The 53,845-nt window shown below is 66.0% G+C and carries 62 protein-coding genes (2 of these 62 running past the window's edge); 25 read left to right on the top strand and 37 right to left on the bottom strand.

Translation table 11 applies throughout. The features are described from left to right. The 4 genes in view from AADZ90_RS06410 to AADZ90_RS06395 are tightly spaced (at most 9 nt apart) and all read left to right on the top strand, a layout consistent with a single transcriptional unit that may run on beyond the window. Positions 1-264: the 3' portion of a hypothetical protein gene (locus AADZ90_RS06410; RefSeq protein WP_367308568.1), read on the top strand. Its footprint begins 159 nt before the window's first position; only the last 264 of its 423 coding nucleotides appear in the window; its start codon lies off the left edge, out of view; the stop codon is at positions 262-264. Positions 265-273: 9 nt separating this feature from the next. Beyond that, entirely contained in the window at positions 274-831 is a 558-nt protein-coding gene (locus AADZ90_RS06405; protein WP_367308569.1) for a sigma-70 family RNA polymerase sigma factor, read from the top strand. Further along, entirely contained in the window at positions 828-1,085 is a 258-nt protein-coding gene (locus AADZ90_RS06400; RefSeq protein WP_367308570.1) for a hypothetical protein, read from the top strand. Before AADZ90_RS06405 ends, AADZ90_RS06400 begins: the two co-directional genes overlap by 4 nt. A 2-nt stretch (positions 1,086-1,087) precedes the next feature. After that, positions 1,088-1,510, top strand: a complete 423-nt coding sequence (locus AADZ90_RS06395; RefSeq protein ID WP_367308571.1) for a hypothetical protein — start codon at positions 1,088-1,090, stop codon at positions 1,508-1,510. Positions 1,511-1,780: 270 nt separating this feature from the next. Here AADZ90_RS06395 and AADZ90_RS06390 read toward each other — a convergent pair whose 3' ends face one another. Beyond that, positions 1,781-2,758 carry an NAD(P)H-quinone oxidoreductase gene (locus AADZ90_RS06390; protein WP_367308572.1) on the bottom strand — a complete coding sequence of 326 codons (978 nt, stop codon included), beginning with the start codon at positions 2,756-2,758 and terminating at the stop codon, positions 1,781-1,783. A 13-nt stretch (positions 2,759-2,771) separates the two neighbouring features. Continuing rightward, on the bottom strand, positions 2,772-3,467 hold the full coding sequence (locus tag AADZ90_RS06385; protein WP_367308573.1) for a COQ9 family protein: 696 nt from the start codon (positions 3,465-3,467) through the stop codon (positions 2,772-2,774). Positions 3,468-3,569: 102 nt separating this feature from the next. On the opposite strand from AADZ90_RS06385, the gene rpsU reads away from it, so the two are divergent. Next, a complete protein-coding gene (rpsU, locus tag AADZ90_RS06380) occupies positions 3,570-3,776 on the top strand; it encodes a 30S ribosomal protein S21 (protein ID WP_008331758.1) in 207 nt (68 codons plus the stop codon). Positions 3,777-3,845: 69 nt separating this feature from the next. Here rpsU and mscL read toward each other — a convergent pair whose 3' ends face one another. Next, positions 3,846-4,235 carry a large conductance mechanosensitive channel protein MscL gene (gene mscL, locus AADZ90_RS06375; RefSeq protein ID WP_367308574.1) on the bottom strand — a complete coding sequence of 130 codons (390 nt, stop codon included), beginning with the start codon at positions 4,233-4,235 and terminating at the stop codon, positions 3,846-3,848. 145 nt (positions 4,236-4,380) lie between these two features. On the opposite strand from mscL, the gene AADZ90_RS06370 reads away from it, so the two are divergent. Continuing rightward, on the top strand, positions 4,381-5,073 hold the full coding sequence (locus AADZ90_RS06370; protein ID WP_367308575.1) for a glutathione S-transferase family protein: 693 nt from the start codon (positions 4,381-4,383) through the stop codon (positions 5,071-5,073). A gap of 242 nt (positions 5,074-5,315) precedes the next feature. Here AADZ90_RS06370 and AADZ90_RS06365 read toward each other — a convergent pair whose 3' ends face one another. The 10 genes from AADZ90_RS06365 to pyk all read right to left on the bottom strand — a co-directional run bounded on the left by AADZ90_RS06365 (position 5,316) and on the right by pyk (position 15,077). After that, the gene (locus AADZ90_RS06365; protein WP_367308576.1) at positions 5,316-6,290 is read right to left on the bottom strand and encodes a hypothetical protein; all 975 of its coding nucleotides are present in this window, start codon (positions 6,288-6,290) and stop codon (positions 5,316-5,318) included. A 209-nt stretch (positions 6,291-6,499) separates the two neighbouring features. Further along, positions 6,500-8,893 (bottom strand): phenylalanine--tRNA ligase subunit beta, encoded by a 2,394-nt coding sequence (gene pheT, locus AADZ90_RS06360; RefSeq protein ID WP_367308577.1) that lies wholly within the window; start codon positions 8,891-8,893, stop codon positions 6,500-6,502. Between the two features lie 63 nt (positions 8,894-8,956). After that, positions 8,957-9,475, bottom strand: coding sequence for a hypothetical protein (locus AADZ90_RS06355; RefSeq protein ID WP_367308578.1), 519 nt, complete (start codon positions 9,473-9,475; stop codon positions 8,957-8,959). Between the two features lie 84 nt (positions 9,476-9,559). Then, positions 9,560-9,967 carry a hypothetical protein gene (locus tag AADZ90_RS06350; RefSeq protein WP_367308579.1) on the bottom strand — a complete coding sequence of 136 codons (408 nt, stop codon included), beginning with the start codon at positions 9,965-9,967 and terminating at the stop codon, positions 9,560-9,562. A gap of 26 nt (positions 9,968-9,993) precedes the next feature. Then, on the bottom strand, positions 9,994-11,067 hold the full coding sequence (gene pheS / locus AADZ90_RS06345) for a phenylalanine--tRNA ligase subunit alpha (RefSeq protein WP_367308580.1): 1,074 nt from the start codon (positions 11,065-11,067) through the stop codon (positions 9,994-9,996). 295 nt (positions 11,068-11,362) lie between these two features. Beyond that, positions 11,363-12,433: a Hint domain-containing protein gene (locus tag AADZ90_RS06340; protein ID WP_367308581.1), complete on the bottom strand. Its 1,071-nt coding sequence runs from the start codon at positions 12,431-12,433 to the stop codon at positions 11,363-11,365. Between the two features lie 259 nt (positions 12,434-12,692). Then, entirely contained in the window at positions 12,693-13,055 is a 363-nt protein-coding gene (gene rplT / locus AADZ90_RS06335; RefSeq protein ID WP_367308582.1) for a 50S ribosomal protein L20, read from the bottom strand. A gap of 12 nt (positions 13,056-13,067) precedes the next feature. Then, the gene (gene rpmI / locus AADZ90_RS06330) at positions 13,068-13,268 is read right to left on the bottom strand and encodes a 50S ribosomal protein L35 (protein ID WP_367308583.1); all 201 of its coding nucleotides are present in this window, start codon (positions 13,266-13,268) and stop codon (positions 13,068-13,070) included. Between the two features lie 108 nt (positions 13,269-13,376). Continuing rightward, positions 13,377-13,598, bottom strand: coding sequence for a hypothetical protein (locus tag AADZ90_RS06325; RefSeq protein WP_367308584.1), 222 nt, complete (start codon positions 13,596-13,598; stop codon positions 13,377-13,379). Positions 13,599-13,631: 33 nt separating this feature from the next. Then, positions 13,632-15,077 carry a pyruvate kinase gene (pyk, locus tag AADZ90_RS06320; RefSeq protein WP_367308585.1) on the bottom strand — a complete coding sequence of 482 codons (1,446 nt, stop codon included), beginning with the start codon at positions 15,075-15,077 and terminating at the stop codon, positions 13,632-13,634. Between the two features lie 559 nt (positions 15,078-15,636). Here pyk and AADZ90_RS06315 point away from each other — a divergent pair. Genes AADZ90_RS06315 through AADZ90_RS06300 form a run of 4 tightly spaced genes read left to right on the top strand, consistent with a single transcriptional unit; the run spans position 15,637 to position 17,316 of the window. Then, positions 15,637-16,368 carry an N-formylglutamate amidohydrolase gene (locus tag AADZ90_RS06315; RefSeq protein WP_367308586.1) on the top strand — a complete coding sequence of 244 codons (732 nt, stop codon included), beginning with the start codon at positions 15,637-15,639 and terminating at the stop codon, positions 16,366-16,368. 11 nt (positions 16,369-16,379) lie between these two features. Continuing rightward, the gene (locus AADZ90_RS06310; protein WP_367308587.1) at positions 16,380-16,673 is read left to right on the top strand and encodes a DUF1244 domain-containing protein; all 294 of its coding nucleotides are present in this window, start codon (positions 16,380-16,382) and stop codon (positions 16,671-16,673) included. A gap of 1 nt (position 16,674) precedes the next feature. Continuing rightward, positions 16,675-16,914 (top strand): hypothetical protein, encoded by a 240-nt coding sequence (locus AADZ90_RS06305; RefSeq protein WP_367308588.1) that lies wholly within the window; start codon positions 16,675-16,677, stop codon positions 16,912-16,914. A gap of 54 nt (positions 16,915-16,968) precedes the next feature. Further along, on the top strand, positions 16,969-17,316 hold the full coding sequence (locus AADZ90_RS06300) for a hypothetical protein (RefSeq protein ID WP_367308589.1): 348 nt from the start codon (positions 16,969-16,971) through the stop codon (positions 17,314-17,316). A gap of 120 nt (positions 17,317-17,436) precedes the next feature. On the opposite strand, the gene rnr is transcribed toward AADZ90_RS06300, so the two are convergent. Further along, a complete protein-coding gene (gene rnr / locus AADZ90_RS06295; RefSeq protein ID WP_367308590.1) occupies positions 17,437-19,692 on the bottom strand; it encodes a ribonuclease R in 2,256 nt (751 codons plus the stop codon). A 49-nt stretch (positions 19,693-19,741) separates the two neighbouring features. Next, positions 19,742-20,884 (bottom strand): succinyl-diaminopimelate desuccinylase, encoded by a 1,143-nt coding sequence (dapE, locus tag AADZ90_RS06290; RefSeq protein ID WP_367308591.1) that lies wholly within the window; start codon positions 20,882-20,884, stop codon positions 19,742-19,744. A 165-nt stretch (positions 20,885-21,049) separates the two neighbouring features. Here dapE and AADZ90_RS06285 point away from each other — a divergent pair, with 165 nt between their 5' ends. After that, a complete protein-coding gene (locus AADZ90_RS06285; protein WP_367308592.1) occupies positions 21,050-22,075 on the top strand; it encodes a Hint domain-containing protein in 1,026 nt (341 codons plus the stop codon). On the opposite strand, the gene AADZ90_RS06280 is transcribed toward AADZ90_RS06285, so the two are convergent. The 3 genes from AADZ90_RS06280 to dapD all read right to left on the bottom strand — a co-directional run bounded on the left by AADZ90_RS06280 (position 22,072) and on the right by dapD (position 23,906). Beyond that, a complete protein-coding gene (locus AADZ90_RS06280; protein WP_367308593.1) occupies positions 22,072-22,407 on the bottom strand; it encodes a DUF8846 family protein in 336 nt (111 codons plus the stop codon). The two genes, AADZ90_RS06285 and AADZ90_RS06280, sit on opposite strands and share 4 nt — an antisense overlap. Before the next feature lie 41 nt (positions 22,408-22,448). Further along, the gene (locus tag AADZ90_RS06275) at positions 22,449-22,694 is read right to left on the bottom strand and encodes a GlsB/YeaQ/YmgE family stress response membrane protein (RefSeq protein ID WP_367308594.1); all 246 of its coding nucleotides are present in this window, start codon (positions 22,692-22,694) and stop codon (positions 22,449-22,451) included. A 387-nt stretch (positions 22,695-23,081) separates the two neighbouring features. Next, entirely contained in the window at positions 23,082-23,906 is an 825-nt protein-coding gene (gene dapD, locus AADZ90_RS06270; protein WP_367308595.1) for a 2,3,4,5-tetrahydropyridine-2,6-dicarboxylate N-succinyltransferase, read from the bottom strand. Between the two features lie 105 nt (positions 23,907-24,011). Here dapD and AADZ90_RS06265 point away from each other — a divergent pair, with 105 nt between their 5' ends. Then, positions 24,012-24,857, top strand: coding sequence for an LOG family protein (locus AADZ90_RS06265; RefSeq protein ID WP_367308596.1), 846 nt, complete (start codon positions 24,012-24,014; stop codon positions 24,855-24,857). On the opposite strand, the gene AADZ90_RS06260 is transcribed toward AADZ90_RS06265, so the two are convergent. The 3 genes from AADZ90_RS06260 to AADZ90_RS06250 form a co-directional block, all read right to left on the bottom strand. After that, positions 24,854-25,258, bottom strand: a complete 405-nt coding sequence (locus AADZ90_RS06260) for a hypothetical protein (protein ID WP_367308597.1) — start codon at positions 25,256-25,258, stop codon at positions 24,854-24,856. The two genes, AADZ90_RS06265 and AADZ90_RS06260, sit on opposite strands and share 4 nt — an antisense overlap. 36 nt (positions 25,259-25,294) lie before the next feature. Next, complete coding sequence (gene rlmN, locus AADZ90_RS06255; protein ID WP_367308598.1) at positions 25,295-26,476, bottom strand: dual-specificity RNA methyltransferase RlmN; 1,182 nt, start codon at positions 26,474-26,476, stop codon at positions 25,295-25,297. 79 nt (positions 26,477-26,555) lie between these two features. Further along, positions 26,556-28,256, bottom strand: coding sequence for an acyl-CoA dehydrogenase (locus AADZ90_RS06250; protein WP_367308599.1), 1,701 nt, complete (start codon positions 28,254-28,256; stop codon positions 26,556-26,558). 52 nt (positions 28,257-28,308) lie between these two features. On the opposite strand from AADZ90_RS06250, the gene AADZ90_RS06245 reads away from it, so the two are divergent. Next, a complete protein-coding gene (locus AADZ90_RS06245; RefSeq protein ID WP_367308600.1) occupies positions 28,309-29,289 on the top strand; it encodes an L-threonylcarbamoyladenylate synthase in 981 nt (326 codons plus the stop codon). Here AADZ90_RS06245 and AADZ90_RS06240 read toward each other — a convergent pair. Next, entirely contained in the window at positions 29,286-29,408 is a 123-nt protein-coding gene (locus AADZ90_RS06240; protein ID WP_367308601.1) for a hypothetical protein, read from the bottom strand. The genes AADZ90_RS06245 and AADZ90_RS06240 overlap by 4 nt on opposite strands. A gap of 101 nt (positions 29,409-29,509) precedes the next feature. Between AADZ90_RS06240 and gcvA the strand changes: the two genes are divergently transcribed. After that, complete coding sequence (gene gcvA, locus AADZ90_RS06235) at positions 29,510-30,445, top strand: transcriptional regulator GcvA (RefSeq protein WP_367308602.1); 936 nt, start codon at positions 29,510-29,512, stop codon at positions 30,443-30,445. A 117-nt stretch (positions 30,446-30,562) separates the two neighbouring features. Here gcvA and AADZ90_RS06230 read toward each other — a convergent pair whose 3' ends face one another. The 3 genes from AADZ90_RS06230 to AADZ90_RS06220 form a co-directional block, all read right to left on the bottom strand. Further along, positions 30,563-30,730 carry a YdcH family protein gene (locus AADZ90_RS06230; protein ID WP_367308603.1) on the bottom strand — a complete coding sequence of 56 codons (168 nt, stop codon included), beginning with the start codon at positions 30,728-30,730 and terminating at the stop codon, positions 30,563-30,565. Positions 30,731-30,850: 120 nt separating this feature from the next. Then, positions 30,851-31,618: a tRNA1(Val) (adenine(37)-N6)-methyltransferase gene (locus tag AADZ90_RS06225; protein ID WP_367308604.1), complete on the bottom strand. Its 768-nt coding sequence runs from the start codon at positions 31,616-31,618 to the stop codon at positions 30,851-30,853. Then, positions 31,615-31,830, bottom strand: a complete 216-nt coding sequence (locus AADZ90_RS06220; protein WP_367308605.1) for a putative signal transducing protein — start codon at positions 31,828-31,830, stop codon at positions 31,615-31,617. The genes AADZ90_RS06225 and AADZ90_RS06220 overlap by 4 nt, the downstream gene beginning before the upstream one ends. Before the next feature lie 57 nt (positions 31,831-31,887). Between AADZ90_RS06220 and AADZ90_RS06215 the strand changes: the two genes are divergently transcribed. After that, positions 31,888-32,886 (top strand): polyprenyl synthetase family protein, encoded by a 999-nt coding sequence (locus AADZ90_RS06215; RefSeq protein WP_367308606.1) that lies wholly within the window; start codon positions 31,888-31,890, stop codon positions 32,884-32,886. Here AADZ90_RS06215 and AADZ90_RS06210 read toward each other — a convergent pair. From AADZ90_RS06210 to AADZ90_RS06200, 3 genes are all read right to left on the bottom strand, one after another. Continuing rightward, positions 32,862-33,755 (bottom strand): 4-(cytidine 5'-diphospho)-2-C-methyl-D-erythritol kinase, encoded by an 894-nt coding sequence (locus tag AADZ90_RS06210; RefSeq protein ID WP_367308607.1) that lies wholly within the window; start codon positions 33,753-33,755, stop codon positions 32,862-32,864. The genes AADZ90_RS06215 and AADZ90_RS06210 overlap by 25 nt on opposite strands. Next, positions 33,748-35,475: a tetratricopeptide repeat protein gene (locus tag AADZ90_RS06205; protein ID WP_367308608.1), complete on the bottom strand. Its 1,728-nt coding sequence runs from the start codon at positions 35,473-35,475 to the stop codon at positions 33,748-33,750. Before AADZ90_RS06205 ends, AADZ90_RS06210 begins: the two co-directional genes overlap by 8 nt. Before the next feature lie 155 nt (positions 35,476-35,630). After that, positions 35,631-37,280: an electron transfer flavoprotein-ubiquinone oxidoreductase gene (locus AADZ90_RS06200; protein WP_367308609.1), complete on the bottom strand. Its 1,650-nt coding sequence runs from the start codon at positions 37,278-37,280 to the stop codon at positions 35,631-35,633. Positions 37,281-37,514: 234 nt separating this feature from the next. Between AADZ90_RS06200 and greA the strand changes: the two genes are divergently transcribed. Together greA and AADZ90_RS06190 are read left to right on the top strand one after the other, a co-directional pair. Then, a complete protein-coding gene (greA, locus tag AADZ90_RS06195) occupies positions 37,515-37,985 on the top strand; it encodes a transcription elongation factor GreA (RefSeq protein ID WP_367308610.1) in 471 nt (156 codons plus the stop codon). Between the two features lie 31 nt (positions 37,986-38,016). After that, positions 38,017-39,024, top strand: coding sequence for a hypothetical protein (locus AADZ90_RS06190; RefSeq protein WP_367308611.1), 1,008 nt, complete (start codon positions 38,017-38,019; stop codon positions 39,022-39,024). A gap of 169 nt (positions 39,025-39,193) precedes the next feature. Here the strand turns inward: AADZ90_RS06190 and AADZ90_RS06185 are convergent, their stop codons facing one another. From AADZ90_RS06185 to AADZ90_RS06165, 5 genes are read right to left on the bottom strand one after another with little or no spacing between them, the layout of a single operon-like run. Beyond that, positions 39,194-39,733 carry a GNAT family N-acetyltransferase gene (locus tag AADZ90_RS06185; protein ID WP_367309553.1) on the bottom strand — a complete coding sequence of 180 codons (540 nt, stop codon included), beginning with the start codon at positions 39,731-39,733 and terminating at the stop codon, positions 39,194-39,196. Between the two features lie 41 nt (positions 39,734-39,774). Beyond that, positions 39,775-41,865 (bottom strand): molybdopterin-binding protein, encoded by a 2,091-nt coding sequence (locus tag AADZ90_RS06180; protein ID WP_367309554.1) that lies wholly within the window; start codon positions 41,863-41,865, stop codon positions 39,775-39,777. Positions 41,866-41,882: 17 nt separating this feature from the next. Further along, on the bottom strand, positions 41,883-42,374 hold the full coding sequence (gene mobB / locus AADZ90_RS06175) for a molybdopterin-guanine dinucleotide biosynthesis protein B (RefSeq protein ID WP_367308612.1): 492 nt from the start codon (positions 42,372-42,374) through the stop codon (positions 41,883-41,885). Beyond that, a complete protein-coding gene (mobA, locus tag AADZ90_RS06170) occupies positions 42,371-42,946 on the bottom strand; it encodes a molybdenum cofactor guanylyltransferase MobA (protein ID WP_367308613.1) in 576 nt (191 codons plus the stop codon). Before mobA ends, mobB begins: the two co-directional genes overlap by 4 nt. Continuing rightward, the gene (locus AADZ90_RS06165) at positions 42,943-43,821 is read right to left on the bottom strand and encodes a formate dehydrogenase accessory sulfurtransferase FdhD (protein ID WP_367308614.1); all 879 of its coding nucleotides are present in this window, start codon (positions 43,819-43,821) and stop codon (positions 42,943-42,945) included. The genes mobA and AADZ90_RS06165 overlap by 4 nt, the downstream gene beginning before the upstream one ends. Before the next feature lie 59 nt (positions 43,822-43,880). Between AADZ90_RS06165 and AADZ90_RS06160 the strand changes: the two genes are divergently transcribed. Then, positions 43,881-44,576: an AzlC family ABC transporter permease gene (locus tag AADZ90_RS06160; RefSeq protein ID WP_367308615.1), complete on the top strand. Its 696-nt coding sequence runs from the start codon at positions 43,881-43,883 to the stop codon at positions 44,574-44,576. Then, positions 44,573-44,902, top strand: coding sequence for an AzlD domain-containing protein (locus AADZ90_RS06155; RefSeq protein WP_367308616.1), 330 nt, complete (start codon positions 44,573-44,575; stop codon positions 44,900-44,902). Before AADZ90_RS06160 ends, AADZ90_RS06155 begins: the two co-directional genes overlap by 4 nt. A 193-nt stretch (positions 44,903-45,095) precedes the next feature. Here AADZ90_RS06155 and AADZ90_RS06150 read toward each other — a convergent pair whose 3' ends face one another. From AADZ90_RS06150 to AADZ90_RS06140, 3 genes are read right to left on the bottom strand one after another with little or no spacing between them, the layout of a single operon-like run. After that, the gene (locus AADZ90_RS06150) at positions 45,096-45,686 is read right to left on the bottom strand and encodes a hypothetical protein (protein WP_367308617.1); all 591 of its coding nucleotides are present in this window, start codon (positions 45,684-45,686) and stop codon (positions 45,096-45,098) included. Between the two features lies 1 nt (position 45,687). Further along, entirely contained in the window at positions 45,688-45,825 is a 138-nt protein-coding gene (locus AADZ90_RS06145) for an aa3-type cytochrome c oxidase subunit IV (protein WP_367308618.1), read from the bottom strand. Between the two features lie 57 nt (positions 45,826-45,882). Next, entirely contained in the window at positions 45,883-46,362 is a 480-nt protein-coding gene (locus AADZ90_RS06140; protein WP_367308619.1) for a DUF6173 family protein, read from the bottom strand. Between the two features lie 147 nt (positions 46,363-46,509). Between AADZ90_RS06140 and AADZ90_RS06135 the strand changes: the two genes are divergently transcribed. Then, positions 46,510-47,679 carry an acetyl-CoA C-acyltransferase family protein gene (locus AADZ90_RS06135; RefSeq protein WP_367308620.1) on the top strand — a complete coding sequence of 390 codons (1,170 nt, stop codon included), beginning with the start codon at positions 46,510-46,512 and terminating at the stop codon, positions 47,677-47,679. Positions 47,680-47,951: 272 nt separating this feature from the next. On the opposite strand, the gene AADZ90_RS06130 is transcribed toward AADZ90_RS06135, so the two are convergent. Beyond that, positions 47,952-48,569, bottom strand: coding sequence for an SOUL family heme-binding protein (locus AADZ90_RS06130; RefSeq protein WP_367308621.1), 618 nt, complete (start codon positions 48,567-48,569; stop codon positions 47,952-47,954). A 223-nt stretch (positions 48,570-48,792) separates the two neighbouring features. On the opposite strand from AADZ90_RS06130, the gene leuC reads away from it, so the two are divergent. From leuC to AADZ90_RS06105, 5 genes are all read left to right on the top strand, one after another. Next, on the top strand, positions 48,793-50,217 hold the full coding sequence (gene leuC / locus AADZ90_RS06125) for a 3-isopropylmalate dehydratase large subunit (RefSeq protein WP_367308622.1): 1,425 nt from the start codon (positions 48,793-48,795) through the stop codon (positions 50,215-50,217). Between the two features lie 62 nt (positions 50,218-50,279). Then, positions 50,280-51,167, top strand: coding sequence for a hypothetical protein (locus AADZ90_RS06120; protein WP_411996953.1), 888 nt, complete (start codon positions 50,280-50,282; stop codon positions 51,165-51,167). A 251-nt stretch (positions 51,168-51,418) separates the two neighbouring features. After that, positions 51,419-52,024, top strand: a complete 606-nt coding sequence (leuD, locus tag AADZ90_RS06115; protein WP_367308624.1) for a 3-isopropylmalate dehydratase small subunit — start codon at positions 51,419-51,421, stop codon at positions 52,022-52,024. Positions 52,025-52,427: 403 nt separating this feature from the next. After that, complete coding sequence (locus AADZ90_RS06110) at positions 52,428-53,279, top strand: hypothetical protein (RefSeq protein ID WP_367308626.1); 852 nt, start codon at positions 52,428-52,430, stop codon at positions 53,277-53,279. Positions 53,280-53,389: 110 nt separating this feature from the next. Continuing rightward, positions 53,390-53,845, top strand: the beginning of a protein-coding gene (locus AADZ90_RS06105) for an endonuclease/exonuclease/phosphatase family protein (RefSeq protein WP_367308627.1). It continues 486 nt past the right edge of the window; the window shows 456 of its 942 coding nt (coding positions 1-456); it begins with the start codon at positions 53,390-53,392; its stop codon lies off the right edge, out of view.

The raw sequence follows: 53,845 nt of genomic DNA, 5'->3' as shown, positions 1-53,845 counted from the left end.
AACGGGACCAGTGTCGACCGCACGACGACCTGCCGCTTCGGTGTCTGCACGACGCACCGCAGTTCCACCGGGCCAAACGGGCGCGATAGCCAGTCGAGCTGGACCACCGAGCGGACGGCGGATGGCTCGGTCACGACCTATGTCGGTCCGCAGGGCAAGGAGTATGTGACCAACCGGACCTTCGAGCGGACAGATGACGGGTATGTGCGGACGGTGACCGGCCCGCGGGGCAATACCCGCTTCATCCGGCGCCAGCGCGACTGACACGACCGCGTGGATGCCGCAGCCGATGACGACGCAACGCTTCTGGCCCGCACGGGCCGGGGCGAGGAGGCGGCGTTCAACCGGCTGGTTCTGCGGCATACGGCGTTCGTCCACCGGATCGCCCTTCGCTTCACGCAGAACGGGGCGGATGCCGACGAGATCACCCAAAGCGTCTTCTGGACGCTTTGGACACAGGCCGCGAAGTGGGATGCGGGGCGCGCGCGGCTCAGGACATGGCTTTACCGCGTGACGGTCAATCGGTGCATCGATCACGGCCGCAAGGCCCGACGATGGCGGTTCTTTGCGTCGGCGGAGGTCGGTGCAGTCGCCGATGATGGCCCGGGCGCGGATGATACGGCGATTGCGCGCAGCGACCTGGCGCAGGTGCGCAGGGCAATCATGGCCTTGCCGGCCCGGCAACGGATGGCGCTGCTGCTTGTGGCGGGCGAAGAGTTGAGCGTGCCGGAGGCGGCGGAATTGATGGAAACGACTCCGCGGGCGCTGGAGCAACTTCTGGTGCGGGGCCGGAAGAAACTGCGGGAGATGACGGAAAGGGATGAGCGATGACAGGCCGGGATGACGAGATGCACCGTGCGGTGAAGGCCGCGCTGGCGGAGATCACGCCGGATCCAACCGCGCCGGAGCGGATGGTCGCGGCTTTGGCCAAACGCCGTTCGGGGCCGTCCTTCGGGCAGCTTTGGTGGGCGCTTGGCGCGACCGTCCCGGGCTTTTTCGCCGCGCGGTTCGCTGTGGCAGAGCCGCCCGATGCGCTGGATATGCTGGCGAGCGGGACGCTCTTCTTTCTGGGCGGAGGCTTTTGAGGATGCGGATCTGGCTGGTGCTCTCGCTTGTCCTGAACGGCCTTCTGATCGGGTTCATCGCCGGCGACCTGAGCCGTCCGATTGATGTAGCCCGCACATTGGGGAGCTTCAGTGCCCATTATCCCGACGAGATCCGCCGCGACATTCGAAGCGGGATCTGGGAGGAACGCCAGATCATCATGGAAGAGCTGGCGGAGTTGAATAGCACCCGAACGGAACTCTTCACCCGGATGCGCCTGCCGGAGACGGACCGGACCAGTTTGGAGGGGCTGATGGCGGAGGTTCGGCAGCGGACGACGGCGCTGCAGGAACGGTTTCAGATCCTGACGCTCGACGCGGTTATGGCGGTCCCGCCCGACGTGCGGCAACGGATCGAGATCCCGAGGGGATCGTTGGACCTTGAAACTGTGATTGCCGACAGTTGACCCGAAAAGTGCCGTAATCCCGGCTGTTTGCGCTAAAGGTCAGGAATCCCTCACTAACCGCTGTGCCTCTGTCCTGCTAACTTTCTTACCCAGGGGAAGGCAGGATGAGAGGTTGCCATGGTTGATGCGTTCATACCGCGCCGGTTGGTGGTCCGGCGAAAGCAATCTCTTACGATTGCGATGCGGGGGATGCAGTTGACGCTGTGGCTGACCGATCGTCCCGTCTGGCGGCCGATCCTCACTGAGGGTCGGTCGCCTCGGGGGGCGGGATCAGCCGATATCTAGGGCGATCTTGCCGATATGGGCGGAGCTTTCCATCCGCTCATGGGCCTTGGCGGCGTCCTTTAGGGGGAAATGACTGTCCATCACGGGCGCGACCTTGCCCGAGGCGAGAAGCGGCCAGACCTGATCGCGCAGCTGGCGGGCGATTTCAGCTTTCGCCGCGTTCGATTGCGGACGCAGGGTGGAGCCGGTGATCGTCAGGCGCCGCGTCATGATCTGGACGAAGTTGAGCTCCAACTTGGGGCCTTGCAGAAAAGCGATCTGGACGAGGCGGCCGTCATCGGCCAGCGCCTTGATATTGCGGGGGATGTAGCCGCCGCCGACCATGTCGAGGATCAGGTTCGCGCCGCCTTCGGCGCGGAGGATATCGACGAAATCCTCCTCTTTGTAGTTGATGGCGCGCTCGGCGCCGAGGTTTTCGCAGGCCTGGCATTTGTCGGCGTTTCCGGCGGTCGCGAAGACCCGGGCGCCGAAGTGGCGGGCAAGCTGGATCGCGGTTGTCCCGATCCCGGAAGAGCCTCCGTGGACGAGGAAACGTTCGCCGGCCTGCAGGCCGCCGCGCATGAAGACGTTGGACCAGACTGTGAAGAAGGTTTCGGGCAGGCAGGCGGCTTCACGCAGGGACATGCCGTCCGGGATCGGCAGGCAATGGGCGGCAGGGGTGGATGCGTATTCGGCATAGCCGCCGCCGGGGAGGAGGGCGCAGACTGTATCGCCTTCTTTCAGGTCGGTCACGCCGGGGCCGACCGCGGCGACCTCCCCTGCCCCTTCCAAACCGGGCAGGTCGGAGGCGCCGGGCGGCGGGTCGTAGAGGCCGGCCCGCTGCAGCGCGTCGGGGCGGTTGACGCCTGCATGTGTGAGGCGGATGACCACCTCTCCATGGCGGGGATCGGGGATCGGGCGCTCGGTGAGCGTCAGGACGTCCGGGCCCCCGGGTTTGGCGATCTCGACCGCGCGCATTGTCATCTACAGAGGCCCATCAGTAAGGGCCGGACCAGTTGTTCGGCAGGTCAACGCGGGGGGTGCGCAAGGGTGGGCGCACCTTGCTGCCCGCCCATTCCAGCGGCGCAGTGAGGCGCGACAGGATCGGGTTCGTCTTGATCCGCGACTTGAGCTTTTCGATACCCATCACGTTGTCGATGCGCCGGTCGACGAAGGCCCAGGTCGCCTGGTTGTTCGTCGAATCGTCGCCCAGCCAGAACAGGACGGAGGAGGCATAGACGCCCGAGAGCGTGGCGCGCTTGGTGTACCAGTTGATGTCGTCGGCGGTATCACCCAGCGTGTCCCAGATCAGGTCGGCGGTGCCCCAGATCAGCTTGGCGCCATCCGCCGCGAGGTGCGGCATCGCGAACAGGGCGGTGCCGCGGCGCACGGCCTCTTTGTTGTCGATCGCTTCGATCCGGAAGCGGACGGCGGCGGCGACTTTTTCGGAGAAGCGCAGGGCTGACAAGTCCTCGGCTTTCAGCCGCTCGACCATCTTGTCATCGCCTCTTTTATGAAAGGCGATGGCCAGGTCGACCGCGCCCCTTGGGCAGGCGGTTTCAGCAATGACGGGATTGGTTTCGGTGTCCTTGATCGCGGCCTTGAACGTCGCCTCGCTCCACCCGTCGAAGGGGACGTGCAGCAGGGCGGCGTCGAGCAGTTTGTCGATCAGCGGATCGGTGCGGGGTGTCATGGCAGCCTCCTTCCAAGGGTCGCTGGACAAGCTAGGAGCGCCTTGCTATACGGCCACTTCCTGCACCTATGCAACTCTAGCCAGAAAGGTGGTGACACCCACATGCAGGTCAGTGTTCGTGACAACAACGTCGATCAGGCGCTTCGTGCGCTGAAGAAAAAGCTCCAGCGCGAAGGCGTTTTTCGTGAGATGAAGCTGCGTCAGCACTTCGAGAAGCCCTCTGAGAAGAAGGCGCGCGAAAAGGCCGAGGCGATCCGCCGTCAGCGCAAGCTGGCACGGAAGAAAGCCCAGCGCGAAGGCATGCTTTAAGCCTTAGACATCGACGGATTGTCGGAACGGACCCCCGGGGCACATGGCCCGCGGGGGTTTTGTTTTGTCTCAGGCCGCGTCGCGTTTGAGGGCGTCGCGGATTTCGAGAAGGACGTCGAGTTCGGAGGGGCCGGTGTCGACCTCTGGCGCGACCTCGTCGGGCTTTTCGGCCATGGATCTCACGCGGTTGACCATCTTGACCAGCATGAAGACGACAAAGGCGATGATCAGGAAGTTGATCAGCGCGGTGATGAAGTTGCCGTACATGAACTGCGCATCGGCCAGTCCGAAACTGAGGGCGGAGAAGTCGAGGCCGCCGACGAAAAGGCCGATCAGGGGGTTCACCAGATCCTCGACGAGCGAGGTCACGATGGCCGTGAAAGCGGCGCCGATGATGATGCCGACGGCCATGTCCATCACGTTGCCCTTGGCGATGAAGTCCTTGAATTCGTTGATCATGTCTGTCCCCACAGTGGTTACTACGGCGCCTTGAACCAGTTTACGCGCGCCGCTGCACAGACATACCGCGGTTTGCGCGCCAAACTACGGGTTTTTCACGCGGTCAGCGGGATTACGTTGGCGCGATACAACAAGAGGACGTCACATGGCCGATCTTTCCCAGTTCCCGATCACGCAGAAATGGCCTGCACAGGACCCGTCGGTGATCCAGCTTTACTCCTTTCCGACGCCGAACGGGGTGAAGGCCTCGATCATGCTGGAGGAGACGGGCCTGCCCTACGAAGCGCATAAGGTGACGCTCGCCGATGCGGATGTGAAGAGCGACGCGTTTCTGTCGTTGAACCCGAACAACAAGATCCCCGCGATCATCGATCCGGATGGGCCGGACGGGCCGGTGGGGTTGTTCGAAAGCGGGGCGATCCTGATTTATCTGGCTGAAAAGACTGGCAAATTCCTGGGCAATGGTTCCGACAAGGCGAAGGCGATCCAGTGGCTGATGTTTCAGATGGGTGGCGTCGGTCCGATGTTCGGGCAGCTGGGTTTCTTCTGGAAATTCGCCGGCTCCGAATGGGAGGATAAGCGGCCGCAGGAGCGCTATCTGGACGAGTCCAAGCGGCTTATGGCGGTGCTGGAGAAAGAGTTAGACGGGAAGGAGTGGGTTGCGGGCGACTACTCCATCGCCGATATCGCGATCGCGCCGTGGCTACGGGCCCTCGATTTCTACGGCGCGAAGGAGGCCGTCGGCTGGTCCGACCACGGCAACGTTGTTGCCTATCTCGACCGGTTTTTGGAGCGGCCTGCGGTGCAGCGCGGGCTGAATATTCCGCCGCGGGACTAGGGTCGCAACCCTGACGCGGGCGGCGGGGTTCGCCCCCGCCTTATCAACCCGCAGCCTGGATGAAACCGCCTAGGTGTTGCGCAGGCGGAGGAGGGTCCGAACGTTGCCATAGCCCCGTGCAACGTCCGGGAGGGATGTTTTTTGACATCCGCGCCACCACCGCTTGTGCATCTCGGTGTATAGGCCGTTAGGGTTGAAAAATGGTTACCGGCGGGAAAGTTTTTCCCGCCGGTTTCGTTTTTTCAGAGATCCATCCGCCAGAAGAGCGTGTCGTGCCTCTTGCGGAGGTCGCGCAAGGTCTTGCGCCGGGCCGGCTTCAGGAAAGGCGGCACCTCATCCGTCGGCGTGAAACCGAAGGATTTCGGCAGCGCCGAATAAAGCGAGACCGGCGGCGCGGGCCCCTTGATCTGCTTCAGGGCGACGCCCGGGCCCGGCTGATGCATCCAGATCCGGGTGCAGCCAAGCTCTTCCTTCAGGAAGAGGAGCGCGGCCAAAAGCGTGACCTTCGGCCAGAGCTTGCCGTAGCGCGCGGTCAGGTCAGCCTCGTAGCTCTGCAGCACCCGCAACGCGCGGGAGCGTGGGGCGCGTTTGCTTTCCCGGTCGCAGTGGCGCCGGACGCGGCGCAGCCAGTCTGACTGCACCTCTTCGATCAGCGCTTCGCCGCTCTCGAGGTCGACCTCGAGCCGGGCCCAGGAGAGGGTCGGCGCGCCATCCGTCCGAATGGGATGGTGGCTCACCTCGAACTGCTTGCGGTTCGCCTTGAGACCGACCCTGTTGAGAAGCTCCGCATGGGCCGCCGGGAAGCCGACCTGGAGGACGAGGTTGAGGCCGCGCAAGCTGGTCTGGGCATCCGGCCAGCGGTAGGTGTCGCCCCATTTGGTGAGCGTCAGAACGTAGTCGTCCCAGGCCGTGGCGAAGACCCCCTCGAGCGCCGTGTAGCCGCCTTGGGTGACGCCGGTCATCCGCAACCCGTCGCCCGCCTGCGCGAGCGCACGGACGTCGGCACGGCGCAGGGTCCCGCCACAGGACGCGACGAGCGGCTTCAGGATCGGACGGTCGAGGAACCGGCCGAGGCGCGACTTCCTAAGCGCCGGGACGGTGTCCTCAGCGGGCATCATGTTGGCCAGGCACCACGCGCTTTCGCGGTCGGCATAGTAGGTCAGCGGCATGATCTCGGGCACGCAGTCCCGGATCATCGCGATCGTATCGGGTTTCATCTGAGTATCGTTTTGCGGGAGGTCGAACGAAGCCGTCCCGCAGCGATACCGTGCGGGAGGCGCTAAAGCGGGGCGGCTGGCCCCGGGTTTGGCATGTGAACAGGCATGGTTGGCCTCCGAAAATCAGGCCCGCTGCTTACGGCGGAGCGGGGCGCCCGATCAAGCGGGTGCGGTTCCGTCAGGTCAGGCGCGTGGCGGCGCGGCCACAGCTAGCCGCGCAGCGTGCCGCCGGTTGCTTTCGTGACCTTCTCGACGATCTTGGCGCTGACGGCTTCGATCTCGGCGTCCGTCAGGGTCGCCTCGCGGGGTTGCAGGCGCACGGTGACGGCCAGCGACTTCTTGCCCTCGCCCAGCGCGCCGCCTTCGAAGGCATCGAAGAGGCGGACGTCGTCGATCAGGGCCTTGTCGGCGCCTTGCGCGGCGTTCAGCAGCGTCGCGGCCTCGGTCCGGGCATCGACGACGAAGGCGAAGTCACGCTCCACCGCCTGCAGGTCGGGCGCGTCGAGCGCGGGGCGGGTGGCGGTGGTGCTGCGCTTCGCCGGGATCTCGTCCGGCCAGATGGTGAAGCCGACGGCGGGGCCCTTGACGTCGAGGGCGGCGAGGATCCTCGGGTGGATCTCGCCGAACACCGCGAGCGTCTTCTTGGGGCCGAGGCAGATGCGCCCGTGGCGGCCGGGGTGCCACCAGTCCTGCGCCTCGCGGAGGATCTGGGTCTTGGCGGGCGCGCCGAGGGCCGCCAGCACCGCCTCGGCATCGGCCTTGGCGTCGAAGGCATCGACCGGGCGGCTGGCGCCGTGGATGTCCTTCGGCCCCGTGCGGCCGATGCGGATGCCGGTGACGAGCGTGTGCTGTTCACCCGGTTCGCCGCCGTGGAAGGCCGCGCCGATTTCGAAGAGCGCGATGTCGGCGAAGCCGCGCGCCTGGTTGCGGGCCGCGGCCTGCAGGAGGCCGGGCAGCAGCGCGGGGCGCATATGCGACATCTCGGACGAGATGGGGTTTTCCAGCGCCGCATCGTCGGACCCGCCGAAGAGGAGCGCGGCGTCCCGGTCGATGAAGCTGTAGGTCACACACTCGTTCAGCCCCTGCGCGGCGCAGGCGCGGCGGGCGGCGCGGTCGCGGATCTGGGCGGGCGTCAGAACGGGTTTCGGGACGCCGGGCTGGGGGCGGCGCATGGGCTTGCCTTCGAGCTTGGTGAGCGAGGCGATGCGCGCGACCTCTTCCACCAGGTCGGCCTCGCCCAGGACATCGGGGCGCCAGGTCGGGGGGCGGGCCATGTCGCCGTCCATGACGAAGCCCAGGGATTCCAGCGTCTGGCGCTGGGTCTCCGCCGGGATGTCCATGCCGACGAGCGACGCGCAGCGGTCGGTGTCGAGGTGGTAGATCCGGGTGTCTTCGGGGACGGCGCCGGCGATCACCGGCTCGGACGCCTCGCCGCCGGCGTGGTCGAGGATCATCTGCGTCGCGGCGTGCAGCCCGGTCAGTGTCCAGGCGGGGTCGATGCCACGCTCGAAGCGGTAGCGGGCATCGGAGTTCAGCTTGAGCGCCCGGCCCGTCAGTGCGGTGCGGATCGGGTCGAAATAGGCGGCTTCGAGGAAGACATCCGTCGTCTCCATCGTCACGCCGGTGGGCAGGCCGCCCATGACGCCGGCTATGCTTTCAGGCCCCTCGTCGTCGGAGATGAGAGTCATGTCCTTTTCGAAGGTATACTCCTTCTCGTCGAGGCCCAGCAGCGTCTCGCCGCCCGTCGCCCGGTGGATGCGCAGGCCGCCTTTAACCTTGGCCGCGTCGAAGACGTGAAGCGGGCGGTTGCGGTCGTAGGTGAAGTAGTTGGTGACATCGACGAGGAAGCTGATCGGGCGCAGGCCGATGGCGCGCAGGGCGTCCTGCAGCCAGTCGGGGCTGGCCCCGTTGGTGACGCCGCGGATCAGGCGACCGGTGAAGAGCGGGCAGGCGTGGCGCGTGTCGTCTTCGATCGTGACGGGGATCGGACAAGGGAAGGTGCCCGGCACCTCGGGCGTGTTGTTCGGGATCAGGGTGCCCAGCCCGCGGGCGGCGAGGTCGCGGGCGATGCCGCGCACGCCCAGCGCATCGGGGCGGTTGGGGGTGATCGCGATCTCGATCACAGGGTCGACCTTGGCCGGGTCGTTTTCGGCCAGCCAGTCGGTGAATTTCTGACCGACCTCGCCCGACGGCAGCTCGATGATGCCGTCGTGTTCGTCGGACAGCTCCATCTCGCGTTCCGAGCACATCATGCCGTGGCTTTCGACGCCGCGGATCTTGCCGACGCCGATCGTGGTGTCGATGCCGGGGACGTAGGTGCCGGGCAGCGCGATGACCGCCGTGATGCCCTCACGCGCGTTCGGGGCGCCGCAGATGATCTGCTTGTCGCCGTCGATGGTGGCCACCTGGCAGACGCGCAGCTTGTCGGCATCGGGATGCTTTTCGGCCTTTTTCACATAGCCGAGCGTAAAGGCGGACAGGCGGTCGGCGGGGTTGTCGACGCCTTCGACCTCGAGCCCGAGATCGGTCAGCGTCTCGGTGATCTCGTCAATCGTCGCCTCGGTGTCGAGGTGGATCTTGAGCCAGGAAAGGGTGAACTTCATGCCATGTGCCTTTGCGCGTGTCGGGAGCGCGTTTAGCCTAGCTGCGGCGGGGGCGGAAGGGGCTTAGCCGTCGGCGCGGATCATGGCGTCGACGCCGACCAGCATGGACATGGCGAAGAACAGGATCGAGGTCAGGACGGTCAGTACGATCACCCGGTTGAAGTAGCGCACCTGCTTGATCGCCTCGATCTGCATGGAGTGTTCGGAGGTCACCCGCTCCATCTCGAAGATGCGGTGCAGGCGGGGGGAGGGTTCGTAGATCAGGCAGCGCAGCAGGAACAGGATCGAGACCGAGACGGTGACGACCTGCGCGAACATGAGCGCGAGGGTGAGCCAGGTCTGATCGAGCGAGAAGATGAAGGTGGAGGCGGCGAGGATGATGGCGAGCACGGCCAGGAGCGCCGAGGATTTCGCGTCGATCTCGGACATGATCTGGCGCGCCTCGTCGATATCCATATCGGCGATGGCGACGTCGGCCTCCACGTCGAGGCAGACGGGTTGGAGGCTGAGGGTCGCGGCCCCGGGCATCAGGACGCGATCCATGGTCTGGATCATCTTGGGGAGGGAGGGGAGGAGGGGCATGAAAGGATCTTAAGTCTCTTACTTTGCTAGCAGATGCTGGCTCATGGTACTTCGGCAAGGGTCATTCACTAACGATTAGAAGTCTTACTTCTTTAGCAGGCTTGGAACGCGAGATTTCCCTCTATAGCCAAAAACAGACCAGCCAAGAGCGTCCCTACTCATCTCGAGCGCTACATCATTGTGGCTTTTGGCCAGTTCAACATAGGTTGGATGAAGTGCTGGGCTTGAAGGACCAAGCTCGGCGTCAGCTTCGTGAAATTTCTCGAGGTAGACGCTTACTGCTTGAGCTACCGGCGGCGAGGCATAAAGAAGCATGGGATTTACTACCCTTTTGATCTGGGTTTGCCTCTCTCGATCAATGTCTTCGCTCCACTCGGAGTCCGCATCATTTGGCGCAGGACCATCTACCAAAAAAGCTTCGTAGACGCGCCGCTTCTCAGCCAGAATTGCTTCCGATTGAGCAAAGATACGACCAAAAAGAAAACCCAGCACGGATAGCAGAAGCGCTCCGAGCCACGTCACCTGCTCAACCCGCCCACCAGATCCGGCCGGTCCAGTGCTCCGAAGCCGTAGTGGCGCAACCATCTGAGATCGCTGTCGAAAAAGGCGCGCAGGTCGGGGATGCCGTATTTCAGCATGGCGATGCGGTCGATGCCCATGCCGAAGGCGAAGCCCTGCCACTGGGAAGGGTCGATGCCGCCCGCTTCGAGCACCTTGGGGTGGACCATGCCGGAGCCGAGGATTTCCAGCCAGTCGTCACCCTCGCCGATCTTGAGCGTTCCGCCCGCCCACGAGCAGCGGATGTCGACCTCGGCCGAGGGTTCGGTGAAGGGGAAGTGGCTGGCGCGGAAGCGGAGTTCGACGCCGTCGACCTCGAAGAAGGCGCGGCAGAATTCTTCGAGGCACCACTTGAGGTTCGCCATCGAGATGTCGGTGTCGATGGCCAGCCCCTCGACCTGGTGGAACATGGGCGTATGCGTCTGGTCGTAATCGGCGCGGTAGACGCGGCCGGGGCAGATGACGCGCAGGGGGGCGCCGTGGTCCATCATCGAGCGGATCTGGACCGGCGAGGTATGGGTGCGCAGGACGTGGGGCGGGCGGTTGTCCCCTTGTTTCCGCTGCATATAAAACGTGTCCATCTCGGCGCGAGCGGGGTGGTGGCCGGGGATGTTGAGCGCGTCGAAATTGTACCAGTCGCTTTCGATCTGGGGGCCTTCGGCGACGGAAAATCCCATGTCGGCGAAGATGGCGCTGACCTCTTCCGTGACCTGGCTGACCGGGTGAATTGTGCCGTGATTTGAAGGCCTTGCGGGGAGCGTTACGTCGAGCCATTCGGCCTTGAGCCGGTCGTCGAGGGCGGCGTCGGTCAGGGCCTGCTTCTTGGCGGCGAGCGCCGAGGTGATCTCGGATTTCAGCGCGTTGAGGCGGGGGCCCGCCTCTTGCCGTTCCTCGGGCGTCATGCGGCCGAGTTCGCGCATGGCGAGGCTGATTTCGCCTTTCTTTCCAACAGCCTGCACCCGGAGATCTTCCAGCGCGGCCTCGTCCGCCGCCTGGGCGATCAGGTCGATATACTTGGATCTCAGATCATCCATCGCGCCGGTCCCTCTGGCTGTACCGGCGGGGTGCTACCCCTTGGGGTGTTGCATTGCAAGGTTGCGCAACGGGTTGGGGGCCGTCGGCGGGCCGGACCGTGCGAATCGGCAGGTTAACAAGGGAAACGGGGCCATTCGGCCTGTCGGCATTCCGTCGGCTTTGCGTCGGACTTATGTCGGACATGACCGCGCGGTGGAGCGGAGTTAACGCAGCGCGCGGTGGCTTTCTTAACGAAAGATTACCCCAAAAGAAGAAACAATCCCTAGGTCAAGATCTGGGATTGTTTTCCCGGGATCAGGCGACGAGCGCCGCCTCGCGCCCTGTCAGGGCGGTCCGGCAGAGACCGCCGAAAACTGCCGCGTCGCCGACGAGTTCGGGGAAGAGCGCCGCGAATTCCGCGCGCATTTCGGGATCCATGATGCCGAGGCCGTTTTCGGCCACGAAGAAGCTTTCGGTGACGGCGCCGTTGGCCCAGATGAGCTCGTGCCGGTCGAACATGATGTGGTGGTATTCGACGCTGCCGCCCGGGGCGCGGGTCACCGTATCGCCGTTGACCAGATGCTTGGCGGCGACCAGCCCTTCGGAGATGCCGAAATGCAGCTCGATCGAGGGCCCCGAGACGAGCATGCGGTGCTGGGGAGAGACCATCAGCGGCGCGGTCGCGTCGTGGGCGCCCGCGGCGAAGCGGATGGGGGCCATATTGCCCTCGGCCCGGGCAGTGGACGTGCCGTGCCAGCGGACGGGTTGCGGCCCGTGATCGACGGTGAGGACGAGGTCGCCGGGTTCCAGATCCTCCACCGGGCGGTCGCCGTCGGGCGTGCGGATCAGGGTGCCGCGGCAGAAGCAGAGGCCGCTGTCGCCGGGGCCGACATCGCCGAAGGTGACGGTGGTCTCGTCAGGTTCGTTGAACTGGATCGACGCGTTGATCGTGTCCGGCCCGCGGGGGACGGGGATGTTGGTGGAGGTGTCGCCACCCGCCAGCCCGCCATTGGCGACGATACCCTGGGTGCCGCCGCCGATATCGTAGAAGTTGACCGTGCTCGGGTCGGTCGGATCCGAGACGTCGACGAGGGCGATGCCTTCGTAGTTGTTGTTGGCGCCAGAATTCGGGTCGGTGATCAGGAAGTCGAAGTCTTCTGACGAGATGACATAGACTGTTTCCCCGGTTTCGGGGTCCACGGTGACCCGACCGGGCGGGACGTCTGCGAGGTTGACCGTGATGCCCGGGCTTCCGTCAGCCTCGTAAAACTGGATCGTGTAGTCGTCGGGGCTTTCCCCGGGTTCAAGGGCGACTTCGACGAATTCCGCCACCCCGGATGAAGCCGCATAGTTGTTGGAATAATGGAGTTCGCTGATACGCGCCATACTTGCCCCTCGTGTTACTCGTTACCTGAACCCCGGGGCAGGATATGCGGGGCGGGGGCCCAAACAAGGCATTTGCGGCGTCGCAAGCAAGCTCTAAATATTTGAAAATTAAGTAAAATCTAAAATTTAGGCAGAGAATTGTTGCGTTGTAGAGGCTTGACCGTCAATCGTGAATTGACATCAGAAAAACAGCCTCTCGGATAACAAGAAAGGCCGCCCTGATCGGGCGGCCCCTGATTCGCAGACGCTTTCAGCCGTGTCAGGCGAGCGCGGCCTTGGCCTTGTCGACGATGGCGCCGAAGGCGTCGGGCTCGTGCACGGCGAGATCGGCGAGGACCTTGCGGTCGACCTCGATCCCGGCCTTGGCGAGGCCGCCCATGAAGCGGGAATAGGTCAGCGCCTCGTCATGGGCGCGGACGGCCGCGTTGATCCGCTGGATCCAGAGCGCGCGGAAGGTGCGCTTGCGGGTCTTGCGGTCGCGGGTGGCGTATTGGTTGGCCTTGTCGACCGCCTGGCGGGCGACCTTGAAGGTGTTCTTGCGCCGGCCGTAATAGCCCTTGGCGGCGTCGGTGACCTTCTTGTGGCGGGCGTGGGTGGTGGTACCCCCTTTGGTGCGGGACATCTTCGATCCTCCTTAGCGCGCGTAGGGCATCATCGGCTTGACGATCTGTTCGTCAGCCTTGGTGAGGACCGTGGTGCCGCGGGCATCACGAATGAACTTGTTGGACCGCTTGATCATCCCGTGACGCTTGCCGGCCTGGCCGGCCTTGACACGCCCCGAGGCGGTGACCTTGAACCGCTTCTTGCAGCTCGACTTTGTCTTCATCTTCGGCATTTCACTCTCCGTTGAGATATTTAGCGGGCCGCACGGCATGCCTTTTGGCCGGCGCCCCGGTTGGAAGCGCGTCGTCTATGACGGGCCGGGGCGTTTGGCAAGGGGAATCTAAAGGAACGTGGCGAAGACGTTGACGAAGGCTTCGGGGATTTCCTCGAACGAATAGCCGCCGGGCCGCTGGTTGAAGGCGGCCGCGATGAAACCGGAGCCGACGAGCAGGGCGATCGCGGCGAGGCGGGGGGCGTGGTTGTCGCGGATGGCGGCAAATATCCCGGGGATCGCCATCGCGACAACGATCACGCCGATCACCAGGTAATGGTCGGGGGTCATGGCCGACCTCCTCCTACATCTTGTGGGAGGATGCTATTCCGGCTCGGTGCTAAAAATCAAACGTTCGTCGCAGGGGGCGACGCGAAGGATGTTGGTTGTGCCCGAAACGCCGAAGGGCACGCCGGCGGTGACGACGATCAGATCGTCGCCGGTTGCGCCCATTTCCTCGCGGGCGGCCTTGGCGGCGGCGACCACGGCGCCCTTGAAGCGCTTGGCATCGTCGGCGATCACGCAGATTGTGCCCCAGCTGAGGCAGAGCCTGCGGGCGGTGCGCTCGGACGGAGTGAGCGCCAGGATCGGCACGCGGGGGCGTTCGCGGGCGACGAGGATCGCGGTGTTGCCGCTGGCGGTGAAGCAGCAGATCGCGGTGATATCGGACGTCTCGGCGATCTCGCGGGCGGCGGCGACGATGCCGTCGGCGACGGAGGTGCGCTTGGCCGCGCGGGAGGCTTCGATGATCTCGGTATAGGTCGGATCGCTTTCGACCTCCTGTGCGACGTTGTCCATGGTCGTCACCGCCTCGATCGGGTAGGAACCGGCGGCGCTTTCGGCCGACAGCATGATCGCGTCGGCGCCCTCATAGATGGCGGTGGCGACGTCCGAGACCTCGGCCCTTGTCGGCATCGGGCTTTCGATCATCGACTCGAGCATCTGGGTCGCGACGATCACCGGCTTGGCGGCGGAGCGGCATTTCCGGACGAGCTGCTTCTGGATCGGCGGGACGTTCTGGACGGGGAGCTCGACGCCCAGGTCGCCGCGGGCGACCATCACCCCGTCGGAGGCGGCGAGGATCGCGTCGAAATTCTTGATCGCGGTGGGTTTTTCGATCTTCGACAGGATCGCGGCGCGGCCTTTCGCCAGGCCGCGGGCCTCTTCGACGTCCGCCGGACGCTGCACGAAGGAGAGAGCCAGCCAGTCGACGCCGAGATCGCAGACGAATTCCAGGTCCTTGCGGTCCTTTTCGGAGAGGGCGGCAAGGGGGAGTTCGACGTCCGGCACGTTCACGCCCTTGCGGTTCGAGATCGTGCCGCCGACGATGACGTCGCAGATCGCGTGATCCTCGGCGCAGTATTTGACCTTGAGCTGGATCTTCCCGTCATTGACCAGCAGCCGCGCCTCGGGTTCGAGGGCCTGGAAGATCTCGGGGTGGGGCAGCTGGACGCGGCGCTTGCTGCCGGGCGCGTCGTCGAGATCGAGGCGGAAGGTATCGCCCTCTTCCAGTTCTTCCTCGCCGTTCTCGAACACGCCGACGCGGAGCTTGGGGCCCTGCAGGTCGGCGAGGATGCCGATGGGAGAGCCCATATCGGCCTCGATCTGGCGGATGATCTCGTGCCGCACCCGGATCTCGGAATGGTCGCCATGGCTCATGTTGAGCCGGAAGACATCCGCGCCCGCCTCGTGCAGGGCGCGGATCGTGTCGTAATCGTTGGAGGCGGGGCCGAGCGTTGCGACGATCTTGACGTTGCGATGGCGTCTCATGGGTTCGGTCCCCCTCGTGTTATCGCTAACTTCGATACGTGCGGGGGTATCGGCGATCCGTTGCGATTTCTCAAGCGGGTTGATTGGTGGTGGTGCCGTCGAGGCGGTCACGGAGGCAAAAGGCCGGTCCGGTTTCCCCGAGAGTTGCCATCCGACAACGGTCGGGCGGAACGCGTGTTTTCAACTTGCCGTTTAATGCGCCGTCATTGCTGCCGTCTCAAGAGAGATCTCGGTGACGAAGGATCTTTGCATCGGCCCCGAACTGCCTCTGCTGGATCCCTCTCGGATTAGTCGCTTTTTCCGACGGCAAGGTCAGCATCACCATCCGCCTTGCCGGACGTCCGCTGGCGTCTGCCCCGGAGACTGAACGCTAAGCTGTCGAGTTGAACAGGTTGGTCATCGCGGGCTCTGGTCTGCGATGGCGGTTTTTTTGGCTGATGTGGCTCTGAATGTCTGCACTCGCGCCCTCAGGTGATGTTTATCTGCGCCAGAGTGTTGAACAGCATCCCGGATCGCGTTTTACGGGGGCGTCCGAAGATCAGAGAATTTCGACCCCTTCATGCTCTACTCCCCCTGCCACATCACCGGCGCCGACCGGCCCGCCCGATGGATCGTGACCTGCGATCATGCAACGAACCGGGTGCCGGACGACGTGCCGCCGCTGGGCCTGCCGGAGGAGGATATGGCGCGGCACATCGCCTATGACATCGGGGCACTGGGCGTGGCCAAGCGGCTGGGGGAGCGGCTCGACGGGCCGGTGATCTGGACGGATTTCTCGCGCCTGGTGATCGATCCCAACCGGGGGGAAGACGACCCCACGCTGGTGATGCGGCTTTATGACGGGACGATCATTCCCGGCAACCGCCACGTCGATGCGGGCGAGGTGGAGCGCAGGCTGAACCTGTTTCACCGGCCGTATCACGGGGCGCTGGAGGAGCTCGCCTCGACCCGGGACGCGCTGTTTGTCGCCGTGCATTCCTTCACGCCGCAGCTGAAGGGGCGACCGTGGCGGCCGTGGGAGGTGGGCGTGCTCTATAACGAGGACCGGCAGCTTGCGGTGCCGTTCCTTGACAGCCTGCGGACCGACACCGACCTATGTATCGGAGATAACGAGCCCTATTCGGGGCACCTGCCCGGGGATTCGATGGACATCCACGGGCGGCGCGCCGGGCGGCCGAACGTGTTGATCGAGATCCGCAACGATCTGATCGAGACCGAGGCCGGGCAGATCGCGTGGGCAGACCGGTTGGTGCCGCATCTGGAGGCGGCGCTGGCGGCATCGGGCGTATGACGGAGGACAGGATGGACGATCAGACGAGGCTAGAGATCGAGGCGGCGGCGTTCCGGACTTTGCGGGATCATCTGCGGAACCGGACGGATGTGCAGAATATCGACATGATGAACCTGGCCGGGTTCTGCCGGAACTGCCTGAGCCGCTGGGTCCAGGAGGCCGCCGAAGAACGCGGGATCGTGATGAGCAAGGAGGAGGCGCGGGAGGCCTATTATGGTATGCCCTATGCCGAGTGGCGCGACCGGTACCAGACCGAGGCCACGGCGGATCAGAAGGCGGCCTTCGCCGCGCGGGAGGAGCATTGAGGTGCGGTTTCTTGTGGTTGTCCTGGCCCTGACGGCAGGCGCGGCGGCAGCAGATGAGCCGAACCCGCAGTTGCTGCGGCAGATCGAGACGAAGCTGCGCTTCTATGATGTCGAGGTCGATACCAGCCAGCTGAGTGTCGCGCAGGCGGCGCAGCTGCATCTTCTGCTGACATCGAATTCGGACAAGCTGGGCTATATCCGCACCCGCAGCCGGGTCGCGGCGATCCTGCGCAACGGCTGACCGCTTCGGAACATTGGCGATTGCCTCTCCGTTGGTCGCGAAACGGAGGATGCCATGAGCCGACCCCAGAAATACGACCATATCGATTTCGTTCCACCCGGCGACGTGGCGGAGGCCGCCGAGAAAGGGTTGAAGCTGCGCGATGAATTTGGGCGCGGCGGGACGGATGTGGGCGTGGCCCGGGCACGCGATCTCAAGAACAAGGCGCGGCTGACGCCCGACACGATCGAGCGGATGGTCAGCTATTTCGCGCGCCATGAGGTCGACAAGTCTGCCGAGGATTTCGGGAACGACGACGATCCGTCAGCCGGTTATATTGCCTGGTTGCTGTGGGGCGGCGATCCGGGGAAGGATTGGGCCGAGGGCGTGAAGGATCAGATGGAGAAGGCGGACGCGGACTGATCCGGATACGCGTCCTAATTTAATTCATCTGCCCGGTGTGAAACACCGAACACCGGGCAGCCCCCGACCGCCCCCCGGGGGGACTGCCCTCAGAGTTTTACGGAACCGTGAGCCAGAAACTCAACGCCGCGTCCGCTTGACCTTCCGCTCTTTCTTGTCGCGTTTGCGCTTGGCCTGGGCCGGTTTGCGGCGGGGTGGGCGGCCGCGGGCGGGGCGGGAGGATTTGGGGAGCTTGGTGTCCTCGATCTCGAGCAGTTCCAGCATCAGGCCGCCGGTGACGGGGACGGCCTCTGACAGGCGCGTCAGTACCTTTTGGCCCAGCGCGATGACCCGGCCGCTATCGGCGCCCATCAGCGTCTGGCTGTCGGCATCGTGGTGGAAGTATTCGTCGCCGATCGACCGGATCGGGACCATGCCGTCGGCGCCGGTTTCGTCCAGTTTCACGAAGATGCCGAAGCGGGCGATGCCGCTGATCCGGCCCGTCATCTCGCTGCCGACTCGGTCGGCGAGGTAGCTGGCGAGGTAGCGGTCGGTCGTGTCGCGTTCGGCCATCATCGAGCGCCGCTCGGTTTCCGAGATGTGCTGGGCGGTCTGCTCCAGCCGCTCGATTTCTTCGGGGCTGAGACCGTCGTCGCCCCAACCATGGGCGGAGATGAGCGCGCGGTGGACGATCAGGTCGGAATAGCGCCGGATGGGCGAGGTGAAGTGGGCGTAGGCCTGCAGCGCGAGGCCGAAATGGCCGAAATTCTCGGGGCTATAATAGGCCTGGGTCATCGACCGCAGAGTGGCGAGGTTGATGAGCTCGGCATTCTGCGTTCCGGCGGCCTGGTTCAGCAGGCGGTTCAGATGCGCCGTCTTCAGAACCTGCCCCTTGGCGAGCGTCAGGCCGGAGGCCTGGGCGGTTTCGCGCAGGGCGTCGAGCTTTTCGGGCGAGGGTTCCTCGTGGACGCGGAAGAGAAGCGGGCTGCGTTTCTTGATCAGGGTCTCGGCGGCGGCGACGTTGGCGAGGACCATGAATTCCTCGATCAGCTTATGGGCGTCGAGCCGGTCCTTGAAGTTGACGGAGGTGACGGTGCCGTCGTCGGAAAGGACGATCTGGCGTTCGGGCAGATCGAGGTCGAGCGGTTCGCGGGAATTGCGCGCGCGGCGGAGCGCCTCGTAGGCGGCGTAGAGGGGTTTCAGGACCGGGTCGAGCAGCGGTTCCGTGCGGTCATTGGGCTGGCCGTCGATGGCCGCCTGAACCTCGGTATAATGCAGCGACGCGACGGAGCGCATGAGGCCGCGCTGGAACTCGTGCCGGATAAGGTTGCCCGCTGAATCGATGGTCATCTTCGCCACGATGCAGGCGCGCGGCACCCCTTCGTGGAGCGAGCAGAGATCGCCCGAGAGGCGATCCGGCAGCATCGGCACGACCCGGTCGGGGAAGTAGGTGGAGTTGCCGCGCTTGCGCGCCTCGCGATCGAGCGCCGTGCCGGGGCGGACGTAGTGGGCCACGTCGGCGATGGCGACCCAGAGGATATGGCCGCCCTCGTTCTTCGGATCGGTGTCGGGTTGGGCGTAGCAGGCATCGTCGTGGTCGCGGGCATCCGACGGGTCGATGGTGATGAGCGGCATCTCCCGCAGGTCCACACGGCCCTCGAGGCCCGCGGGTTTCATGCCGTCGGCTTCGGCGATCACGTCGTCGGGGAAATTGTCGGGGATGCCGTGCTGGTGGATCGCGATGAGCGAGACGGCCTTGGGCGCCGACGGATCGCCAAGGCGCGAGACGATGCGCGCCTTGGGCAGGCCCATCCGGCTCTTGGGCCCGGCCTGTTCGGCCTCGACCAGTTCGCCGTCCTTCGCGCCATGGGTGGCGCCGTCAGCGACCGTCCATTGCCGGTCGGCGCCCTTGTCGATGGGCAGGATGCGGCCGCCTTCTGAGCCCTTGCGGAAGACGCCGAGGATCCGCTTCGGGTTGGTGCCGATGCGACGGATCAGCCGGCCTTCATAGGCGGGATCCTCGCCGCGCAGTTCGGTCAGCCGGGCGAGGATGCGATCCCCTGCGCCAAGCGCCGGATCGGATTGGCGCAGGACGAGCAGCACCCGTGGTTCCGCACCCTCGCCCTGCCATTCCAGCGGGCGCGCGAAGAGATCGCCGTCGCCGTCCGGCCCGGCCACCTCGAGCACGGAGACGGGCGGCAGCTTTTCGGGGTCGCGGAAGGATCTGCGGCGCTTTTCCAGGTGGCCCTCATCTTCGAGCTGGCGGAGGACGCGCTTGAGCTCGATCCGGTCGGCGCCCTTGATGCCGAAGGCCTTGGCGATGTCGCGCTTGGAGGTCTGGGTGGGGTTGTCGGCGATCCAGTCCAGGATCGCCTCGCGGGTCGGTATCCGTGCCATGGCCCCGCGCCTAGCACGGGGGCGCGGCGGCGTCATGATGAAATGGCTTCTAGCTGAAGTAGTCCCGCAGAATTCTGAGATAGACCGCCTTGAGCCGGTCGATCTGGTCGGTGCAGACGCGTTCATCGACCGCGTGCATCCGGTGGCCGACAAGGCCGAATTCGACGACCGGGCAGTGATCCTTGACGAAGCGCGCGTCCGACGTGCCGCCGGTGGTGGAGAGGACCGGCTGGCGCCCGGTTTCAGCCTCGACCGACCGGGCCACGAGATCGCTGAGGGGGCCGGGCGGGGTGAGGAAGGCTTCGCCCGAGATCCTGACGTCGATCCGGAAGGCGACCTCGCTTTCGTCGGTCACCGCCTCTGCCTCTTCTTCCAGCCATTCGGTGAGGGAGGCGCCGGTGTGTTCGTCGTTGAAACGGATGTTGAGGGTCGCCTGCGCCTCGGCCGGGATGACGTTCGAGGCGGGGTTGCCGGTGTCGATGGTGACGATGGCGAGGGTGGAGGGGTCGAAGTGGTCGGTGCCGTCGTCGAGGGGATAGGAAGCGAGGCGGTCGAGCAGACGGACGAGGCCGGTCAGCGGGTTCACGGCGAGGTGCGGATAGGCGGAGTGGCCCTGTTTGCCGGTCGCCGTGATGCGCGCGGTCATCGAGCCGCGGCGGCCGATCTTGATCATCTCGCCCATCTCGTTGGGGCAGGTCGGCTCACCGACGAGGCAGACGTCCATCTGCTCGCCCTCCTTGGCCATCCAGTCAAGGAGCGCGGTGGTGCCGTCGGTCGCGTCGCCTTCCTCGTCACCGGTGATGGCCAGGATCACGGCGCCGTCGGGCGGCGTATCGGTGACGAAGTCGATGGCGGCGGCGGCGAAGGCGGCGACGCCGGATTTCATGTCGGTCGCCCCGCGGCCATAGAGCCAGCCGTCCCGCGTTTCGGCACCGAACGGGTCGGTGGTCCAGGCGGCGCGGTCGCCCACCGGGACCACGTCGGTATGGCCGTTGAAGCCGAAAGTCTTCGCCGCGCCCTTGTCGCCCCAGCGCGCGAAGAGGTTGGGCGTGCCGTTCCGGTCGACCCTTTGGCAGGTGAACCCGGCGGCCGAGAGCTTGCCCGCAAGCAGGTCCAGCGCGCCGCCGTCTTCTGGCGTAACGGAGGGGCAGCGGATCAGGTCGGCGGTCAGGGCGATCGGGTCGGTGGGCATGGGCGGTGTCCTTTCCCGGCGTCGCTATCGCCTTGGGGCGGGGATCGCAACGGCACGGCCATTCAAGTGTCCGCCGACGGCCCCCGGCGCGCCGTAATTGATCCTTAACCCCTTGGGGATACCAAGACAGTCCGGGCCGGACGAGGCCGCGGCGAAGAGGATGATATGCAAGCGCACCCCATCTCGGCGGGTTGGATCGGCTTGGCCGATCCCCTCGCCTCCCGTTTCAACCGGAGCGGCCTTGGCCGGACGGCGCCCGTGGCGGGCGGGCCCTTGCTGGAGCGCGGAACGTTGCGGGTGGAGCTGGCGCAGGCCGGGGCGCTGATGGGGGCCGAGGTTGTGGCGCTGGCGGCGAAGCGGCCCTGGCCCTTTGCGCTGACCTTGCGGATCGGTGCGGAAGGTGCGGTGTCGATCGGGCTGGGCACGGCGCAGGCCCACGCGGCGGCGCAGGTCGCGGGTGTGATCGGGGCCGAGACGGGGCGGGTGACGGTCACCTACCTTTGGGACGCGCCCGCGCGGTGCGGCTGGCTCTGCGTAGAGGATCATGGGCGCGGGGTGGTCCGGACGGCGGCGGTCGCGAACCCGCCGCCGGTGACGGCAGCCTGGGCCGAGAAGGCGGCCTATCAGGCGCCCGTCGCCGGGGCAGCCTACCTTGCCATCGCCGACCGGCCGAGCGCCATCGGCCCGCGCCCGACGCTGGCGCCTCACACGATGATCGAGACGCCGACCGGCGAGCGGCCTGTGAATGCGCTGTCGTCGGGCGATCTGATCGTCACGGTCTCTGGCCGGGTGTCGGAGATCCGCGCGACCGGCTGGGCCGACCTGCCGGCCCGCGGGATCTGCCGCGCGATGGGGGTGCCCGCCCGGCCCTTCGGGCGGGACGGGCACGCGCTGCTGGCGGCGGGCCAGCGGATCGCGGTACCGCCGATCCTGGCAGGCGGCCGGACGGGCGTCGTCGTCCCGGCGGAGACGCTGGTTGGGTCGGGCGTGGCGGAGCCTGCGGCGCAGAGGCCGCTGATCCGGCGCTATCATCACCTGTTGCTCGACCGGGTGGAGACGTTCCGGGCCGGCGGCATTCCCGTCGAAAGCATCGATGCAAGAGCGCTCGACGCCGATCCGGTGGCCCGGCGGCTGTCGATCCTTGGGGCAAGCCGGAGCGTGCCGCGAAAAGGCGGGCAGCAGGCGGCCTAGGCCTCGGGCCTGTCAAAGAGGGGGGTCATCTGGGCCACGATCACGGCGTTTTCGGCCAGGGCGCGATCCATCAGGGCGCGCTCTTCGTCCGGGATGTCGTGACCTTCGGCAAGCCGTTCGTCGAGCGTGCCGTAGCCCGACACGTCAAGCGGCGCGAGATCTGCCTGTTTGAGGACGGCCACCGTCTCGCGCACCGCTTCGGCCTCGTCCACGCCGCTGGCATAGCAGACGAGCGCGGCACCCGACGCGCCGTCGGGCAGGCCGTCGCCCGCCTTGCGGCCGACCTCAACCAGAAGGGTGAAGACGGCCTGTTGTCGCTTTGTCTGTCCCATGGGCCGCTGGGGTGCGGCGCCGGGCAGCGAAAGTCAATCCGTCAGGACTTGACTTTGCGGTACCCCCAGATCAGCAGGCATGCACCGAGTATCCCGACGAAAAGCTGCGGAATCCAGCTATTGGCCGCATAGACGCCGATGAGGCTGAGAAGCAGGTTCAGGACGAACGCGCCGAGGATGCCGAGGCCGATATTGAGGAAGAGGCCGGTATCGGCCTTCATGAGCATGCTTGCGATCCATCCCGCAAGTCCGCCCACGATGATCGAGGCGAGCAGTCCGAGTCCCATAAGTCTGTCTCCGTGTTAACCTTCTATCGGGTAACACGGAGATGTGAGGGGGGTTCCCGCCGAGGGGTGGTTTAACCGGATCCGAATCGCGGCGCCTCTGGCGGGTGGCCGTTTTCCGGAAGCGTCCGTTGGTCTTTGGGGTTGGCGGGGGGGTGAGTATTTTTGGCAAGATGAGGAGGAGCGTCGCGAGCTCGGAAGAAGGCGCGTTAAGGTTAATTGGTGTTGAGGTTAATGCAGGGATTGTGGGCAGCGGGTGAAGACCGGCGCGCGCGAGCGGTCGGCCGGGGGCTGTCTTCGGGCAGTTAGCGGTGGGACGGTTTGCAGAGAGTTTCGGCCGGAGAGCGGCCCGCGGCGCCTGCTGCGCGACGCCGGGATCGATCGGTTGCGTCAGTCCCGCAACAATTCGTTGATCGAGGTCTTCGAGCGGGTCTTTTCGTCGACCCGCTTGACGATCACAGCGCAGTAGAGATTGACGCCGTTCTTCGACGGCAGAGAGCCCGCCACGACGACCGATCCGGCGGGCACTTCGCCATACATGACCTCGCCGCTCTCGCGATCGACGATCTTGGTGGACTGGCCGATGAAGACGCCCATGCCGAGGACGGAGCCCTCGCGGACGATGCAGCCTTCGACCACCTCGGACCGGGCGCCGATGAAGCAATTATCCTCGATGATCGTGGGGCCCGCCTGCATGGGTTCGAGCACGCCGCCGATCCCCACGCCACCAGAAAGGTGCACGTTCTTGCCGATCTGCGCGCAGGAGCCGACGGTGGCCCAGGTGTCGACCATCGTGCCCTCGTCGACATAGGCGCCCAGGTTCACGAAGGACGGCATGAGCACGACGCCGGGCGCGATATAGGCGGATTTGCGGACGATGCAGTTCGGCACCGCGCGAAAGCCCGCCGCGCGCCAGGCATTGTCACCCCAGCCCGCGAACTTGCTGTCGACCTTGTCCCACCAGCCGCCGCCCTGGGGACCGCCGGGCTGGATCTCCATATCCTTGATGCGGAAGCCCAGCAGCACCGCCTTCTTGGCCCATTGATTGACGTGCCAGTCGGCGCCGCGCTTTTCGGCGACCCGCAGGCTGCCGCTGTCAAGTGCGGCGAGCGTGTCCTCGATCGCCTCGCGGGTTTCGCCGCCGGTGGCGGGGCTGATGGTTTCGCGGGCCTCCCACGCGGCTTCGATGGCGGCTTCAAGCTGATCGTTCGACATGGGGATGGGTCTTTCACGGGTGGCCTCGGATGCGTGCGGGCTATAGTGAGGTTTCCGGGGCCGCGCAACGCAACCGGCCTCGATGGGCAAGAAGGACAGAGCTTGATGAAGGACGACCGGAGCCATCCGCTTCGCCACAGCCGAGAGGACCGCGACGCGTCGAGCCACGTGCCGCAGACGCCGCAGACGCTGTCGCCCACCTATCGGCTGGCCTTCACAGATGACGAGTTTCTCTGCCGGTCCGAGCTGCGCCCTGTGCGCCTGCAACTGGAGCTTCTGAAGTTCGAGCTGCTCCTGGACGAAGCCGGGATCATGTCGACCGTTGTGCTGTTCGGTGGGGCGCGCATTCCGGCGCCTGACCGGCGGGAGACGGCGCGGACCGAGACGCTGGCCGATCTGAGCAAACACTATGACGAAGCGCGGCGCTTTGCCCGGATCGTGACGGAGCGCTCATTGGCGGGTGGCGGGCAGGAGAACGTGATCGTGACGGGCGGCGGGCCGGGTGTCATGGAGGCGGGCAACCGCGGGGCTGCGGATGCGGGCGGCCGGTCGGTCGGGCTGGGGATCGTACTGCCACACGAGCAGGCCCCGAACTCCTATGTGACGCCAGAGCTCAGCTTCAACTTCCACTACTTCGCGATCCGCAAGATGCATTTCCTGATGCGGGCGAATGCGGTCTGCGTTTTCCCGGGCGGCTTCGGCACGCTGGATGAGCTGTTCGAGACGCTGACGCTGATCCAGACGGGCCGAATGCAGCGGGTGCCTCTGCTGCTGTTCGGGCGGGCCTTCTGGGAGCGGATCGTGAACTGGGATGCGCTGTCGGAGGCGGGGACCATCGCGGCGGAGGATCTGGAGCTCTTCCGCTTCGTCGACAGCGCCGAAGACGCCATCAAGGCGATGGAGAACTGGGAAGGCGCGGGCACCAAGCGGGAGAAGATCCCGGCGCGCTAGCGGTATCCCAGGCGATGCCTGTGGTGTGGGAACGGTGCGTTGAACCGTTCGGCGAGGCGGATATAGGAGCAACCCAGCTCTGAGGCTTTGCAGAGGCGCTTGCCGTCGGTATCGCACAGGACAAGCCCGCCGCCAGCCTCCCGCAGAACGTAGCCTTTCCGGCGAAGTCGCTGCGCCAGATCCTTCCAGCCGCTCGCATAGGCGAGATCGTCAGCGAGTAGCGCCCGCAAGGGAGCGACGAGCCGCTCATCCGCCCTGTCGGGCGGCTTCGCTTGGCGGCGGCGCAGATCCCGTTCGATGGCGCCGCGCACGATGGCGCCGATCGTCACATCTTCGTGCCGGGCAATCGTCGCGAGGGCACGCTGCATTTCCCGTGAGAGCTTGAAAGAGACGTCTTCCATGTCCGCGATCGTCGCGCATGCGTGGTTAAGACCGACTTAAAGGCCGGCCTCCGCGGCGATCTCGGCCCGCGACTTCCGCTGCCGCTCCGTCGCCGATTTCAACTGTCCGCAGGCGGCCATGATATCCTCGCCCCGCGGGGTACGGATCGGGGCGGCGTAGCCCGCTTTGTAGATGATATCGGCGAAGGCCTCGATCCGGTTCCAGGGCGAGCGCTTGTAGGGCGCGCCGGGCCATTCGTTGAACGGGATCAGGTTGATCTTGGCCGGGATGCCCTTGATCAGTTTGATCAGACGGCGCGCGTCTGCGTCGCTGTCGTTGATCCCGTCAAGCATGACGTATTCGAAGGTGATCCGTTCGGAATTCGAGGCCTTGGGATAGGCGCGCAGCGCCTCGATCAGCTCGGCGATGGGCCAGCGGCGGTTGATCGGGACGAGCGTGTCGCGCACCTCGTCCGTCGTCGCGTGGAAGGAAACGGCCAGCTGGCAGCCGATCTCGGTGGCCGTCCGCGCAATCTCGGGCACGACACCGGAGGTCGACAGGGTGATGCGGCGGCGGGAGAGCGAGATCCCCTCGGGATCCATCGCGATCTTCATCGCGTCGCGCACATTTTCGAAATTGTAGAGCGGCTCGCCCATGCCCATGAGCACGATGTTCGACAGGAGCCGCGTTTCGTTCTTCGGCTGGCCTGGCACCGGCCATTCGCCCAGATCGTCGCGGGCGACGAGGATCTGGCCCACGATCTCTCCCGCGGTCAGGTTGCGCACCAGCTTTTGCGTGCCGGTATGGCAGAACGAGCAGGTCAGCGTGCAGCCGACCTGGGAGGAGATGCAGAGCGTTCCGCGGTCTTCTTCGGGGATATAGACGACCTCGACCTCGTGGCCGCCTGCGATCCGGACGAGGTACTTGCGCGTGCCGTCGGCGCTGACGCTGCGGTTCGTGACTTCGGGGATGGCGACGACGAAGCGTTCCTCGAGCATCGCGCGGTAGGGCTTGGCGAGGTTGGTCATGGCGGCGAAATCGCGCACGCCCTTTTCGTAGATCCACTGCCAGACCTGGCCCACGCGCATCCGCGCCTGCTTTTCGGGGGTGCCCGCGTCGATCAGGGCCGAGCGCATCTCGTCCCGCGTCATGCCGACGAGATTGACACGGCCGTCGGCCGCCAGCGCCTCGCGGCGCGGGACGGTCAGAAGGTCAGGCGTGATCGGGGCATCGGCCATGGCGGGGTACCTAGTGAGTCGGAGCGCGCATTGCTACAGCAAGTGCGCCCCGAACCCAATCCCCTAGGGATTTTGGCCCTTAAGCCGCGAGGTCTTCGTTCGTGAGTGCCGCGACGGTGCCGGCCCCGTCGCGGACCTGGGCCAGCAACGCGACATGCTCGGGCAGGAGGCGACGGATGTAGAGCGCAGCGAGCCTCTGTCGGCTTTCGTCCCCGTGGATTGCGGAGGCGAGGTGGTAGGTGCCGCCCAGAACCCGGGCGAAGGCCTTGAGATAGGCTGCCGCGCCGGCAAACCGGTCGGTCATGTCCTGTTCGACCAGCCATTCGGTGGTCTCGCGCAGGGTCTCTGCCGCCTGCCACACGGCCTCGCCCAGCTCGGGCAGCTTGGTGCGGGCCTCTTCGGCGCAGGTCTCGATCTCGTCGAGAAGGCGGAAGGCGGCCTCGCCCCCGTCCATCAGCTTGCGGCCGACGAGGTCCATCGCCTGGATGCCGTTCGTGCCCTCGTAGATCGCCGTCACCCGCACGTCGCGGGCATATTGGGCGGCGCCGGTTTCCTCGATGAAGCCCATGCCGCCATGGACCTGGACGCCTTCGTGCGACACGGCCATGCCGACCTCGGTCCCGAAGGCCTTGGCGATGGGGGTCAGGAACGCGGCGCGGGCCTGCCAGTCGGCGTCGCCGGTGGCGGTCGCCATGTCGATGGCGACAGCGCAGGCGAGCGTGATCGCGCGGGCGGCGTAGGTGTCGGCCTTCATGGCCGAGAGCATCCGGCGGACATCGGCATGTTCGACGATCGCGCCAGTGCCGGGCGCCTTGCCCTGCTTGCGGTCCATCGCGTAGCCCAGCGCGTGCTGATAGGCGGCTTCGGCCACGCCGACGCCCTGCACGCCGACGCCAAGGCGGGCGTTGTTCATCATGGTGAACATCGCGGCCATGCCCTTGTGCGGCTCGCCGATCAGCCAGCCCTTGGCGCCGCTATATTCCATCACCGCCGTGGGTGAGCCGTGCAGGCCCATCTTGTGTTCGAGGCTGACGACCCTGAGGTCGTTGGCCACACCCGCATTGCCGTTCTCGTCGGGCAGGCGCTTGGGCACCATGAAGAGGCTGATCCCCTTCGTCCCCGGCACGGCATCGGGCAGCCGGGCGAGGACGAGGTGGCAGACATTTTCCGTAAAGTCGTTGTCCCCCCAAGAGATATAGATCTTCTGGCCGGTGATCGCGTAGGTGCCGTCGCCGTTGGGTTCGGCCTTGCTGCGCAGGGCACCCACGTCGGAGCCTGCCTGCGGCTCGGTCAGGTTCATCGTGCCGCACCATTCGCCCGAGACCAGCTTGGGGATGTAGAGCGCCTTGATGTCGTCCGAGGCATGATGCTCCAGCGCTTCGATCTGGCCCTGGGTCATCAGCGGGTTGAGCTGCAGGGACAGGCAGGCGGACGACATCATCTCGTTCACGGCGGTCGTCAGCGTGTGCGGCAGGCCCATGCCGCCATAGTCCGGATCGGCCGAGATGCCGACCCAGCCGCCGTCTGCGATGGCCTGATAGCCCTCGGCAAAGCCTTTGGAGGTGCGGACGATGCCGTTTTCCAGCCGCGCCGGATCGGTGTCGCCATTGCGCTGAAGCGGCGCCAGCACATCCTCGCACAGCTTGGCCGCCTCTTCGAGGATCTGCGCGGTCAGGTCCGGCGTTGCCTCCGCGAAGCGGTCTGTGGCCGTGACCTGATCGAAGCCGGTCACATGGTCCATCAGGAAGCGGAAGTCGGCGACGGGGGCGCGATAGGGCATGGCGTGACCTCGGAGGCGGGCGTAAATACGGGACTTGACGGAAGGGTTAAGGATGGCAGGCGATCCCGCAACCGAAACGCGGCGTCATAAGGGCGCGACGCTGGGGCTGGGCCCGGATGACGCCGGGATCGCGCGGGCGGCGGGGATCCTGCGCGAGGGCGGGCTCGTCGCGTTTCCGACCGAGACGGTCTATGGGCTGGGCGCCGATGCGCGCAATGCGGAGGCGGTGGCGCGGATCTATGAGGCCAAGGGACGGCCCAGCTTCAACCCGCTGATCGTCCATGTCGCGTCCGTCGAGGAGGCGGGGCGGATCGGCGAGCTGCGCGGCGCGTCGCGGGCGATGGCGCAGGCAATGTGGCCTGGGCCGCTGACATTGGTTTTGCCGTTGAGGGAAGAGGCGGGGATCGCGCCGCTTGTGACGGCGGGGCTGTCCAGCGTGGCGGTCCGGGTGCCGCGGGGCGACGTGGCGGGGCGGCTGCTGACAGAGTTCGGCGGGCCGGTCGCCGCGCCGTCGGCCAATCCGTCAGGGCGGGTGAGCCCGACCACGGCGACCCATGTGTTCAAGGGGCTGGGCGGGAAGATCGACGCGGTCGTCGATGGTGGCACCTGCGATGTGGGTCTCGAATCGACCATCATCGACCTCTACGGCACGCCGCGCCTTTTGCGCGCGGGGGGCGTGCCGGTCGAGGACGTGGAGGAGATGCTGGGCATGCCCCTGATCGCGCCGCTGCCGGGGGAGGAGATCACGGCGCCCGGGCAGCTTTCGTCCCATTACGCGCCAGCCGGGGCGATCCGGCTGGATGCGACCGAGGCGCGGGAGGGCGAGGTCATGCTGGGCTTCGGGGCGGTCCCGGGCGACCTGACGCTGTCAAAGAGCGGCGACCTGGTCGAGGCCGCCGCCTGCCTCTTCGACCGCCTCCACCAGCTGGACGCGATGGGGGCGGAGCGGATCGCCGTCGCGCCGATCCCCGAGGCGGGGCTGGGCCGGGCGATCAACGACCGCCTGCGCCGGGCCGCGGCACCGCGAGATTAGCGGCGCGTTTCGCGCTTGCCGAAGAGCCAGGAGAGCCCGTCGCGGACGGTCTGGGCGCGGGTTTCATGGGCGGCGCGCATGGCGTTTCTCAGGCGGGTGTCGGTTTGGAATTCAAGCATCTGGGCCTCCATCATCTGGGATGCCCCTTAGATGCGCCTTTCGCAGTCTTCCGACAAACGAGTCTTTTCACGGCTTCGATTAAGATTTACTTATGTGAGGCATGAGTGATCGTCTGCCGCCCCTCACCGCCCTGCGCGCCTTCGAGGCTGCCGCCCGGCACCTGTCCTTCGCCAGGGCGGCGGATGAGCTGGGCGTCACGCCCGCGGCTTTGTCGTTTCAGATCAAGTCCTTGGAAGAGCATCTGGGCCAGCCGGTCTTTCGCCGCCTCAACCGTGCGGTGGAGTTGACCGAGGCGGGGCGCGCGCTGGAGCCGGGGGCGCGCGAAGGGTTCGCGATGCTCACGGCGGCCTGGCGGTCTGCAAGAAAACTGAACGATACCAGCGTCCTGACCGTGACGGCGGGGCCCGCCTTCACCTCGAAATGGCTGGCGCCGCGGCTGTTTTCGTTCGCGCAGGAGAACCCGGATATCGAGCTGCGATTTTCGGCGAGCCTGCGGATCATGGATTTCGACCGGGACGAGGTGGATCTGGCCATCCGCTTTGGCCAGGGCGCGGACGAGGGCTTCTATTCCCGCGTCCTGATCGAGGAGTGGATGGCGCCGATGCTGACGCCGGCGCTGGCGCGCGGGATCTCGCGCCCCGAACACCTGCTGGAGCTGCCGCTGCTGCATCAGGACGATATAGCTTTCCTTGACCCACCGGCGGACTGGCCCGCCTGGTTCAAGGCGGCGGGGGTGGCGGCTGACCGGACAGCGGGGACGCATTTCAGCCAAGCGGATCACGCGATCAACGCCGCCCTTGCGGGGGCGGGCGTGGTGCTGGGCCGCGTGTCGCTGGCCGAGGCGCATCTGCGGGAGGGGCAGCTGGTGATGCCGTTCGATCTGGCGCTTTGGGCCAACGCGACCTACCGGCTGGTCTGTCCGGAAGGGATGGAAGTGCGACCACAGATCGCACGCTTCATCGAGTGGACCGCCGGGCAGGTGGCAGAGATCGAGGCGTTGACCAGACGACAGAGTTTTCCACAGCCCGGAGTTTAGGGCCCGAATCGCCATCCGGCGACAGAGACAGAAACGAAAACTCTGTTGCCCCGCCTGCGGCAGGGGATCACTCGCAAAAGGCCTGCCGCGGCTTCGCGCGGGCAGGCCCAAGGATGGTCAGTTGGCCGTGAGCCGGGAAATTTCCTCTTTCAGATGAAGCTTTTGCTTCTTCATCTTCGCAATGGCGAGATCGTCGTATCCGGGGCTTCGCTGCGCCTCTTCCACCTGTTCAGAAAGGGCCTCGTGCTTCTTCCTCAGTTCCTCGACATGCGATGTCAGGCTCATTGGCATCCTCCTTTCCGTTGCGTCATAATCCAATGGGATCACAGAACCGAAGGCCTGTCACGCTGCACGGCAGCGTATCCACGGATCTGTCCACAGGAACCGGAAAGTCTTGCCGAAGCCTTAACTCCAGAGGTTCAGCGGCGCTCCGTTTCGCAGCACCTGAGAAATGCGCTGCGTGTAGTCGTCGCCGTCGGTGACATGCCGGTCCCCCTCGTGCAGCACGAGTGGCGCTGCAAGCCGGGGCGCAGCGCGGCCGCCTTTCCTGGCGTGGACAAGGACCAGATGCGCATCGCGGCCCACCCGGCCCGCGATCGGCAAGAATTGCAGGCTGCCGAGCCGCTCGAGGCTGGCTGCGATCAGCTCCGGCAGGCGCTCGGCCCGCTGGATGATGGTCAGCGTGCCTTTGGGAGCGAGGCGCCGGGCGGCCGCGTCGACCCAGGCCTTGAGCGGAGCGGTCTCTGCCAGGCCCGTTTCGCGCCCCGTGTCGGGGGACGGGCTGCGCCTGCCCTCGCGGAAATAGGGCGGGTTGGCGATGACGTGGTCGAAGTTGCGCTGGCGCAGGTCGGCGGGGAGCGTCTGGATATCGGCGGTGACAACCTCTGCCGCGATCCCGTTGAGCGCCGCGTTCTTGCGGGCGAGATCGGCGTAATCGGGCTGCAGCTCGACACCGGTCAGGGCGATCCCGGGGACACGCACGGCGAGGCAGAGGCCCGCAACGCCCCCGCCGCAGCCGAGATCAAGCACGCTTTGGCCCGTCCGCGCCGGGCAGGCGGCGGCCAGAAGCACCGGATCGATCCCCGCCCGATATCCGCCGCGTGGCTGGAGAAGCGTCAGCCGCCCCCCGAGAAAGGCATTCCGCGTCAGATCAGCCGGATCGAACCCCGTCACCGTCCGAGATCGATATCGTTGTCGCGCAGCACGACTTCGGCCATGAACAGGTCTTGGGTCCGGACGAACAGACGGCGCGGCAGAATGCCGATGCTGCCTTCGAGAACGCTCATGTTTACGTCCCCTTCGAACCACCGTATATCCTCGCCATCGAGAAGGGCCTTGGCAAAGGCGATGACGGTCGGATCGTTGCTGCGCAAAAGCTCTTTCATATCCATCACCTATGGCCCGGCCCTTGCCTTGTCGAGACCGGGCGCCGGACACGCCCCATGAGCCTCGACCTCGCTTCGCAGAAACCCCATGACCGGCTGGCCGCCGCGCTGGCCGACGATTTGTCGGCGGTCAACACGCTGATCCGCGCACGCATGGCGTCGGAACATGCCCCCCGCATCCCCGAAGTGACGGCGCATCTGGTGGAGGCGGGCGGCAAGCGGCTGCGGCCGATGCTGACGCTCGCCTCGGCCAATATGTGCGGCTACGACGGGCCCTATCACGTCCACCTCGCCGCGACGGTGGAGTTCATCCATACGGCGACGCTGCTGCATGACGACGTGGTCGACGAGAGCGAGCAGCGCCGGGGACGGCCGACCGCGAACCTGCTGTGGGACAATCAGTCAAGCGTCCTGGTTGGCGATTACCTGTTCGCGCGGGCGTTCCAGCTGATGGTCGAGACGGGCAGTCTGCGGGTCCTCGACATCCTGTCGAACGCCGCGGCGACGATTGCCGAGGGCGAGGTGCTGCAGCTGTCTGCGGCGCGGGATCTGGCGACGGATGAGGGCATCTACCTCAAGATCGTGCGCGGAAAGACGGCGGCGCTGTTTTCCGCGGCGATGGAGGTGGGCGGCGTCATCGCGGGCCAGCCCGACGATCTGGTGCAGGCGCTTTACGATTACGGCGACGCGCTGGGGATCGCGTTTCAGATCATGGACGACCTGCTGGATTACGGCGGAACGGACGCGACGGGCAAGAATATCGGTGACGATTTCCGCGAGCGGAAGCTGACCCTGCCGGTGATCAAGGCGATCGCCGCCGCCTCGGACGAGGAGCGGGCGTTCTGGGTGCGGACGATCGAAAAGGGCGACCAGCGCGACGGCGATCTGGACGAGGCGCTGGCGCTTCTCGCCCGGCATGGCGCGATGGAGGCGGCACGGGCCGATGCCCTGGGTTGGATCGGCAAGGCGAAGACCGCGCTGCAGCAGTTGCCCGAGAGCCCGCTGCGCGGGATGCTGGCCGATCTGGCGGATTACGTGGTGGCGCGGATCAACTGAGGTTTGACGTCGACGCCCGTCTTCGCGGCGGCGACCCACCAATCGGGCCAGTCCCTGGACAGCATGCGCGCCGCCGCCTTGGCTGCGGCAACCGTCGGGTAGATCCCGAAACAGGTCGCGCCAGAACCCGACATGCGTGCCAGGCGGCACTCTTCCGTGCGGTGAATCGCGTCCAGCACGTCGCCGATCACCGGGGCGATCGACAGGGCGGGGGCGGCGAGATCATTGCGCTGCTCTTCCAGCCAGTCGATGACCGCGTCAAGCGTATCGGGCGTTGCGTCAGGCGCGTCGATGGGCGGGTTGTCCTTCCCCTCCAGCATGCGGAAGACCATGGGCGTGGGCACGCCGACGCGGGGGTTGACCAGGACGGTCGGCAGCGGCGGGATGTCGGGCAAGGGCGCGATGCGCTCTCCGATGCCGGTCACGCGGGCGGTGCGGCTGACGACGCACATGGGGATATCGGCGCCGAGCGCCAGCAATGCGTCGCGGGCGCTTTCGTCCATCGCGACCGGATCGTATCCGGCGAGCCCCCGCAGCCCGCGATAGCAGGCCGCGGCATCGGCGGAGCCACCGCCAATGCCCGCCGCGACCGGCAGGCGCTTTTCCAGATGGATCTGTAGAGGTGCCCCGCTCCAGAAGCGCCTTGCGACCTCGGTCACCAGGTTCCCGTCGCTGGGCGAGAGGCCCGATGCCTCGGGCCCGCCGATGGTCAGGGTCGGTGCGGAGGCGTCCGAGATCGTCAGCGTATCGCCCACATCGGCGAAGGCCACGACACTGTCGAGCAGGTGATAGCCGTCTGACCGCTGCCCGACGACGTGGAGCGATAGGTTGATCTTTGCGGGCGCGAAGACGCGAATGGCGTCAGCCATCCTCGAGGACGGGCTCGTCCTGCGCGACCTGCTGCACCTTTACATTTTCCAACTGATAAACCTGGTCGAGACCGATTTCGAGCTTCATGCGGATACGGTCCGCCGTCTTCGCATTCGGACCGAAGGACAGCGCGCGCTGCCACTGGAACCGCGCCTCGGTCACCCGCCCGACGGCCCAGTAGGCGTCGCCCAGGTGGTCGTTGATCGTCGGATCGACGGGTTCCAGCTCTGTCGCCCGCTCAAGCTGGGTGACGGCTTCCTCGTGGCGGCCCAGGCGGTAGAATGCCCAGCCGAGGCTGTCGATGATGTGCCCGGCATTGGGCCGCGCCTTGGCGGCACGGTCGATCATCTCAAGCGCTTCGGTCAGCTTGAGGTTCTTCTCGAGCAGCGAATAGCCGAGGTAGTTCAGCACCTGGGGCTGGTCCGGCCGCTTCGCCAGCGCGGTGCGGAAATCGGCCTCGGCCGCGTCCCATTGGCCGCTGCGCTCATGCGTGATGCCGCGATGGTAGAAAAGCGCCCAGGGCGCCGCATCGCCGTAGAGGTCGAGCGCCTTCGCATAGGCCTCTTTCGCTTCCTCGTAGCGGCGGGCGCGGCGCAGCGCGTCGCCAAGGCGCGTATGGACGCGTGGCAGGGTGCCGTGGGTTTCGGTCAGCTGCTGCAGGATTTCCAGCGCCGTGTCGGGGCGCCCGGCGCGGCGCATCGCATCGGACCGGCCCAGTTCGGCCGAGAGATAGGCGGGATCCTCGCGCGGGACCATGTCGTAGGCGGCCGTCGCCAGGTCGAACTGGCCCATCCGCTCGAGCACCTGGGCGCTTTTCAGGATGGCGTCCGTATGGGTCGGGTCCAGATGGGTGGCCATGCGGATATACATCAGCGTGAAGTCATCCTCGAGCTCGCCATCGAGCGCGCTGGCGACCGAGAAGAAGATTTCGGCAATGCCTTCGCGGGCGTTTTCGACCAGGTCGAAGCCCAGCGTTTGGCCCGTTTCAAGCTGTGTCTTCATGCGCGCGATGCCGGGGCCAACGTCGGCGCCGAAAAGTCCGGTGAGCAGGGAGAGCGCCCTCTCCTGTTCGCCCATCGCGCTGAGGATCTGGATGCGGGCCTTGGCGCCGCGGCGGCTTTTCGAGATCGCCTCGCCCGCCGGGCTGGCAAAGATCTCTTCCGCGCCGGCAAGATCCCCGGATGTCGCAAGGGCCAGCGCCTTGTGGTAGAGCGCGAAGCCGGCAAGGCCGGGCGTCGCCACGACGTCGTCGAACGCGGATGAGGCGGCAGGCATGTCGCCTTGACCCACAAGCGCCCAGGCCCGGACCAGACCGTCGACGAGCGGGCCGATATCTTTCCCGCTGTCCAGCGCCGCAAGGATCGCGCCGTAGTCACCGCTTAACGCGTCGTCGGCGGTCAGGACCATATCGGCGATCTGGCTGGTACCGCCGGCCATGCGCAGGTTCTTGGCAATCGTGATCGCCTGCGGCATCCGGCCCGCGCCGACCTGGGCAGCGATGGCTTTGTCCATCACGGGCAGGTAGCCGGGGTTTTCGAGCATGGCCTGGACGAAATAGCGTGCGGCGGCTTCGTAATCACCCTGGTGGCCTGCATGGCGGGCGGCAAGGTAGGCGCCTGCGCCTTCCTGCGCCCATGCGCCGGTCGTGGAAATCCCAGTGGACATCAGCGCCGCGACAGCCGCGCCCAAGGCCAAGCGGCCCGCTTTCGTCCTTGTCATGTGCCCGTCCCCTTGCCTGAGTCTCTTGTGCCCCAGGTCACAGCCTATTCGCGGCAAAGGTGTGGCGGCTAGAGGGAAAACCCCTGTGAATTAAGGCTGCGCGGCAAAATCGCAACGTATCCGTGCAAGCGCCCGGAATCCGGGCACTTTCCGGATCACATGTTCGGGTAGTTCGGCCCGTCGCCCCCCTGCGGCACCGTCCAGACGATGTTCTGGCGGGGGTCCTTGATGTCGCAGGTCTTGCAGTGAACGCAGTTCTGGAAGTTGATCACGAACCGGTCCGACCCGTCATCATCCTTCACGAACTCGTAGACACCCGCCGGACAATAGCGCTGTGAGGGGCCGGCATAGGTCGGCAGGTTGATGTCCACCGGCACGCTCGCATCCTTCAGCGTCAGGTGCGCGGGCTGGTGTTCCTCGTGATTGGTGAACGAGAAGGACACATTGGTCAGCCGGTCGAAGCTGAGCTTGCCGTCGGGCTTGGGGTAGTCGATCGGCTTGTGATCCTTCGCCTCGCCCGTCGCCTCGGCATCGGTCTTGCCGTGCTTGAGCGTGCCGAGCGCCGAGAAGCCGAACGTGTTGGTCCACATATCCACGCCACCGCCGACAAGGCTCGCCATCAGGCCGTATTTCGACCAGAGCGGCTTGACGTTGCGCACCGGCTTCAGGTCCTTGCCGATCTCGCCCTGCCGCACCGCCTTGTCGTAGGCGCCACCCAGGTCGCCCGCGCGATCCTCTGCCAGCGCCTCCACCACGGCCTCGGCCGCAGCGATCCCCGAGAGCATCGCGTTATGGTTGCCCTTGATCCGCGGCACGTTGACCATGCCCGCGGCGCAACCGAGCAGCGCGCCGCCGGGAAATTCCAGCTTCGGCAGCGACTGCCAGCCGCCTTCCGAGATCGCGCGGGCGCCATAGGCCACGCGCTTGCCGCCTTCGAGCAGGTCCTTGACCATCGGGTGATGCTTGAACTGCTGGAACGCCAGATATGGGTTCATGTAGGGATTTTCGTAGCCCAGATGGACAACGAAACCGACATAGACCTGGTTGTTGTCGAGGTGGTAGATGAACGACCCGCCGCCCGCATGGCTGCCCAGCGGCCAGCCCATTGTGTGGGTCACGCTGCCCGGCTTGTGCTTGGCCGGGTCGATCTCCCACAGCTCTTTCATGCCGAGGCCGTATTTCTGGACGTCGCAATGGGCGTCGAGTTCGTATTTCGCGATCACCTGCTTCGACAGCGACCCCCGCACGCCTTCGCCGAGCAGGACGTATTTGCCGTGCAGCTCCATCCCCGGCTCGTAGCCGTCGCCGGCCGTGCCGTCGGGGTTCTTGCCGAATTCGCCCGCGATGACGCCCTTCACCTCGCCATTCTCGCCGTAGACCAGCTCGGAGCAGGACATGCCGGGAAAGATCTCGACCTCCAGCGCCTCGGCCTGTTCGGCCAGCCAGCGGCAGACATTGCCCATCGAGACGATGTAGTTGCCGTGGTTGTGCATCAGCGGCGGCATCGGCCAGGTCGGGATCTTCAACTTGCCCGCCTCGCCCAGCATGTAGAAATTGTCGTCCTCGACCGGCACCGTCACCGGGGCGCCCTTCTCTTTCCAGTCGGGGATCAGCTTGTTCAGGCCGATCGGATCGAGCACCGCGCCCGACAGGATATGCGCGCCCACTTCGGAGCCCTTTTCCAGCACCACAACGGACAGCTCGGGATTGATCTGCTTCAGCCGGATCGCCGAGGACAGGCCCGCCGGGCCTGCGCCCACGATCACCACGTCGTATTCCATCGATTCCCGTTCGATCTCGGCCATGTCCGTCCTCCTGCGTCGCCCTTGCGGCCCGGGCTGCGTTCAAAGTCGAGCAGAGCTATCCCGCGCCTGCCGCAAGGGTCAATCGGAACGGAACGTTAAAAACCGCCTCCGCGACCTTGCGACGCCGCCTTGCTTGCGCCATCACATGGCATTCGGGGGCCGCGCGGGCGCATTTGGCTTCAAATGGCGCGCCGCAAGCTCTTCACGGGAAACGGATGTGCGGAGGGACGGGCGATGGAGAAAATCCCGCTGACCAAGACCGGCTACGACACGGTCAATGCCGAGCTGAAGCGGCTGAAGAGCCAGGAGCGCCCGGCGATCATCCGCGCCATCGCCGAGGCGCGCGAGCATGGCGACCTGAGCGAAAACGCCGAATACCACTCCGCCAAGGAAAAGCAGGGCTTCATCGAAGGCCGCATCAAGGAGCTTGAGGCGGTGATCTCGCGCGCCGATGTGATCGACCCGTCGAAGCTGTCGGGCACGATCAAGTTCGGTGCAACGGTCAAGCTGGTCGACGAGGATACGGACGAGGAAAAGACCTATCAGATCGTGGGCGAGCAAGAAGCCGATATCGATGCGGGCAGACTGAACATAAAGTCGCCTCTTGCGCGGGCATTGATCGGCAAGGAAGAGGGCGACAGCGTCGAAGTGCGCACGCCAGGCGGAGAAAAAGCTTACGAGATCCTCGAAATCTCCTATCTCTAGCCAGATCGTACAGGGCGAACGGGGGGCGTTCGTGAGGACAAGCAAGGCGGATGCGGCGCTGGGGCGCGGCGGTCAGGCGCCGTCCCGCTTCGGCGGGGCGGAGTGGATGGCCGTGGGCCTGAGCGGGCTGTGGCTGGTCCTCGTCGTCATCCTGTTTCTGGTCGATCCCGGAAGCGCGCCGCGCCGGGCGGTTCCGGATCTGCTGCTTGTCCTGGTCGTGGTCCTGACGCCGATCGGACTGATCTGGGTCAGCGCCGTCGCCATCCGGTCAAGCCGGGTCGTTCAGGCGGAATCCGAGCGTTTGCAGGCGGCGATCGACGCCATGCGCAAGACCTATGTGGCCGAGCGTCAGGCGGGCGGCGGCATGATCCGCACCCGGCCCGACGCGGACGAGATGGTGCATCCTGCCGCCGCCGGGCGCGGGCTGAAGGCAGTGCCATCCTCGAATGTCGCCGTGATGCAGCCGAAGGCCGAGGCGCCTGCGCCCGAACCCGCGCCGGAGGTCGAGGCCGAGGCCGAGCCGGAAAGCCAGCCGTCCCTATCGCTCGGCCCGCAGGCGATCGCCCTGACGCTTGACCGGCCCGACCTGATCCGGGCCCTGAACTTCCCCGACACGCCGGAAGATCAGGATGGCTTCGCCGCCTTGCGCCGCGCCCTGACGGAGCGGTCGACCGCACAGCTGATCCAGGCCAGCCAGGATGTACTGACGCTGCTCAGCCAGGACGGAATCTATATGGACGACCTCGACCCCGATCCCGCCCGGCCGTCGCTCTGGCGGCGCTTCGCGCAGGGCGAACGGGGGCCTGAGATGGGCGCCGTCGGCGGCATCCGCGACCGGTCCGCCATCGCGCTGGCCGCGGGCCGGATGCGCGCCGACACGATCTTCCGCGACGCGGCGCATCATTTCCTGCGCAAGTTCGACCAGATGCTGATCGCCTTCGAGGAGGGCGCGACCGATCAGGAGATGCTGGCGATGGCCGGCACCCGCTCTGCCCGGGCCTTCATGCTGATCGGCCGCGCGGCGGGAACGTTTGATTGAGGTGCCACCCTGGGCAAGCGGCATCGTGGCGCCTCGCCGCCCCGGCCTTGTCACTCCAAAAACCTTGGTTGCGGCGCGCTAATCGCGGCCCGGACTCAAGCCGAAGGCGCCCGGGCCAGCGCCGGCCCGCCCCACGGGCTGGTGCTGGCCCGGCTTCCGTTTCACGATTTCAAACGACCTGCCGCACCATAGTTGTGGCGGACCTGAACCCGAAGACATGGCGCAGCGGTCCTGCATGGCTCGTGTTGATTGCCCGGAACCCCTCCCGCTCGTAAAGAGCCCGGGCGCGCGGGTTGTCGGTGATCACATCCAGCCGCACCTCCCGGTAGCCGCGGCTGCGCGCCTCGTCGTAGACCGCAGACAGCAGCGCCGTGCCCACGCCGCGACCGCGCGCCTCGGCCGAGACGAAAAGCCCGTCGAGCAGGAAGCGCTCGTTCTCGATATCGCGCTCCAGAAGCATCAGGAACGACACGCGCCACAGCGCCCCGATCAGACCGTAGACCTCGCGCAGATCGGCGATATCGCCGCCCACAAGCGCGCCCTGATAGGTCTTGAACCCCGCCGCCCCGACCAACCGGTCCCCCTCGTCCCGCGCGACAATGGCGTGATCGGGCCGCATCCCCAGGCGCAGATAGCGCAGCGCCTTCGCATCGGGGCCCAGGACGCGGCCGAGCTTTCCGCGGAACGCTTCCCAATAAAGCTCGGCCATCCGCCGCCGCTCCTCCGGCCGGAAGCCGATAGACGTCGTGATCACAGCCCGAAACTCCCGAACGGCAGGAAGCGGACCGGGTCACCCTCCGCGATCTCGCGCGCGCCGTCGCCGAGTTCGACCAGCCCGTCGGCCCAGGAAAGGCCCGAGATCCGCCCGGAGCCTTCGGACGGGAACACCTCGGCCCGTCCGTCCGTCAGCCGGGCCCGAAGATATTCCCGGCGGCCTTCCTTCTTGGATTTCGAGAAGTTGGCGGGAACCTCGAAACCCTGCGGCTCCGCCCACCCTGCCCCGGCGAGTTGGAACAGGGCGGGCCGCGCGAAGATCAGCGCGGTGACGAAGGCGGCAACCGGGTTGCCTGGCAGCCCGAAGACGGGCGCAGTGTCCCAGATCCCCAGTGCCAGAGGCCGCCCCGGTTTCACGGCGACGCGCCAGAGGTTCATGGTGCCGGTTCCGGTCAGCAGGGCCGAGACATGATCCTCGTCCCCCGCCGAGGCGCCGCCGCTGGCGATGAGAGCGTCGGCCTCGGTCGCACCGCGGTCGAAGGCTTTGCGAATTTGCGCGCGGTCGTCGGGCTGGGCGCCCAGATCGACGGGTACCATCCCCCAGCGGGCCAGGAGGGCCAGCAGCATCGGCCGGTTGGCATCGTGGATCTGCCCGGGGGCCAACGCCTCCCCAGTTGGGCGCAGCTCGTCCCCCGTCGACATCACGCCGACCCTGAGCCGCCGCCGCACGGGGATCTCCGCATGGCCCGTCGCAGCGAGCAGCGCGAGGTCCTGCGGGGCCAGCGCACGGCCTGCCTCGAAGAGGGCGCCGCCCTCGGCGACATCCTCGCCCGCGGGGCGGGTGTTGGCGCGCGGCTTGAGCGGCCCGTGGAAGGCGACCTGCCCGTTCCCGACCGCCGTATCCTCCTCCAGCACGACCGTATCGACGCCTTTCGGCAGTGGTGCGCCGGTCAGGATGCGGATGGCCGCGCCTGGGGGCACCGCGCCGTCATAGGGTGCGCCGGCCGCCGCGCGGCGTTGCAGGAGCGGCAGAACCTGCGGGCCCTCGCCCACCGGCGCGCCCGCGAACCCGTAGCCGTCCACCGCCGAATTCGCCGCGGGCGGGTGGCTTGCCTTCGCGACCAGCGGTTCGGCGAGGATACGCCCCGACGCCTCGGCCAGAGGGACGCTTTCGGTGCCAGCGACGGCGGTGAGGTTGTCTCGCAGATGCGCCAGCGCCTCGTCCACGGGCGTCCAGTGGGCGCCGCGGGGCATGGCAAAGCAATCGTCGCGCAGGGGCGGCGGGGTGAGGGGGGTGGTGTCCGTCAACTCGTCCTCATGGCCAATGCCGAAGATCCACCCCTCCTCCGCCGCGCCGGGATGGGCGCTGACGTCGAGCATCGTGGCAAGACGGTCGGGGGTGAGCCCCGCAATGGTCTGGGCGAGGTAGGCGACCTGCGCGGCATCCTTGATCTCATGCGCATCCGGCTGCGCGGCGACGGCCTTGGCAAGGAGCGACGGCCAGACCTCGACGATCGACAGCGGCCGGTCCAGCGCCTCGAACGGCCAGATTGCGACCTGGCCGTCGAAGGCGCGGCGCAGGCGGGCGAGCACCGGCAGGCCCATGAAAACCTGCCCCCCGACCGCCCCGGCCCCGCCCATCTGCCAGACCGGAAAGGCGCCGCCTGCGTGCTGTTCGGCTTGCCGCTTCTCGGGCACGCCGTGGCCAGACCGCGCCGTGCCCTTCATCGGCAGGTCGGGAATGTCCCGCTTGACCCCGTTGAACCAGAACGGCCCGGTGCCGGGGAAGAGCGTGTTGATCTGCCCCGCCAACTCGAAGCGGTTGTTGGCCTCCGGGGCGTCCTCGATCCGCGCCTCGAACCAGTCCCAGAGCGCGAGCGGATCGGACGAGCCCGTGACCTTTTCCGCGACCCCCGCCGGAAAGCCGAAAGCGAAGTCGAACCCGGCGACGACCCGGCGCCCGGCGGCCAGTTCGTCGGTGAAGAGGTCGCGCAGATACGCCTCGGCCACCTGACGGTTGCGGAAATACTCGGGCAACGCGGCGCCGCCATCCCGGCAGACGGCGATCCAGATCGCGTCCTTTTTCGGTGTCGCGCCCCGGTCGTTCCCGCCCGACCAGTCGACCATGACCACCGTGTCGACCTTCACAGGTCGACCTCACTGGCGATGAAATCCGCGATCCCTCCCGTATCGTTCAGATCGAAGACCTGCCGGTCGAGGTCGAGCGCCACGTCGCTTGCCACCGCGCGGATCGTCGGATCGTCGGGCGCGAGAAGGGGCTGTTTCGTGGCGGCCCTGTGCGCCTCGACCTTCGGGTGCGGGCCGCGCTTGAAGCCTTCGACCAGCACCAGATCGACCGGGTCGAGCCGCGTGAGCAGGTCGTCCAGGCCGGGTTCCTCCGCCCCGCGCAGTTCGCTCATCAGCGCCCAGCGGTTGGCGGACGACAGCAATACCTGCGTCGCTCCAGCCACGCGGTGCCGGTGGCTGTCCTTCCCCGGATGATCCACGTCGAACCGGTGGTGGGCGTGCTTGACGGTCGAGACGGTCAGGCCGCGCGCGGTGAACTCCGTCACCAGCCGTTCCATCAGGCCCGTCTTGCCGGAATTCTTGTAGCCCGCGACGCCGAAGACCTTCACGCCAGCCCCTCCGCCCGGGCCAGATCCTCCGGCGTGTTGACGTTGAAGAAAGCATCGTCGTCGGGGAACTCGGCCACCTTGCCGCCATGGGCATCGGTCCAGAGGACGATCTTGCGCGTGCCCTCTAGCAATGCCGCCCGCAGGTCGTCGCGCAGGGCGACGGGCCAGAGGCCGAAGGTCGGGTGACGGCCCGATGGGCTGGCGGCCAGCACGAGCGGGGCGTCCTTTGCCATCAGTTGCGCGACCAGATCGCCCGGGAAGAATGGCGTGTCGGCGGCGACCGTCACGATCTGTTCCGCCCCGCGCTTTGCCGCCCAATCCAGCCCGGCCAGAACACCGGCGAGAGGCCCCGGGCGGTCGGGCAGGCTGTCGGGCAGGACCGGCAGATCGTACTCCGCGAACCGCTGTGGATCGCCGTTCGCGTTGAGCGCGATTTCGTCCACCTGCGGGGTGAGCCGATCGATGACGTGGGACAGGATCGGGCGCCCGCCGATCTCGCGCAAGCATTTATCGCCACCGCCCATCCGGGTTGCCGCCCCGCCTGCCAGGATCACGCCGAGGGGCCGGGTCATCGCGCGCCCTTCCGGCGATGCTTTGGATCTTCCTCCTGCCCCGAGGGCGCCGTATCACGGATCAGCCGGTCCTCACCCGAGAGGCAGACCAGCCGCTCCCCCCTGAGCCGCCCGATCAGCGTCAGCCCGACCTGTTGCGCGATCTCGACCCCCCAGGCGGTGAAACCGGACCGCGAGGCGAGGATCGGGATCCCCATCAGCGCGGTCTTGATCACCATCTCGGAGGTCAGGCGGCCCGTCGTGTAGAGCAGCTTGTCCGCCCCGGTCACGCCTTCCGACAGCATCCAGCCCGCGATCTTGTCGACGGCGTTGTGGCGCCCGACATCCTCCATATAGACCAGCGGCTGGTCATCCTGGCACAGCACGGTGCCGTGGATCGCCCCGGCTTCCAGATACAGCGACGGCATCCGGTTGATCCGGTGCGACAGCGCGTAGAGATCCGACAGCTTCAAAGTCGCGGCGGGCAGGACCAGATCCTCCAGCCCCTCCATCATGTCGCCGAAGACGGTGCCGACGGCGCAGCCGCTGGTTCGGGTCTTCTTCTTCAGCTTCTCCTCATGGCGCGTCGGGCGGTCGGTGCGGACGACGACCGTCTCAAGCTCTTCGTCGTAATCGACGCCGGTGATCGCCTCGCCCTCGGCCAGCATCCGCTGATTTTTGAGGAAGCCCAAAGCGAGGTATTCCGGGTAATCGCCGATCGTCATCGCCGTCACGATCTCGGCCCCGTTGAGGAAGATCGTCAGCGGCCGTTCTTCGACCACAGAGATATCGAGCGGGGCGCCGCTGGCGTCGGTTCCGCTGATGCGGCGGGTCAGGCGGGGGGCATCCGGATCGGGGGCGATCAGAACGCCGGTCAGGTCTTCGGTCTTTGCCAATTGCGGTCCTGCGAGGTGGCCGATATGCGGGTCGTCGGACGACAACCTAGAGGCTTCGCGTGAGCGCCACCACACCGAAATCGGCCTACTGGCTTGGCGTCAGGGACGGGGCACCGTTCGTGCTGGCCGTGGCGCCCTTCGCGATGCTCTTCGGCGTGGTCGCAACCGAGGCCGGGCTGGACCTGCTCCAGACGCTGTCCTTCAGCATCGTCGTCATTGCCGGGGCCGCGCAATTCACCGCGTTGCAGCTGATGGTCGAGCAGGCGCCGGTCATCATCGTGCTGGCCACCGCGCTGGCGGTGAACCTGCGGATGGCGATGTATTCCGCGGCGCTTGTCCCCTATCTGGGGGAGGCCCCGCTGCGCACCCGGGCATTCGCGGCCTATTTCCTGGTCGATCAGAGCTATGCCAGTTCCATCGCCCGGTTCGAGCAGAACCCGGGCTGGGGCCTGTCCCAGCGCACGGCCTACTTCTTCGGAGCGATCACCCTCGTCTGCCCGATGTGGTACGTGATGACGGTGGTGGGGGCGCTTCTGGGCAATGCGATCCCGGGCGGGCTGGCGCTGGATTTCGCGCTGCCGATCACGTTCCTGGCCCTGATCGCGCCGATGCTGCGGACGCGGGCCCATGCGGCGGCGGCGGTCGTTTCGGTTGCGCTGGCGCTGACCTTCGCCTTCCTGCCCTACAATCTGGGCCTTCTGATCGCGGCGCTGGCCGGGATGATGACCGGCGCGGCTTTGGAGCGGCGGGCATGACGCTCGACCCTGCCCTCGTCTGGTTCGTGATCTTTGCGCTGGGGGCCGGGACGTTCCTGATCCGGTTTTCCTTCCTCGGGCTGATCGGCAACCGCAAGCTGCCCGACTGGGTGCTGCGCCACCTGCGCTACACGGCCGTCGCCGTGCTGCCGGGCCTTGTCGCGCCGCTTGTCCTCTGGCCGCCCGCGACGGGCGGATCGCCCGATCCGGCGCGGCTTGCGGCGGCAGGGGTGACGGTGGTCGTGGGGATTTTCACGAAGAACCTGCTCGCCGCGATCGTCGCCGGGTTCGGGACGCTCTACCTGCTCTTGGCGCTGCTCCACTAGAGACAAGGGCAGCGCCCGACCCGACGGGCAGGCCCAGAGCTGATCGCACCGCTCTCACAAAGCACCACAGATGCGCCACTTACACCGTTGCAAAAGCGCCCGCCCCGTGGGGGGCGGGTCGGGCGCTGCCCGGCGTATCCGCCGGGCGGAACTTCTGATCGACGCACTGGAAAAACGGAAACGTGGACAGGCCCTACCGCGCCGACTCGATCCCGCCGGGCAGGTCCGCCTCGTAGAGCCGCGAATTCACCCCCGGCATCTCTGCGAACGCCCTATGCAGGCGCATCGGGAAATAGGTCTGCGGCATCCCCTCGAAGCCCGGCAATTGCCGCAGGATCGTGGAAATCGACTGCGTGCAATGGGCCTTCGGCACCGCGCCATGGTTCGCGGCGACCTGCAATGCCATCTCGGCGATCTCCGGCGGCACGACGACCGTCTGCGAGATCACCTCGAGGTCTTCGCGGGTGTAGAAATCGATATAGATGTCGAGCATGCCCGGCGTCATGCCATAGATGACGTCGTTCCGCTCGGCGAAGGTCTCGTGAAAGAAGTTGCCCGCCGGATCGAACACCGCCCGCTGCGAGGCGTTGATCAGCAGCCCGGAATGCGCCCCCGACCCGTCGCGCGTGCCCCGCGCGGTGATCAGCGTCAGCGTCGTCGGCCCCGGATGCTCATAGCGCGCCTTCGCCACCACCTCGTCCGAGGCCCAGCGCGGCTCGGCCGCGCCGCAGGCGACAAGCAGAACCGGCGCGCAAAGCGCCGCGAAGGTCGCCAGCCGGATCATGCTACGATGCGAAGAGCGCCAGAAAGACCAGAACGGCCAGAATGACGATGACCGTGCGCACCGTGAAGGTGACGAACCCGTCATAGGTCTTTTCCTGGGCGGTGATATCCATCTCGCCGTGCTTGTAGTCGTCAGCCACGTCGTGGTCTCCTCATCGATCTGTCGCGGGGGTGTCTAGACGATTCCGGCGTGCCTGTCACGTCACCGGAATGTCATCATTTTCAAGGACTTGCTCGACCTCGATCTCTTCGGCCAGCCGGAACCCGATACGGATTGGCTCCGGCCGGTCGACATGTTTGGGCGCCGCGCGCAGAAGAACGTTCAACTGGCTCACATGCTGGATCATCTGGGTTTTCAGCCCCATCGTGTCGGTGCCGTAGAACGTCACGATATCGGGGTCGAAATACCCCATCCCCTCGATCCTGAGCGTGCCCGCATCCCCGCCCGTAAACCCCAGCGCGACCTCCTGATCGCCATCGAGCGATTCCTCGAACTTCTTCACGTAGAGGATCAGCCGCTCATAGGCCCAGCGCGCCGGGCTCTTGTTGCCGACCGGTTTTTTCAGCGGCTCTGGCAGGTCCGGCCCGTGATCGTCGCTTTCCGTATGCACCTCGCGGCAGCGCGGAATGGCCTCCGCCTCGAGCATTTCGGCCGATGTCTGGATTTGATCGGTCATGGGATCTCCGCTTGTCTGTCGCGCGCAGTCTAAGCAAGGCGGGCGGCAAAGCGCGAGGCCGAATTCCGGACCCAGCGTCACATCCCCTGGCCGTTGCAGTCTTGCACCCCGGAGGGTCAAATGAAGCGCAAGCGAGGAGGGCGAAACATGACCGATATCTTCATTCTGAGCGGTGCGCGGACAGCGATCGGCACCTTTGGCGGCGGGCTGAAGGATGTGCCACCGGCACAGCTTGGCACGGTGGCGGCGAAGGCCGCGCTCGACCGTGCCGGTGTGGCACCCGAAGAGGTCGGCCAGGTCGCCTACGGCCACGTGATCAACACCGAACCGCGCGACATGTATCTCAGCCGGATCGCCGCGATGGACGCCGGCATACCCGAAACGGTTCCGTCGATGAACGTCAACCGTCTCTGCGGGTCCGGCCTGCAGGCCGTCATCTCCATGGTTCAGGCGCTCGAGATGGGCGATGCGGGCATCGCCGTCGCGGGCGGGGCCGAAAGCATGAGCCGCTCGCCCTACATCACCCCCTCTGCCCGGTGGGGCCAGAAGATGGGCGACGCGAAGGCGCAGGACATGATGCTGGGTGCTTTGAACTGTCCCTTCGGCACCGGCCATATGGGCGTGACGGCCGAGAACGTGGCCCGCGAACACCAGATCACACGCGAGGATCAGGATGCCTTCGCCTTGGAGAGCCAGACCCGCGCAGGCCGCGCCATTGCCGACGGCCACTTTGCGGATCAGATCGCCCCGGTCGAAATCGACAGCCGCAAGGGCCCAGTGGTGTTCGACACCGACGAGCACCCCAAGGCCACCTCGGCCGAGGCTTTGGCCGGGTTGCGGCCCGTCTTCCAGAAGGACGGCACGGTCACGGCGGGCAATGCGTCGGGCATCAATGACGGGGCCGCGGCGGTGGTTCTGGCGCGAGAGGATGCGCTGAACGGCCACACACCGAAGGCTCGCGTGATCGGCTACGCCCATGCGGGTGTCCGGCCGGATGTAATGGGCATCGGCCCGATCCCCGCCGTGCAGAAGCTGATGGAGCGGACGGGCCTGAAGGCCGCCGATTTCGACGTCATCGAATCGAACGAGGCCTTCGCGTCGCAAGCTCTCGCCGTCAGCCGGGCGCTCGACTTCGACCCCGAGAAGGTGAACCCGAACGGCGGCGCTATCGCGCTCGGCCATCCGGTCGGCGCCACCGGCGCGATCATCACGGTCAAAGCGCTCTACGAGCTCGAGCGCATCGGCGGCTCCAAGGCCCTCATGACGATGTGTATCGGCGGCGGCCAGGGCATAGCGGTCGCGATCGAGAGGGTCTGAGCCGCGCCAGCGTCAACAGCGTTCGGTTTTCCGCACCTCGCTGCCCACAGGTCCCGCCCGGCGGCAACACCCGGGTGAGTGCCGAGACAGAAACCGTCCAGTGGACGGTTTCCGGCACGAACGGGCAAAGCCCCGCCCGACCTCCCGCCCGGAGGGCGATTTTGCAACGTCTCGATTAGACTTCGCATAGGAAGGCTGGCTGGCTAGTTCGCCGCCCGGCCGTCGCAACGCCCTCCAGGTCGGGCGATGCCCTCACCGCGGAGCTCCGACGATCACCGCACCGGAAACGCCACCTCGTTCCTCCGCCGCGAGGGCAGCGTGAAGGGATCGTCGTAGTAATAATGCGCAACCGGCCCCGTGGCCTCCAGCCCCTGCCCTGCCATCCACTGCAGCAAGGCTGCCTCTTCCTCGGCCAACCGCCGCTCCGTCGCGCGGCCCGAGAAACGCCGCACCGCCTGACGGCTCGCCGGTTCCTGCCGCAGGACCACCGCCGCACTCTCGGGCTGTGGCAGCGTCTCAAGCGAATACCGCGCGGGCATCATGAAGGTCACCGTCCACCGCGCCCCGTCCCCGGTCTGGGCCACCGGGGCCGTCATCTCGATCTTCTCCGACTGGGCCACCGGCGCCGTCATCGCGATCTTGTCCGCCGCCTGATTGCCGCCGAAGATATAGCGCGCCAGCACCCGGAACCCCTGGGTCAGCGCCGCCCGGCGCTCGCCCTCGACCGTCACCTCGGCCAGGATATGCGGCGCATAGTCCCGTACCTCGACCGCGCCGTCCCGCGCCACGACCTGGTAAGGCGGCAGTTCCAGCCCATTATAGCCCTGCGCCGCCGCACCCTGGCTCAGCCCCAGCACCGCCGCCGCGCCCAACACAACCTGTCTCAGCATCGCACACCTCCATAAAAGTCAACGCAGCAAGGCCGCGAATGGATCACTCGCGCTTGCAGCCGGGCCCGCCAGCGCGTATCGTCCCGCCCCATGACCAGCCTCTTCGACATCGGCGACCGCGTCCGCCTTACCGAACGCTTTCACGGCCCCTTCCGGACCGTCGCCCGCGGCTGAGCGTCCCCGCTCGCCCGACCCCGTGACATTCTGAAAGGAGGAGGACCGCATGTCCCCCCAAACGCTCTATGACAAGATCTGGGACGCCCATGTCGCCCACGAAGCCGAAGACGGCACCTGCCTGCTCTATATCGACCGCCATCTCGTCCACGAGGTGACCAGCCCCCAGGCCTTCGAAGGCCTGCGCATGGCGGGCCGCCCCGTTCGCGCGCCGGACAAGACCATCGCCGTCCCTGACCACAACGTGCCCACCACGGCGGGCCGTGAGGATCCGGCGAACATGACCGAGGACAGCGCGATCCAGGTCGCGGCCCTCGACAAGAACGCGCGTGATTTCGGCATCCACTACTACCCGGTCACCGACATCCGCCAGGGCATCGTCCACATCGTCGGCCCCGAACAGGGCTGGACCCTGCCCGGCATGACCGTCGTCTGCGGCGACAGCCACACCGCGACCCATGGTGCGTTCGGGGCACTCGCCCACGGCATCGGCACCAGCGAGGTCGAGCACGTGCTGGCGACCCAGACGCTGATCCAGAAGAAGTCCAAGAACATGAAGGTCGAGATCACCGGCCAGCTTCAGCCCGGCGTCACGGCCAAGGACATCACGCTCTCCGTCATCGGCGCCACGGGCACTGCAGGCGGCACCGGCTACGTCATCGAGTATTGCGGCGAGGCGATCCGCGCGCTGTCGATGGAAGGCCGTATGACGGTCTGCAACATGGCGATCGAAGGCGGGGCGCGGGCTGGCCTCATCGCGCCGGACGAAACCACCTTCGAGTATGTCAAAGGCCGCCCCCACGCGCCGAAAGGCGCCCAGTGGGAAGCCGCGCTCGCCTGGTGGAAGACGCTCAAATCCGATGACGACGCCCATTGGGACAAGGTCGTCACCATCCGTGGCGAGGATATCGCCCCGGTCGTCACCTGGGGCACCTCGCCCGAAGACGTCCTGCCGATCACCGGCGCCGTCCCCGCGCCCGAGGAGTTCGAAGGCGGCAAGGTCGAGGCCGCACGCCGCTCGCTCGACTATATGGGCCTCCAGCCCGGCACGCCTCTGAACGAGGTCGAGATCGACACCGTCTTCATCGGCTCCTGCACCAACGGCCGCATCGAAGATCTGCGCGCCGCCGCCGCCATCCTGAAAGGCCACAAGATCAAGGACGGCCTGCGCGCGATGGTTGTCCCGGGCTCCGGTCTCGTCCGTGCCCAGGCCGAGGAAGAGGGGCTGGCCGATATCTTCAAGGAGGCGGGCTTCGAATGGCGCCTCGCCGGCTGTTCCATGTGCCTCGCGATGAACCCCGACCAGCTCGCCCCCGGCGAACGCTGCGCCGCGACCTCGAACCGCAACTTCGAAGGGCGTCAGGGCAAAGGCGGTCGCACCCACCTGATGTCGCCAGCAATGGCCGCCGCCGCTGCAATTACTGGGCGATTGACGGACGTGCGGGCTTTCGAGAGGCGTATGTCTCAGGTATAAGTCTGCCAGCGGAGAACCGCTTATTTTATTCAACCTGAGACATATGAAAGTGGCAAAGTTTCATGTTCAAGATGAGGGGACTGTTCGGCGAAAAGGCCGACGAAACTAAGGATTCCATGTCAGAACAAGACCGCGAAGATCTGAAAAGGATCAAATCGCACGTCTTGGCACGACTTGAGGAAGTGCCGGTAGGGACTGATCCGTTTTATCACATGTGGGTTGATCGCCTGTTTCCGGACGATTTCTACGAAGAACTGCTCAACCATATGCTCGAGCATAAGGATGAGAAGAAGATGCAGCCACGGCTGCAGGATAATCCGGAATTCGCCAACCGACGCTTCAATCTGGTTGGAAACGATCACCCGACGGTGAGGAAATTCCATGCGGTCTGGTCTGACCCTGAAGTTATGCTGGCCTGTTTCCGCAACTTCTACTCCGGTGGGGCGGAGGAGTTATCGCAATCGGCCAGAATTCATAATGAATTCGAGTATGTTTATTGCCAGCCCGGACGGTTTCAAAATATCCACGTCGACATCCCGGCAAAAGTCCTCTCGTTCGTTTTCTATCTTCCCAGCTTTGAAGTCAGCGAAGACGATGAGAAGAAGAACGCTACAATTCTCTACGATAAGAACCTCGACCCCTGCTATGCCGCGCGTTTCAGACGCAACTCCGTCTGTATCTTCGCGCCGCATTTCTATTCCTACCACGGGTTCTCGTCGACGATCGAAAGGGATGCGCTTGTGATGTTCCTGGTGGAGCCTCAGGAGATTGATCGTTGGAAGCGCCTGCGGGACCATGAGACCGCGCCGTTCGAAGGGATCCTTCAGGCGATCGACGAAAAGCTCGAACGGTTCACATTGGCGGAGTATGGCGACGATCCGGATCGGCGAAAGGCCGAACGCGAGGCATCCAGGATCAATGCCCCGAAAGGGCGCGTGCTTGTCGACTGAGCTGGATATGAAGCGGTTAGTTTCGGCGTCCTACGATGCGGTAAAACGTATTCGCGTCGGCGAATGGATAACTTTGCACATCCGCACAGAGTCGCCCCATGCGGCGGCTCTCCTGACGGAAATGCAGATATCTGGCGCGCGACGCTCGGTTCCCTCCGACGTACTGCCGACAAGGTGCCGACCGGATGCAGCGTGTTAACGCCCGCCCAACACAGATGAAGATTAACCCTCCTCCCGAAAGGAGAGACCAGATGGACAAGTTCACCACCCTCACCGGCATCGCCGCCCCGCTGCCTTTGATCAACGTCGATACCGACATGATCATCCCCAAGCAGTTCCTGAAGACGATCAAGCGCTCGGGCCTCGGCGTGAACCTCTTCGATGAGATGCGCTACAACGACGACGGCTCCGAGAACGAGAATTTCGTGCTCAACAAGGACGCCTATCGCGAGGCCGAGATCCTGGTCGGCGGCGACAATTTCGGCTGCGGCTCCTCCCGCGAACACGCCCCCTGGGCGATCAAGGATTTCGGCATCCGCTGCGTCATCGCGCCCAGCTTCGCCGACATCTTCTATAACAACTGCTTCAAGAACGGCATCCTGCCCATCGCGCTCCCGCAGGCGCAGGTGGACCTCCTGATGAAGGATGCCGAGAAGGGGGCGAATGCCCGCATGACGATCGATCTCGAGGCGCAGACTGTGACCACCTCCGATGGCGAGGTCGTCTCGTTCGAGGTGGATCCCTTCAAGAAACACTGCCTGCTGAACGGCCTCGATGAGATCGGCCTGACGCTGGAAAAGGCAGCGTCGATCGACGCGTTCGAGGCGCAGGCAGGGCAGTCCCGCCCCTGGGTCTGACCTCGAAAGTTATCCACAAGAGGCTACCGATTCGCCCCGGCGGATCGGTATTTTTGTTTGAATCGGGGAAACATTGGTCACCCAGGAGTTGTGATCTTACGTCAATTTGTAAACAACGGTGCATCAACATCTGGTAGCTCAGGCCGCCCCGGATACTAGGATTGTTGCCTGCCACGAGATGGTCTGCTCTCTGGCCATGAATGGTTGCAATACCGCACCACTCCTGCCGCAAAATCGTCCTACTTTTTTACGCAGGTGAATGCGAAAGTCTGCAATGTATTCACTTGGGGTTGGAATTTGTCTGCCAAGATGCTGCTGCCGCAGCTCGACACATTCCAGGGACAGATAACTGGCGAGGGGCTGGCCCACGGCCCTATCGCCTGGCACGAGGCGAGGTATTGACGTGATCACGAGGCTGGCAGGTGCGGTCTTGCGTGCAGTGCTCGTCGTGGCACTCGTGCTCGCGCCGTCGCTTCTGCTTGACGGCACGTCGGCAGATGCCGCGCAGATCGCCGCCCTCGTCGCCCTCTTCGCCGCCGTCATGACGCTCGTCGAATACGGCTCTGACGCACCCAGCTTCGTCGAATTCCGCGACGCGCCACCCTATAACCGCATCCGCTTCATCGCGATCCTCGCGACGGCGATGTTGCTGATCGCCGTGCTGCAGACTCCCAGCGACGGGGCTGTCGTCCATCGTTTCGTGTCCATCCTTGGTCGAACGATCGCGGATGCGGCCGATTTCCCCTATTCGCCAGTCCGCCTTGTGGTCGTCGCGATGCCGTCCGACCTGTCACCGGCGCTCATCAGCCAGGTCCGAACGGCCGCAGGGCTCAGCTACGTGATCTCGATCCTGTCGCTGCTGATCTTCGTGGCGCTGATGCTCGCCCATCGCTGGCCCAGCCGAAAGCGGGCCTTCAACGTCTGGGTCAACCTGCCGATGTTCGACCCGTCGACGGGCGACGACGTGGTGATCCGGCTCTACCGGGACGCGCGCTTTAACCTTATCGCAGGATTTTTGCTGCCATTCATTCTTCCGGCACTGGTGAAGCTTTTTACCGTCGTCTCCAACGAAGATCTGACAGGCTACCTATCGCACACCCAGACCCTCATATGGCTGACCGTCGCCTGGGCCTTCCTGCCTGCCAGCCTGCTGATGCGGGGGATCGCGCTGGCCAAGGTCGCGATGATTATCGAGGGCAAGCGCCGCAAGACCTACGAACGGGCAGAGCGCGACGGATACTTGGCCTCTTCTTAACGTTCCTTACTCTCGCCGCGCCGCTTTCGGCAGACCCACCCCCCAAATCCACCGGCACCCTCCGCATCGCCCAATTCACCGCCCCCCTCTCCCGCAACGGCCCGGGGCTGTTGCTGCGCGATCTGCTGAAAGGCGAGGATGCTGAGATCGCCGCGGCGGTGGCCCAGATCGCACAGACCGCGCCCGACATTCTGGTCCTCGCCAATATCGATTGGGACAGGGGCGCGGCCGCGCTCGCCGCGCTGTCCAATGTGCTGCGCGACGCGGGCCACGCGATGCCGCACAGCTTCACCGCCCGCCCCAACCGCGGCGTGCCTAGCGGGATGGACCTGAACGGCAACGGCCGCCTCGGCGATCCCGAAGACGCCTATGGCTACGGCCGCTTCACCGGCGAGGGCGGGATGGCCGTGCTTTCGACCCAGCCCATCGCGACGGAGAACGTCCGAGACTTCACCGACCTCCTCTGGACCGATCTTCCCGGCGCGGCCGCGATCGCGCAACCGGGCGAGCGGCTGTCCACCACCGTCCACTGGGTCGTTCCTTTAGAAACCGTGAACGGACCGCTC

It is taken from the genome of Aestuariibius violaceus (genome assembly GCF_040779325.2).
Classification (GTDB): domain Bacteria; phylum Pseudomonadota; class Alphaproteobacteria; order Rhodobacterales; family Rhodobacteraceae; genus Aestuariibius; species Aestuariibius violaceus.
Note: the sequence above shows the minus strand (reverse complement) of the source record. Positions and strands in the feature narration are given on the sequence as shown.

Bases quoted from the DNA above. Each gene is read 5' to 3' on its own strand.
- AADZ90_RS06185 (WP_367309553.1), bottom strand. From the start codon at position 39,733: ATGGCCGAGCTTTATTGGGAAGCGTTCCGCGGAAAGCTCGGCCGCGTC.
- AADZ90_RS06155 (WP_367308616.1), top strand. From the start codon at position 44,573: ATGACGCTCGACCCTGCCCTCGTCTGGTTCGTGATCTTTGCGCTGGGG.
- leuD (WP_367308624.1), top strand. From the start codon at position 51,419: ATGGACAAGTTCACCACCCTCACCGGCATCGCCGCCCCGCTGCCTTTG.
- AADZ90_RS06140 (WP_367308619.1), bottom strand. From the start codon at position 46,362: ATGACCGATCAAATCCAGACATCGGCCGAAATGCTCGAGGCGGAGGCC.
- greA (WP_367308610.1), top strand. From the start codon at position 37,515: ATGGAGAAAATCCCGCTGACCAAGACCGGCTACGACACGGTCAATGCC.
- AADZ90_RS06205 (WP_367308608.1), bottom strand. From the start codon at position 35,475: ATGACAAGGACGAAAGCGGGCCGCTTGGCCTTGGGCGCGGCTGTCGCG.
- AADZ90_RS06245 (WP_367308600.1), top strand. From the start codon at position 28,309: ATGGCAGGCGATCCCGCAACCGAAACGCGGCGTCATAAGGGCGCGACG.
- rpmI (WP_367308583.1), bottom strand. From the start codon at position 13,268: ATGCCGAAGATGAAGACAAAGTCGAGCTGCAAGAAGCGGTTCAAGGTC.
- AADZ90_RS06210 (WP_367308607.1), bottom strand. From the start codon at position 33,755: ATGGCTGACGCCATTCGCGTCTTCGCGCCCGCAAAGATCAACCTATCG.
- dapE (WP_367308591.1), bottom strand. From the start codon at position 20,884: ATGCCCACCGACCCGATCGCCCTGACCGCCGACCTGATCCGCTGCCCC.
- AADZ90_RS06265 (WP_367308596.1), top strand. From the start codon at position 24,012: ATGAAGGACGACCGGAGCCATCCGCTTCGCCACAGCCGAGAGGACCGC.
- dapD (WP_367308595.1), bottom strand. From the start codon at position 23,906: ATGTCGAACGATCAGCTTGAAGCCGCCATCGAAGCCGCGTGGGAGGCC.
- gcvA (WP_367308602.1), top strand. From the start codon at position 29,510: ATGAGTGATCGTCTGCCGCCCCTCACCGCCCTGCGCGCCTTCGAGGCT.
- AADZ90_RS06220 (WP_367308605.1), bottom strand. From the start codon at position 31,830: ATGAAAGAGCTTTTGCGCAGCAACGATCCGACCGTCATCGCCTTTGCC.
- rlmN (WP_367308598.1), bottom strand. From the start codon at position 26,476: ATGGCCGATGCCCCGATCACGCCTGACCTTCTGACCGTCCCGCGCCGC.
- AADZ90_RS06180 (WP_367309554.1), bottom strand. From the start codon at position 41,865: ATGGTCGACTGGTCGGGCGGGAACGACCGGGGCGCGACACCGAAAAAG.
- AADZ90_RS06390 (WP_367308572.1), bottom strand. From the start codon at position 2,758: ATGACAATGCGCGCGGTCGAGATCGCCAAACCCGGGGGCCCGGACGTC.
- mobA (WP_367308613.1), bottom strand. From the start codon at position 42,946: ATGACCCGGCCCCTCGGCGTGATCCTGGCAGGCGGGGCGGCAACCCGG.
- AADZ90_RS06130 (WP_367308621.1), bottom strand. From the start codon at position 48,569: ATGCTGAGACAGGTTGTGTTGGGCGCGGCGGCGGTGCTGGGGCTGAGC.
- rplT (WP_367308582.1), bottom strand. From the start codon at position 13,055: ATGTCCCGCACCAAAGGGGGTACCACCACCCACGCCCGCCACAAGAAG.
- AADZ90_RS06355 (WP_367308578.1), bottom strand. From the start codon at position 9,475: ATGCCCCTCCTCCCCTCCCTCCCCAAGATGATCCAGACCATGGATCGC.
- AADZ90_RS06395 (WP_367308571.1), top strand. From the start codon at position 1,088: ATGCGGATCTGGCTGGTGCTCTCGCTTGTCCTGAACGGCCTTCTGATC.
- AADZ90_RS06150 (WP_367308617.1), bottom strand. From the start codon at position 45,686: ATGATCCGGCTGGCGACCTTCGCGGCGCTTTGCGCGCCGGTTCTGCTT.
- rpsU (WP_008331758.1), top strand. From the start codon at position 3,570: ATGCAGGTCAGTGTTCGTGACAACAACGTCGATCAGGCGCTTCGTGCG.
- AADZ90_RS06370 (WP_367308575.1), top strand. From the start codon at position 4,381: ATGGCCGATCTTTCCCAGTTCCCGATCACGCAGAAATGGCCTGCACAG.
- leuC (WP_367308622.1), top strand. From the start codon at position 48,793: ATGTCCCCCCAAACGCTCTATGACAAGATCTGGGACGCCCATGTCGCC.
- AADZ90_RS06285 (WP_367308592.1), top strand. From the start codon at position 21,050: ATGCAAGCGCACCCCATCTCGGCGGGTTGGATCGGCTTGGCCGATCCC.
- pheS (WP_367308580.1), bottom strand. From the start codon at position 11,067: ATGGATGATCTGAGATCCAAGTATATCGACCTGATCGCCCAGGCGGCG.
- AADZ90_RS06365 (WP_367308576.1), bottom strand. From the start codon at position 6,290: ATGAAACCCGATACGATCGCGATGATCCGGGACTGCGTGCCCGAGATC.
- pheT (WP_367308577.1), bottom strand. From the start codon at position 8,893: ATGAAGTTCACCCTTTCCTGGCTCAAGATCCACCTCGACACCGAGGCG.
- AADZ90_RS06280 (WP_367308593.1), bottom strand. From the start codon at position 22,407: ATGGGACAGACAAAGCGACAACAGGCCGTCTTCACCCTTCTGGTTGAG.
- mscL (WP_367308574.1), bottom strand. From the start codon at position 4,235: ATGATCAACGAATTCAAGGACTTCATCGCCAAGGGCAACGTGATGGAC.
- AADZ90_RS06215 (WP_367308606.1), top strand. From the start codon at position 31,888: ATGAGCCTCGACCTCGCTTCGCAGAAACCCCATGACCGGCTGGCCGCC.
- rnr (WP_367308590.1), bottom strand. From the start codon at position 19,692: ATGGCACGGATACCGACCCGCGAGGCGATCCTGGACTGGATCGCCGAC.
- AADZ90_RS06240 (WP_367308601.1), bottom strand. From the start codon at position 29,408: ATGCTTGAATTCCAAACCGACACCCGCCTGAGAAACGCCATGCGCGCC.
- AADZ90_RS06230 (WP_367308603.1), bottom strand. From the start codon at position 30,730: ATGAGCCTGACATCGCATGTCGAGGAACTGAGGAAGAAGCACGAGGCC.
- AADZ90_RS06135 (WP_367308620.1), top strand. From the start codon at position 46,510: ATGACCGATATCTTCATTCTGAGCGGTGCGCGGACAGCGATCGGCACC.
- AADZ90_RS06385 (WP_367308573.1), bottom strand. From the start codon at position 3,467: ATGACACCCCGCACCGATCCGCTGATCGACAAACTGCTCGACGCCGCC.
- AADZ90_RS06310 (WP_367308587.1), top strand. From the start codon at position 16,380: ATGGACGATCAGACGAGGCTAGAGATCGAGGCGGCGGCGTTCCGGACT.
- AADZ90_RS06260 (WP_367308597.1), bottom strand. From the start codon at position 25,258: ATGGAAGACGTCTCTTTCAAGCTCTCACGGGAAATGCAGCGTGCCCTC.
- AADZ90_RS06315 (WP_367308586.1), top strand. From the start codon at position 15,637: ATGCTCTACTCCCCCTGCCACATCACCGGCGCCGACCGGCCCGCCCGA.
- AADZ90_RS06300 (WP_367308589.1), top strand. From the start codon at position 16,969: ATGAGCCGACCCCAGAAATACGACCATATCGATTTCGTTCCACCCGGC.
- AADZ90_RS06120 (WP_411996953.1), top strand. From the start codon at position 50,280: ATGTTCAAGATGAGGGGACTGTTCGGCGAAAAGGCCGACGAAACTAAG.
- pyk (WP_367308585.1), bottom strand. From the start codon at position 15,077: ATGAGACGCCATCGCAACGTCAAGATCGTCGCAACGCTCGGCCCCGCC.
- AADZ90_RS06200 (WP_367308609.1), bottom strand. From the start codon at position 37,280: ATGGCCGAGATCGAACGGGAATCGATGGAATACGACGTGGTGATCGTG.
- AADZ90_RS06275 (WP_367308594.1), bottom strand. From the start codon at position 22,694: ATGGGACTCGGACTGCTCGCCTCGATCATCGTGGGCGGACTTGCGGGA.
- AADZ90_RS06325 (WP_367308584.1), bottom strand. From the start codon at position 13,598: ATGACCCCCGACCATTACCTGGTGATCGGCGTGATCGTTGTCGCGATG.
- AADZ90_RS06340 (WP_367308581.1), bottom strand. From the start codon at position 12,433: ATGGCGCGTATCAGCGAACTCCATTATTCCAACAACTATGCGGCTTCA.
- AADZ90_RS06400 (WP_367308570.1), top strand. From the start codon at position 828: ATGACAGGCCGGGATGACGAGATGCACCGTGCGGTGAAGGCCGCGCTG.
- AADZ90_RS06250 (WP_367308599.1), bottom strand. From the start codon at position 28,256: ATGCCCTATCGCGCCCCCGTCGCCGACTTCCGCTTCCTGATGGACCAT.